This window comes from uncultured Aquimarina sp., assembly GCF_947496855.1.
Taxonomy (GTDB): domain Bacteria; phylum Bacteroidota; class Bacteroidia; order Flavobacteriales; family Flavobacteriaceae; genus Aquimarina.
On sequence record NZ_CANMED010000006.1, the window covers coordinates 1 to 57,671 of the forward strand.

General features: G+C 32.7%; 41 protein-coding genes and 1 tRNA gene (1 of these 42 running past the window's edge). 16 read left to right on the plus strand and 26 right to left on the minus strand.

Translation table 11 applies throughout. The features are described from left to right. From Q0921_RS17445 to Q0921_RS17480, 8 genes are all read right to left on the minus strand, one after another. Positions 1-1,995: PorP/SprF family type IX secretion system membrane protein (locus Q0921_RS17445; protein WP_299259152.1), on the minus strand; the 1,995-nt coding region annotated here is incomplete at its 3' end. A gap of 3 nt (positions 1,996-1,998) precedes the next feature. After that, a complete protein-coding gene (locus tag Q0921_RS17450) occupies positions 1,999-4,050 on the minus strand; it encodes a gliding motility-associated C-terminal domain-containing protein (protein ID WP_299259153.1) in 2,052 nt (683 codons plus the stop codon). A 712-nt stretch (positions 4,051-4,762) separates the two neighbouring features. Further along, positions 4,763-5,290, minus strand: a complete 528-nt coding sequence (locus Q0921_RS17455; RefSeq protein WP_299259155.1) for an OmpH family outer membrane protein — start codon at positions 5,288-5,290, stop codon at positions 4,763-4,765. Between the two features lie 230 nt (positions 5,291-5,520). Beyond that, a complete protein-coding gene (locus Q0921_RS17460) occupies positions 5,521-6,369 on the minus strand; it encodes a class I SAM-dependent methyltransferase (protein ID WP_299259157.1) in 849 nt (282 codons plus the stop codon). 294 nt (positions 6,370-6,663) lie between these two features. Beyond that, positions 6,664-7,143, minus strand: coding sequence for a hypothetical protein (locus Q0921_RS17465; RefSeq protein WP_299259159.1), 480 nt, complete (start codon positions 7,141-7,143; stop codon positions 6,664-6,666). Then, the gene (gene mnmG / locus Q0921_RS17470) at positions 7,143-9,014 is read right to left on the minus strand and encodes a tRNA uridine-5-carboxymethylaminomethyl(34) synthesis enzyme MnmG (RefSeq protein WP_299259162.1); all 1,872 of its coding nucleotides are present in this window, start codon (positions 9,012-9,014) and stop codon (positions 7,143-7,145) included. The genes Q0921_RS17465 and mnmG overlap by 1 nt, the downstream gene beginning before the upstream one ends. 84 nt (positions 9,015-9,098) lie before the next feature. Then, on the minus strand, positions 9,099-9,521 hold the full coding sequence (ybeY, locus tag Q0921_RS17475) for an rRNA maturation RNase YbeY (protein ID WP_299259164.1): 423 nt from the start codon (positions 9,519-9,521) through the stop codon (positions 9,099-9,101). Further along, positions 9,514-12,942, minus strand: a complete 3,429-nt coding sequence (locus Q0921_RS17480; RefSeq protein WP_299259166.1) for a DUF4175 family protein — start codon at positions 12,940-12,942, stop codon at positions 9,514-9,516. The genes ybeY and Q0921_RS17480 overlap by 8 nt, the downstream gene beginning before the upstream one ends. A gap of 101 nt (positions 12,943-13,043) precedes the next feature. On the opposite strand from Q0921_RS17480, the gene Q0921_RS17485 reads away from it, so the two are divergent. From Q0921_RS17485 to Q0921_RS17505, 5 genes are all read left to right on the plus strand, one after another. Continuing rightward, positions 13,044-14,081 (plus strand): alkane 1-monooxygenase, encoded by a 1,038-nt coding sequence (locus Q0921_RS17485; protein ID WP_299259168.1) that lies wholly within the window; start codon positions 13,044-13,046, stop codon positions 14,079-14,081. 116 nt (positions 14,082-14,197) lie between these two features. Further along, the gene (gene gltX / locus Q0921_RS17490; RefSeq protein ID WP_299259170.1) at positions 14,198-15,709 is read left to right on the plus strand and encodes a glutamate--tRNA ligase; all 1,512 of its coding nucleotides are present in this window, start codon (positions 14,198-14,200) and stop codon (positions 15,707-15,709) included. A gap of 130 nt (positions 15,710-15,839) precedes the next feature. Then, positions 15,840-16,007, plus strand: a complete 168-nt coding sequence (locus Q0921_RS17495; protein ID WP_299259172.1) for a DUF4177 domain-containing protein — start codon at positions 15,840-15,842, stop codon at positions 16,005-16,007. Positions 16,008-16,071: 64 nt separating this feature from the next. After that, a complete protein-coding gene (locus Q0921_RS17500) occupies positions 16,072-17,016 on the plus strand; it encodes an SPFH domain-containing protein (RefSeq protein WP_299259174.1) in 945 nt (314 codons plus the stop codon). Between the two features lie 283 nt (positions 17,017-17,299). Then, positions 17,300-17,809 carry a hypothetical protein gene (locus Q0921_RS17505; protein ID WP_299259176.1) on the plus strand — a complete coding sequence of 170 codons (510 nt, stop codon included), beginning with the start codon at positions 17,300-17,302 and terminating at the stop codon, positions 17,807-17,809. Between the two features lie 9 nt (positions 17,810-17,818). On the opposite strand, the gene Q0921_RS17510 is transcribed toward Q0921_RS17505, so the two are convergent. Further along, on the minus strand, positions 17,819-19,069 hold the full coding sequence (locus tag Q0921_RS17510; RefSeq protein WP_299259178.1) for a phosphoethanolamine transferase: 1,251 nt from the start codon (positions 19,067-19,069) through the stop codon (positions 17,819-17,821). Positions 19,070-19,332: 263 nt separating this feature from the next. Continuing rightward, a complete protein-coding gene (locus Q0921_RS17515; protein WP_299259180.1) occupies positions 19,333-21,378 on the minus strand; it encodes a glutamine--tRNA ligase/YqeY domain fusion protein in 2,046 nt (681 codons plus the stop codon). 152 nt (positions 21,379-21,530) lie between these two features. Here Q0921_RS17515 and folB point away from each other — a divergent pair, with 152 nt between their 5' ends. Together folB and Q0921_RS17525 are read left to right on the plus strand one after the other, a co-directional pair. Further along, the gene (gene folB / locus Q0921_RS17520) at positions 21,531-21,887 is read left to right on the plus strand and encodes a dihydroneopterin aldolase (protein ID WP_299259182.1); all 357 of its coding nucleotides are present in this window, start codon (positions 21,531-21,533) and stop codon (positions 21,885-21,887) included. A 53-nt stretch (positions 21,888-21,940) separates the two neighbouring features. After that, positions 21,941-22,011 (plus strand) — tRNA-Cys (locus Q0921_RS17525). A 35-nt stretch (positions 22,012-22,046) separates the two neighbouring features. On the opposite strand, the gene Q0921_RS17530 is transcribed toward Q0921_RS17525, so the two are convergent. From Q0921_RS17530 to rnr, 3 genes are all read right to left on the minus strand, one after another. Next, entirely contained in the window at positions 22,047-22,742 is a 696-nt protein-coding gene (locus tag Q0921_RS17530) for a LysE family transporter (RefSeq protein WP_299259184.1), read from the minus strand. A gap of 40 nt (positions 22,743-22,782) precedes the next feature. Further along, positions 22,783-23,457 carry a head GIN domain-containing protein gene (locus Q0921_RS17535; protein WP_299259186.1) on the minus strand — a complete coding sequence of 225 codons (675 nt, stop codon included), beginning with the start codon at positions 23,455-23,457 and terminating at the stop codon, positions 22,783-22,785. Between the two features lie 66 nt (positions 23,458-23,523). Beyond that, a complete protein-coding gene (gene rnr / locus Q0921_RS17540) occupies positions 23,524-25,716 on the minus strand; it encodes a ribonuclease R (RefSeq protein ID WP_299259189.1) in 2,193 nt (730 codons plus the stop codon). A 236-nt stretch (positions 25,717-25,952) separates the two neighbouring features. On the opposite strand from rnr, the gene Q0921_RS17545 reads away from it, so the two are divergent. From Q0921_RS17545 to Q0921_RS17560, 4 genes are all read left to right on the plus strand, one after another. Then, positions 25,953-26,135 carry a hypothetical protein gene (locus Q0921_RS17545; RefSeq protein WP_299259191.1) on the plus strand — a complete coding sequence of 61 codons (183 nt, stop codon included), beginning with the start codon at positions 25,953-25,955 and terminating at the stop codon, positions 26,133-26,135. Between the two features lie 54 nt (positions 26,136-26,189). Then, positions 26,190-26,429 carry a DUF2007 domain-containing protein gene (locus tag Q0921_RS17550; protein WP_299246953.1) on the plus strand — a complete coding sequence of 80 codons (240 nt, stop codon included), beginning with the start codon at positions 26,190-26,192 and terminating at the stop codon, positions 26,427-26,429. 574 nt (positions 26,430-27,003) lie between these two features. Then, the gene (rpiB, locus tag Q0921_RS17555) at positions 27,004-27,435 is read left to right on the plus strand and encodes a ribose 5-phosphate isomerase B (RefSeq protein ID WP_299259193.1); all 432 of its coding nucleotides are present in this window, start codon (positions 27,004-27,006) and stop codon (positions 27,433-27,435) included. A 21-nt stretch (positions 27,436-27,456) separates the two neighbouring features. Then, the gene (locus Q0921_RS17560) at positions 27,457-27,897 is read left to right on the plus strand and encodes a GNAT family N-acetyltransferase (protein WP_299259868.1); all 441 of its coding nucleotides are present in this window, start codon (positions 27,457-27,459) and stop codon (positions 27,895-27,897) included. Between the two features lie 51 nt (positions 27,898-27,948). Here Q0921_RS17560 and Q0921_RS17565 read toward each other — a convergent pair whose 3' ends face one another. From Q0921_RS17565 to Q0921_RS17600, 8 genes are all read right to left on the minus strand, one after another. After that, positions 27,949-29,580 carry a S41 family peptidase gene (locus Q0921_RS17565; protein ID WP_299259195.1) on the minus strand — a complete coding sequence of 544 codons (1,632 nt, stop codon included), beginning with the start codon at positions 29,578-29,580 and terminating at the stop codon, positions 27,949-27,951. 28 nt (positions 29,581-29,608) lie between these two features. Further along, positions 29,609-29,989 (minus strand): ribonuclease P protein component, encoded by a 381-nt coding sequence (rnpA, locus tag Q0921_RS17570; RefSeq protein WP_299259196.1) that lies wholly within the window; start codon positions 29,987-29,989, stop codon positions 29,609-29,611. Between the two features lie 103 nt (positions 29,990-30,092). Then, a complete protein-coding gene (locus Q0921_RS17575; protein WP_299259197.1) occupies positions 30,093-32,786 on the minus strand; it encodes a T9SS type A sorting domain-containing protein in 2,694 nt (897 codons plus the stop codon). Positions 32,787-33,010: 224 nt separating this feature from the next. Continuing rightward, positions 33,011-34,861 carry a M1 family metallopeptidase gene (locus Q0921_RS17580; protein ID WP_299259198.1) on the minus strand — a complete coding sequence of 617 codons (1,851 nt, stop codon included), beginning with the start codon at positions 34,859-34,861 and terminating at the stop codon, positions 33,011-33,013. 15 nt (positions 34,862-34,876) lie between these two features. Further along, the gene (locus Q0921_RS17585) at positions 34,877-36,580 is read right to left on the minus strand and encodes a S8 family serine peptidase (RefSeq protein ID WP_299259199.1); all 1,704 of its coding nucleotides are present in this window, start codon (positions 36,578-36,580) and stop codon (positions 34,877-34,879) included. Next, a complete protein-coding gene (locus Q0921_RS17590; RefSeq protein ID WP_299259200.1) occupies positions 36,564-37,424 on the minus strand; it encodes an MBL fold metallo-hydrolase in 861 nt (286 codons plus the stop codon). Before Q0921_RS17590 ends, Q0921_RS17585 begins: the two co-directional genes overlap by 17 nt. Before the next feature lie 132 nt (positions 37,425-37,556). Then, a complete protein-coding gene (locus Q0921_RS17595) occupies positions 37,557-39,815 on the minus strand; it encodes a SulP family inorganic anion transporter (protein ID WP_299259201.1) in 2,259 nt (752 codons plus the stop codon). Further along, positions 39,816-40,673, minus strand: coding sequence for a universal stress protein (locus Q0921_RS17600; protein ID WP_366520029.1), 858 nt, complete (start codon positions 40,671-40,673; stop codon positions 39,816-39,818). Between the two features lie 130 nt (positions 40,674-40,803). Here Q0921_RS17600 and Q0921_RS17605 point away from each other — a divergent pair, with 130 nt between their 5' ends. Further along, the gene (locus Q0921_RS17605) at positions 40,804-42,657 is read left to right on the plus strand and encodes a sodium:proton antiporter (RefSeq protein WP_299259203.1); all 1,854 of its coding nucleotides are present in this window, start codon (positions 40,804-40,806) and stop codon (positions 42,655-42,657) included. A 100-nt stretch (positions 42,658-42,757) separates the two neighbouring features. Further along, positions 42,758-43,045 (plus strand): hypothetical protein, encoded by a 288-nt coding sequence (locus Q0921_RS17610; RefSeq protein WP_299259205.1) that lies wholly within the window; start codon positions 42,758-42,760, stop codon positions 43,043-43,045. 49 nt (positions 43,046-43,094) lie between these two features. On the opposite strand, the gene Q0921_RS17615 is transcribed toward Q0921_RS17610, so the two are convergent. Next, positions 43,095-44,147 (minus strand): endonuclease/exonuclease/phosphatase family protein, encoded by a 1,053-nt coding sequence (locus tag Q0921_RS17615; RefSeq protein ID WP_299259207.1) that lies wholly within the window; start codon positions 44,145-44,147, stop codon positions 43,095-43,097. Between the two features lie 281 nt (positions 44,148-44,428). Between Q0921_RS17615 and Q0921_RS17620 the strand changes: the two genes are divergently transcribed. Next, positions 44,429-47,428 (plus strand): TonB-dependent receptor, encoded by a 3,000-nt coding sequence (locus tag Q0921_RS17620; protein ID WP_299259209.1) that lies wholly within the window; start codon positions 44,429-44,431, stop codon positions 47,426-47,428. A 29-nt stretch (positions 47,429-47,457) separates the two neighbouring features. Next, entirely contained in the window at positions 47,458-48,867 is a 1,410-nt protein-coding gene (locus tag Q0921_RS17625; RefSeq protein WP_299259211.1) for a DUF5689 domain-containing protein, read from the plus strand. Positions 48,868-48,931: 64 nt separating this feature from the next. Here the strand turns inward: Q0921_RS17625 and Q0921_RS17630 are convergent, their stop codons facing one another. The 3 genes from Q0921_RS17630 to Q0921_RS17640 form a co-directional block, all read right to left on the minus strand. Further along, positions 48,932-53,548 carry a DUF5689 domain-containing protein gene (locus tag Q0921_RS17630; RefSeq protein WP_299259213.1) on the minus strand — a complete coding sequence of 1,539 codons (4,617 nt, stop codon included), beginning with the start codon at positions 53,546-53,548 and terminating at the stop codon, positions 48,932-48,934. Between the two features lie 320 nt (positions 53,549-53,868). Continuing rightward, entirely contained in the window at positions 53,869-54,588 is a 720-nt protein-coding gene (locus Q0921_RS17635; RefSeq protein ID WP_299259215.1) for a hypothetical protein, read from the minus strand. A 440-nt stretch (positions 54,589-55,028) separates the two neighbouring features. Next, on the minus strand, positions 55,029-56,000 hold the full coding sequence (locus Q0921_RS17640; RefSeq protein ID WP_299259217.1) for an endonuclease: 972 nt from the start codon (positions 55,998-56,000) through the stop codon (positions 55,029-55,031). 300 nt (positions 56,001-56,300) lie between these two features. On the opposite strand from Q0921_RS17640, the gene hflX reads away from it, so the two are divergent. Then, positions 56,301-57,512 carry a GTPase HflX gene (gene hflX, locus Q0921_RS17645; RefSeq protein WP_299259219.1) on the plus strand — a complete coding sequence of 404 codons (1,212 nt, stop codon included), beginning with the start codon at positions 56,301-56,303 and terminating at the stop codon, positions 57,510-57,512. 10 nt (positions 57,513-57,522) lie between these two features. Here the strand turns inward: hflX and Q0921_RS17650 are convergent, their stop codons facing one another. Next, a protein-coding gene (locus Q0921_RS17650) for a DUF3078 domain-containing protein (RefSeq protein WP_299259221.1) crosses the window boundary here: on the minus strand, positions 57,523-57,671 show its 3' end. The gene runs 877 nt beyond the window's last position; the window shows 149 of its 1,026 coding nt (coding positions 878-1,026); the start codon falls outside the window, past its right edge; the stop codon is at positions 57,523-57,525.

Below are 57,671 nucleotides of genomic sequence, written 5' to 3' on the forward strand. Positions count from 1 at the left end.
CTGACGTAATCGCTCTTCTTCTGCTAACCTTGTAGCTTCTGCTTCCTGACGTAATCGCTCTTCTTCTGCTAATCTTGCAGCTTCTGCCTCCTGACGTAATCGCTCTTCTTCTGCTAATCTTGTAGCTTCTGCCTCCTGACGCAATCGCTCTTCTTCTGCTAATCTTGCAGCTTCTTCCTCAGCATCCTTCTGTATAGCTACTTCTCTTTCTAATGTTTTCTGAGATTCTTCTCTTATTTTTTGCTCTGCCATCTCACGCTCAAGCTTCTTACGAGCAGCTAATCTTTCTTCTTCAGCTTTTTGAGTAGCCATTTCTAATGCTAACTTCTTCTGAGCAGCTAGTCTTTCTTCTTCCTGTCTCACTGCTTCTGCCTCAGCTTCCTTCTTAGCCAATTCTACAGCAGCTATTTGTTGTCTCTCTGTTTCTGCAGCAGCTTCCGCTAACCTAACAGCTTCTTCTGATTGTCTCGCTGCTGCTTCCTCAGCTTCTTTCTTAGCCAACTCTGCCGCAACTATCTGTTGCCTCTCTGTTTCTGCAGCCGCTTCTGCCAATCTAATAGCTTCTTCTGCTTGTCTTTTTGCTTGTTCTTCAGCCTCCGCTACAGCTTCTTGTTGTTCAGCCTCAGCTTCTCTTGCTGCTTCATCAGCCGCAATTCTAGCCTCTTCTTCTTGTCTTCCTGCAGCTTCTTCAGCATTTTTCTGTTCAGCCATTTCTAACTCAAGCTTTTTACGAGCTGCTAATCGCTCTTCTTCCGCCTTTTGCTGAGTCATCTCGAGTTCTAACTTCTTCTGAGCCGCCAGTTCTTCTTTCTGCTTGTTAAGAAGCTTCACTTCTTCTTCTCTCTGTAATGCAAGTTCTCTTGCTTTTCTAGCTTCCTCTTCTTTAGCTTCCTGAATTGATCTTTCTAATCTATTCATAGACCTTTCAGCTTGACTTAAAGAATCTACTCTTGTGCTTTGCAATTCTCTAATCAATTTGTTCTGATCTAAAATTTCTTTCTTTAATCTTCTTATTTCAGAATCTCTTTGTAACGAACTTTTTGATGAAATATTTCTTCTTTTTCTTCTCTTTTCTTCTTTTGCAAAGTTAAAAGCTAAACCAAATTCGTGAGTAGCCCCAAATTCTGCAACATTAGAATCTCCACCAATTCCAGGTTCTACTGTATACCCAATAGAAATCATTTTTGTAATATTTGCTCCGATACCAATAGAACCACCATAAAAACTATTATAGCCTAGCTGTGCCCATCCGTATTTTGGAATTTCAAATAAAACATTACCTCCATATCGTAAATCTTGTTCTCCCGGTTTTGATGCGTACACCATTCCACGTAATTCATTATCTATCCGTCTCCAATCAAGCTCGGTAGTATACATTACATGACCCGAATATTCAAAATTATCGGTTAACAGTTCACTCGCTGTAAGGTTATATGTAACCAAATTACCTACAGAAACACCTACATCAAAACTTCCATAATTAAAATTTACTCCTGGACGAAGTAGAAAAATAGAATTATTTTCATAATTATTAATGATGTCATCATCTACCTGCGCTTCATCTAAATTACTTTTCAAAGAACTCTGAGAATAACTCAAATTCACCCCAAAGGTGAAATTCATATCCCTGTCTAGTTCTATATTATAAGCGTAGTTCGCTGTAGCTCCAAAAAACCTAAAAATCCCAACGTTTTGCTGAAATAATCCAACACCAATTCCTGTTTTTTCTTCAAATCTTGCAGAATAGCTAAGAAAATATGTCTGTGAATTATCACTAAAACTTGCTCTTGGATTCCTATTATATATATTTAGTGAGTTTTTGTTTTCTCTAACCAAAGAAAAAGTAGGGTTGAACAAAAATCGATTATATTTAAGAGAATTATGTAACGGAATATCTGATGGTAATATACCTGATGTATTAGATGATCCGTCCTGTCCACTCACGATATGTGAGCAAAAAATGAATACGGATATATAAAGTATTTTTTTAATCATAAATTATCTCATTACTGTAATTGTCCCTTTTTTTACAACTGTACTACTTCTAGATATTATATAATAATAAATAAGTTCGTTTGCTTGCGATGCTGAATTAGTAGGCCAATCTGCATTGTAACCTCCATTTTTCTGGAAATCTACTTTTCCATTAGAAGAGTATATAGTAACCTCCACATCAGTTTCCCTAAAGGAATTAGGTAAAACCCAGTCATTATTAGATACGTTTCCACCAGGAGTAATAACGTTAGGTATTAATTCTGATAACGCCTCTGGACCTCCTACCGAAGCAGTGATTGTGTCAACTGTACATAGAGAAGTACTAATTCTTGCAAAGTAATTTCCTTCTTCTGTTACTGTTAGCGTATTCCCGATTTCGTTCTCTATTAAAACTTCTTCTCCGTTTATAATCACATACCATTCATATGTGAAATTATCATTAAATGGTGCCGTTAATACTACTGATTCTCCTACTTGTAATATAGGAGGTGTAATATCCAAAACTATATCACTCGATAAGAAATCTATAGGTAAATTGTTAGAAACTGTATTCGGTAAACCTCCTGGCCTAAAAATCGCTCTTAATTCGAAACTTCCTCCGCTATCCGAACGACTTACATCTAACGACAAAGAAGTCTCACCTGTTGAGACTCCATCATTAAACCATTCAAAAGCAAAAAGAGCAAATTGCTCTGTGGTAAGCGGAACTCGCTCTCCATCGGAAGTTATCCCCACCATTTCAGTTAATGTTATGGTAATTGGATCCTGTTCACAATCGACAACATCTTCTGGGGCTATTATAATATCAAACCTTTCAGCTGACCTTATCTTGGTTTCAGAAAACAACATCGTCATACAGGGATCGTCTGGAAATAGTGCATCAATTTCCACTCTATAATCTCCTACTCCATTTGCAGGTACATCAAAAGTAATTGTTGAACCTGTAGTTATGTCTTGAATTAAAATATTTGTATCACGTATCCATCTAAATGTACTTCCAACCGGCGCATCTGTTTCTACGACTAACGTTAATATCTGAGTTGGTAATAATATCAAACCTTCTGGTAACGGAAGCGTTATACTAGAACCTTCATTAGTAACTATAACCGGTTGTGTTTCCAAATCTGAGCAATCTTCACTAAGACTTATCTGTAAAGTATACTCTCCTCCAAAATCGTTATCTGGTAATATTATAGTTGGACCAATCTCTCCTTCTAATGCTTCATCATCCTTGAACCATTGATAATCGTAAGAAAAATCTATTTCGCTAGCTCTTAACTCTTTAAGTTCATCTGGACAAAAAGAAAAATCCGAAGCATTGGTAACAATAGATATATCTCCGACATTCACCAAAGATGCATTTATTATATTAGATTTATTAAATCTAAAAACATTATTACACAACCCTACAGGAACTCTTGCTTGATATCTTCCTTCTTCAGTTACCAATAATGTAGGATTACTTTCTCCAGGAATAATTGCACCATCTTTTAACCACTCCCAATTAAAATCATTAACATCCAGCACAGTAGTGCCATCTGTAACTTCTACCGAAATTTCTTTCGCAAAAGATGCAACTTTACAAAATATCACATCATCCCCACTGTTAAGGCGTATCAAAAGATTATCATCGTCAAAAAAGTGAAACGGTATTGGATCCGATATTTCTCCCGTGATACTAACTTCTGAAGCTCTTACTCTTAACCTATAGTCATCGCTATTCGCGTTTTGAGGGACTGTTACATTTGTGAAATTAATATTCGATTCAGCTCCTGAAGCTTCGTTAGGACCTAGAACCCTATCCAGTTCTTCTATATCCGCCTGGTTAGCAAAACTTCCAGTAGGATCTGATAATTCTAAAATAAATTCATTATTTGTTGGTAATGCAGTACCGGGAGATAGTCTTGCTACAAAATCAAAACTGTTGGATAACGTACCGCAAGCTTGGGCCCCTGAAGTTAAGGATGGAGCACCAATATTACGTTGAGCTTGGGCCACGTGGATACCCAGTGCCAAAAATATCGCAACAATTGTAAGGTTAAGTCTTTTCTTCATAGTTATCACACCAGTTAAAATTATGTGAAAATATGCACTATTAATCAACCGATTTGGGGCGCTTGTTAATAATGTTGTTAATATAATTATTGTAAAGTCATAAAATTATGAATTAAAAATTTATATCAAACCAATTTTTCGTTTTTTTTTGTAATAATATTCTTACTTGATTTAAACACGATAATTACATTAACAAATCAAGTATATATACATCAATTCTTTTTTATACAAAAATCTAAAAACCAGAACGTTATAACAGTTTTTAGTTAAAAAAAACATTCTTTTATATCAAATTTTTTTTTCACAAAAGAACCGGAAAAAAGCAAATTTTAAGTTGAAAAAAATATAAAAAACTAGTAATTCCGTTTTTTTACAGGGTTAAAAACCACGTAAAAATGGCAATTTTCACCGATTAAGTGTATTAATTTTTCTTAAAATCTCATACGTTTTTTTAAATAAAAAAGAATTTTACTATTAATTATAACCACATTTTTGACGGTAACTAAACAGCTTAATTTCTATCAATATCAATAGAAATTAAGCTGTAGGAAAAACGTCATTAACATCACATAATATGTTCATTTTAGTTGTAATGCTCGTATTATAAATTTATGTAAAGTTTTTTGCGGAATTTTCCCCATAAAAACCAGCAAAAAACCCAAAAAACTTAGTCGCTTTTTGGGTCTATCTTTACAAGTAACAATTAAACTGTTTACTTTTCTTCCGTAGAAGGCTTTTCGCCATTCAACTCGGTAATAATTGTATCAGTCAAATCTAATTCTTCCTTAGCATAAAATATATTTTTAACCTCTGTTTCCCCATAAATATATGTATACCCGTTGTTTTTACCGTACTCCTTGATAAAACCTTCAACCTTGGCGATAATAGAGTCTATTTCTGTTTGACTACCTTGCTGAATTTCTTGCATTCTAGCCTGTTGTTCTCTTTGCAAAGCTTGTTGCTTTACCATTAACTCTTGTTCCTTCTTTTCTTTGTTCGCACTAGACATCGATTTCATTATATTCTGATATCCCTGAACTTCAATCTGAAACTGTTTTGCTTTTTCCTCTAATTCCGCTCTAACTTCATTATTCTTTTTTGTCCACTTTTCTTTAGCAGTTTTCATTTCACTAAAATCCGATACCACTTTAGTGTTATTCACATACCCAGTTTTTTCAATTTGCTGATTGCATGAAGTCATTCCTATTAATGCAATGGCAATCCATATAAAATTTCTCATTATTTTAAAAATTTAGTTCTGCGCAAAAATATCAAAGTTCATCTGATGTTATACTCATAACTTCATCAAATTAAGAAAGTATAAGAAAAAACAATGATCAACCATTAAGCTATTGTAAAAAACAATCACAATTGGTTAAAAATTAATGCTTCTAAGCGTTTTTCAAAAAAAGCTAGTGTTACCGTCACAATTCTCTCTAAAAAGCGCTTAAAAGTTCTTAAAAACGAAATTTATGAGCTTTTTAATATATATATGTGTGATGAATATTCTTTTGAGCGTTTTCCTTTAATATTAGATAGCAAGCCGATCCAAAATGCTTTTACAAAATTCATCTTACCATTTTTGTACTTCTCTGACAAAAGAGAAACATAAAACGAATCAAACAATAGTGGCTTGGTCTCCTTTAATATTATTCCATTTTTCAGAAAAAGTGCCTTTATTGAATTTCTAGAAAAATGCCAAAGATGCCTAGGCACATCATAGGCTGCCCAAAAAGATTTATAATAGTAAGCATCATACGATTTAAAATTGGGAACCGCTATAATCAAATGTCCTCCTGGTTTTAATAACCGTTTTAATTCTTTTATCTGAGCTGACAAATCAGGAATGTGTTCTAATACGTGCCACATAGTGATTATATCAAAACTATTAGATAATAAATTAACTGTATCCGATTGTAGAATAATTCCTTTTTCTTTTGCGAGTATTCTGGCCTGTTCGTTGGGTTCGATTCCAACAACCTGCCATTTTTTTTTATTAGCTTCGATCAAAAAATCTCCGGTTCCGGCTCCAATATCTAAAAGAGCACCTGTTCCTTTGTGTAACCTGAATATAAGCCTCACTTTTTTATTAAGTGAATATTTCTTTACAAAATGATATGCTTTTTCAAAAACAGTTCGTTTAGCATCTGTATGAGAAATATAGTCTTCGCTTTCATAATACTTCCCTAAACTATTTTCATCCGGTTTAGGAGTGGTTACTAGCATGTCATAATCTATATCCTTATAAAGTTCAAAACTTTCACCAGAAACGGTATGGTCAAGACACTCTATATATATATCGAACTTTTCTCTATTCATTATTAATTAAAAAAAGTATTAATCTATTCTTGTTCTCTTATGTTACTAGTATTCACCAAAGATAATTCTAAGTAGTAAATAAAAATTTCTATAAAGACGGAATTTTGCATTATGATCAAAACCTTCTACTTTATGAAAGCTTCCTAGTCATCTCTCTTCTTTATCGTCTTTATATAATGTTATAACTGTAAATATATTTATTATAAAAGCTAATGCTCAAGACGACTATCGGCAAAAAAATTTCATTTAATACTTATATTCATGTTATCGTTACATAAATTGTTCCACGTGGAACTATGATTTAGTTGCGTCATAAATCTCTACATCTATCAATTCACCAAGCTCTTTTGCTCTTAATAATGCAGTTTCGTAATTATTGGTTTTAAACAAGGTGAATTTATTGTTTTCACTAAATAACCTAATTACAAATGAACCATGCTTTTCTTTTGTCCCCAAAGCAGAAACAGAACCCCACTCATTATCTTGCGTAAACAAAGCAGAAAAAACCGAAATATATTCCGGAAAAACTAGATCCTTTTTTACTTTGTAAACTGTAGAATTAAAAAACCTTAAATGTCTATAAACTTCAAAACTTACTCTAACCTCATAAGAAATTGAATAACCCAATAACAAAACTCCAATTGTTAATAAAATTAAAACCTGAGATAAAGAACTATTACCTATGAGTAATAGATATCCTACTAAAACAAAAATCAATATTCCAAGTATTTTTATCTTAAGTGGCTTTTGTTGTTTAAAAAATAATTTTTTCATTATCTACCCATATAAACCAAAAGCACTGAAATATCACTAGGAGAAACACCACTAATTCTAGATGCTTGAGAAATTGTTGTTGGTTGTATTTTTGTCATTTTTTCACGAGCTTCATATGAAAGGGATTTCAGCTTCGTATAATCAAACCCTTTAGGTATTTTAATATTCTCTAATCGGTTTAATTTATCCGCATTGTTTTTTTCCTTTTCGATATAACCTGAATACTTAACTTGTATTTCGGTTTGTTCTAAAACTTCTCTGTCTAATTCATTTTCATTAATGTACTCAGAAACCTTTTCAAAATGTCTAATATCTTCTAATGTGATCTGCGGACGAGCAAATAGCTTAAACATCTTTCCGCTTTGATTTACTAATGAAGACTTTTTCTTCTCTAAAACCGGATTTGCTTCATCTGGCGTGACACTTGTATCTTTAAAAAACTTCACAAAAGCCTTAGATTTTTTTTCCTTCTCCTCCATTCTTTTTAACCTCTGATCAGAAGCTAATCCAATTTTATGAGCCATTGGAGTTAATCTAAAATCCGCATTATCCTGTCTTAAGAGCGTTCTATACTCTGCTCTTGAAGTAAACATTCGATATGGCTCCTCTGTTCCCTTAGTAATCAAATCATCAATTAAAACACCTATATAAGCTTCACTCCTTTTAATCATAAAAGGCTCTTCTTCCTTTACTTTTAAAGCAGCATTTATACCAGCCATTAATCCTTGAGATGCAGCCTCCTCATATCCCGTTGTGCCATTAATCTGTCCAGCAAAAAACAAACCAGAAATCAATTTCGTTTCCAAAGTATGTGTTAATTGAGTAGGCGGGAAATAATCATATTCTATTGCATATCCTGGTCTAAAAAACTTCACCCCTTCAAAACCGACTACAGACCTCAATGCTTTAAATTGAACATCCTCTGGTAATGATGTAGAAAATCCATTTACATATACCTCTACTGTATTCCATCCTTCTGGTTCGATAAACATTTGATGCCTTTCCTTATCTGCAAACCTATTTATCTTATCTTCTATAGACGGGCAATATCTTGGTCCAATACTTTTTATTCTTCCATTAAACATAGGAGAACGATCGAAACCTTCCTTTAACAAATTATGAACCTCTGGTGAAGTATATGTCATATAACATGACCGTTGATTCGTTAATGGTTTAGATAAATTTGTATAACTGAATTTTTCTGGTCTTTCATCCCCAGGTTGTTCGACCATTTTTGAATAATCTAACGACCTTCCATCAACTCTAGGCGGTGTCCCTGTTTTCATCCTACCAGAATCAAAACCAAGATCCAAAAGTTGTTCTGTGATACCCGTGGCTGCTCTTTCTCCTGCTCTACCACCACCAAATTGTTTATCACCTATATGAATTAAACCATTAAGAAAAGTTCCATTAGTCAAAACCACTGTCTTTGCTCTCACCTCTATACCTAGAGAAGTTCGAACACCTTTAATTTGTCCATTATCCACTATAAGACCGCTTACCATTTCTTGATAAAAATCCAGATTGGGTGTTTGTTCTAACAACAACCTCCACTCCTCTGCAAAACGCATTCGGTCGCTTTGTACCCTTGGGCTCCACATTGCAGGCCCTTTGGATTTATTCAACATCTTAAACTGTATAGCGGTTCTGTCGCTCACAATTCCACTATATCCTCCAAGCGCATCAATCTCTCTTACAATCTGTCCCTTCGCTATTCCACCCATTGCAGGGTTACAACTCATTTGAGCAATATTCTGGAGGTTCATTGTGATCAGTAAAGTGCTGCAACCTAAATTAGCGGCTGACGCCGCAGCTTCACTTCCGGCGTGACCTGCGCCCACTACTATAACATCATATTCCTTATCAAACATATTACATCATCGTTTGTTCCACGTGGAACAATAAATATTATACATAAAATTTGTTCCACGTGGAACAATTCGCTTATACAAAAACTAATTATGTTCCACGTGGAACATAATTAGTTTTTCATCTTCTTTTTGTCTCATTATATCACCCTCATCTGATGTCTTGTCTTTAAATCCACAAAAGTGTAATATACCATGAATTATCACCCTTCTTAATTCCTCCTCTTTAGACACTGAATAAATAGACGAATTATCAACTACTCTCTCATACGATATAAAAATATCTCCGTTTAATTCGTTTCCCAAAGAATTGTCAAAACTGATAATATCAGTATACGTATCATGATCCAAAAAATCCTGATTGATTTTTAACAAGTAATCATCATTGCAAAAGATAAAACTTATTTCACCTTCTTTCTTCTTTTCTGAAAATATCACTTTTCGTATCCAAGAAGAAATACTCTTTTCATCAACATCTAAATCAACCGATTCGTAAAAAAAATTAATCATTGTCTTTTTTAAAATACTCCTTAACCTTACGTTTATAATTTTGCCGCAAAGGTAATACTTGTCTGTTTAATATTTCAGTAGTATTAAAATATTGTTTTGCCTTGAGCATTTGCTGATTACTATCATTCTCAAATAGCTTATCATTACTTTTACTTTCCCTTCGATCCTCTTCTCCTTGCTCGAAAGTAGCATCATCAAGCTTTAACAATTCATGCTTTAGCTCCAACATTTTACTCAACGTTTGATCACTAAAACCTTTCTCCAACAACTCACTTTCTACCTGTTCCATTCTTTTTAGTAAATCACTTCCTTTACGATTACCAATTCCTTGTTGTTTTAATTTGTCTTGCAAAGCATTTCTAAGTTGTTGCTGTTGTTTATAAATCTCATATAATTCTCCATTCATATTCTCCTTTTGCATCTCAGATTCCCCTTCTTTATTTTTCCCGTCCTTTCCATTTTTATTGCCATTTTTTCCATCTCCGTCTTTTCCATCCCCGCTTTCACCTCCACCACTTTTACCTTTACCTTTCTTTCCTTCTTTACCGTTTTCTCCTTTCTCTCCTGAGCCTTCTCCCCCAGATTCTCCTTTCTTTTCCCCTTTCTTCTTACCTTTTCCTTTCTCCGTTCCCTCTTTCATTTTCTCATTTAACTCCTCCTGTTTCTTAATGATATCTGGTAATTGAAACCCTTTCGATTTACTACCGCTTTTTCCTTTACCAGATGCTGACATACTATTTTGCATTTGATCCAAAGCCATACTTAAAAAGTAAGCCAGATCATTAGAAGCTGTTACAGCATACTGCTGATTCGCCGTTCCCTGGATCGACTGATTTTCTGCCAAACGCTCTAATGATTTATCTATATTAAATTCTATATCCGTTAATTTGCCGGTAACCTCATCTGATATAGTCGGTGTACGCAACGCTAATGCATATAAACTATCGTCGATATGAATAAAGTTCTCTCTTAATATACTCTGTTTTTTTAGTTTTGTAGAATACGTCGGGTTATCGTTATTAATACCTTTAAATCCTTTCATGAGCTCTTCCTGTTCCATTGAAAAATCGACCAAATTATCCAAAATCTGTCTCAACATCTCCATGTCTTCTTGTTGTTGCTCTCCTCCACCAGACTGCATTTCCATCTGCATACCTTTACTCATTTGCTTCATTTTTTCAGCTGCATTCTTCTGATTTTTCTTTGCATCCGACTTTTCATTTTTTTCTAGATTTTCACTTGCTTTTTGTTGTTCCTCTTTAACATCTTCCTCATCATTCTTATCCTGATCCAAATTCATTGGTTTCTTTAAATCTTCATTATCTTCCCTAAGCTCTTCCATTTCCTTTTGGAATTTTTCAAACTCTTCATTTAACTTGTCCTGTTCTTCTTTTGTGTTTTCTTCTTCTTTCCTATCCGACAACTCCTTTTGCTTATCCGATAAATCATTCAATTTCTCAGCGAGTTTTTCGTGCTTTTCTATTACATAATATCTTTTAGTTAACTCCAATAATTGCTCTAAATTTTTCTTTAGATTTTTATTTTCTTTAGCAAGCTCCTCTAACTTTTCTGTAAGCTCTTCCTTCTGAATCTTCTCAGATAACTTATTTATTTCCTCTAGAAGTTTCTCATTCTTTTTTAACTTTTCTTCATTTCTTTCTAGCATTTCTTTCAATGCATCCTTGAAAGGTTCTTCCTGCTTTTTATTCTCTAACTTTTCCAAGTTATCCTTAAGTTTCTTAGAAAAGTTCTGCATCATCTTTTCTTGCTCTTTTTGCCGTTTTAGATAATCCTCTAACTTTTTCTTATCATTATAATCTAACTGCTTTTTCTCTTTTTGTAACTTACTCAAGCTTTTCAAATCCTGTTCCTGTTCCTTAAATTTTTTCAATGATTTATTTAACCCAGATATAGCTTCATTCTGTTCTTTAAGTTTCTTATCCTGTTCTTCTTCATTGGTTAACTTTCTAAAACTAAAAACCTGGCTTTTTGTACTTTTAAAACTATGAATAACATCGTTATCAAAAACCTCAAAATAAAGCTCATAATTAATACCGTCCATCAACACTAGATTCCCAGGAAACGCATAAACAAATTCATCAAACTCTTTAGAATTTACATTCAATTTATGAATCTTCTTATCTCCAATATCGTCTATATCGTAATATACTAAACGCAATTTACTTAGACCGTAATCATCACTAACTCTACCATAAAAATACATCGTACTGTTATCAACTGTATCCCTTTCCGAACTTAAGTTTATCTCAGGATATTGATCTTTTATAACCCTTATATTAAACGATAAATTGTCATAGTCCTGTATGTTACCATTAGAAGTTGTAATCTGATAATCCCAATCAGAAAACAAACTGTTTTCATAATAAAAGATAGAGGCTTTTCTGTCAAATAACTCAATAGAATCCTTTGACACCATATTTACCTTATCAGTATTTCTGGTATTTACTTTCCAAGTCACCTTTGTTCCTTCTGGCACTGTAGCATTACCAGAACTTTCTAAAGATTCGTCGTTCTTTTGTGTATAACTCGGGTAATCCAAATCCATTCTAAAATCTAATAAAACCGGAACCGGTACTACATCTAAAGTATACTCTTTTGAATTAACATCATTAGATGATAATACAAAATCAATTGCTTCTTTTGGCTGAATAAAAGTATGTTGAAATGATCCAACACCGGTGTTTTTCAGAAAATAAACCTCGTCATTATAATTAATTCTTACATTTTCCGGAATAACCTCTCCTGTTGTCTTTACTTCTAAAACAAAATCTTTACTTTCTAAAGCATCCAAACTATTGTTAACTACAAAAAACTGAAAAGGTGCTGGTGGTTCATATGCAGTTTCATAATTCACTACACGTTCATAACTTTCTGAAAACCAGTTATTTTCACTAAACAAACTAACTAGTAAAAAAACCGTTATTGGTACAAGGGCATATTTAAGATATTTAGTATTCTTCTTAAAATCTATTGCTAGCTTAAAAGGTATTGGCTTTAGTTGTAACGACCTCTGTTCTATACTAGCCAATAGTAAAGAAGATGTTCTATCATCTTCACTAAGCTGTAAAAGATTTAACAGGCTATCATTTACATCAGGAAAATGATTTCCTATTATTCTTGATGCGTTCACATAGTTAATCCCACTAGTAAGTCTAAACAATTTTGCAATCGGTACAACGATAAACTTTATAAATAGAGATAGTTCTACTACTACAAACAGCCAAAACAATACTGTTCTCCAAGTACTATTAAGCCATAAAAAATATTCTACTAATAGTGTAATCAAAAAATATAAAACACCCGTAGCAAAAAAAAGTATCACTCCTTTTATCAACTCGTTTACGTAATACTTTTTAATAAATTCTTCTAATTTATTCTTTATGAATTCAAAACTATCCATTTTTTATGCATTTCTTTTTCAGTAATCTATAAAACTACAACTTTATTTCTTATAGATTTGTTATATTTATTATAATTCAAATTACTAGTATCTAAGCCCTTATGAAAGATTTAAAATATATCTCAGCGTATTCAATTCCAATAGTTGCTTTACTAAGTATATGGTTACAAGGCGCATATACATACTTGACTCCTGTTTATGTATTCGGTTTTATTCCTATTATTGAACTCTTTACACCTTCTTCCGAGGAAAATCTTGATGAAGAACTACACCTATCTAAATCCAAAAAGAAATTGTTTGATTGGCTTCTCTATATAAACCTCCCTATCATATATTCCGTCTTATTCTACGCATTATATACAATATCTTCTTTTGGTTTAGAAACTTATGAAATAGTTGGAATAATACTATCTACCGGTATTGTTCTTGGAGCTAATGGAATTAATGTAGGCCACGAATTGGGTCATCGTTTTTCTAAAGAAAGATTTATTGCCAAAGCCCTACTCTTACCTTCATTATATATGCATTTTTACGTAGAACATAATTTTGGGCATCATCTAAAAGCTGCTACCAAACAAGACCCTGCTACGGCAAGATATAATCAACCACTTTATTTCTTTTGGTTTAGCTCAGTTATCGGACAATACATAAGTGCTTGGAAAATTCAGATCAATTTATTGAAACAAAATGATCAATCATTTCTATCGTTAAAAAATGACATGCTCTGGTATTTCATTATTACTTTATTATATCTACTAATCATCTTTTTAGTTTTTGGTTTTCTAGGAATGCTTATCGCTATATCTTGTGGAATAGTTGGGTTCTTATTATTAGAAACAATCAATTACATTGAGCATTATGGGCTTTTAAGAAAGAAAAACAAATCTGGTAGATATGAACGCGTTCGTGAAATCCACTCTTGGAATTCTAACCATTTATTAGGTCGTATTTTACTTTTTGAACTTACTAGACATAGCGATCATCATTATAGAGCATCAAAAAAATACCAGCTTCTTGATCATCATCAAGAAAGCCCACAACTTCCATTTGGTTATCCCACATCAATGGTTCTATCATTTTTTCCTCCTTTATGGTTTATGTTAATGAACAAAAGAGTTCCCAAAGAAATGAAACCTTGATATAAGCGTATAATTATTTATAGATTAATTGAAACAAATCTTTTTATATCCCTTATTTAAGATTGTATCTTTGTCGTCGCTTTTATACACCTTTAATAAGGTTTAAAAACAAGATCATGATGAAAAACATCCGGGTAAGATTTGCCCCAAGTCCAACAGGACCTTTGCACATAGGCGGTGTAAGAACTGCTCTATTTAATTATTTATTTACAAAAAAAAATAACGGAACTTTTGTTCTTAGGATTGAAGATACTGACCAAAATAGATACGTTCCCGGAGCAGAAGATTATATTATAGAAGCGCTAAATTGGTGCAACATTCCATTCGACGAAGGACCAGGAAAAGATGGCGGTTTTGGACCTTATCGCCAGAGTGAACGAAAACATTTATATAAAAAATATGCCGACCAACTAATAGAAAATGGCAACGCTTATTATGCTTTTGATACTTCTGAAGAGCTTCGTGAACACAGAGACCATCATGAAGCTCAAGGGAAAACATTTATCTATAACTGGCACAATAGAACAAAATTAAATAATTCATTATCACTTTCTGAAAACGAAATACAACAAAAAATTAATTCAGAGGATCCATATGTAATTCGTTTCAAATGTCCGAAAGATGAAACTTTGCATCTCACAGATGAAGTGCGTGGTGATATGAAAATAGATACTAATGTTTTAGATGATAAAATATTATTTAAAAGTGATGGTATGCCCACCTATCACCTAGCAAATATTGTAGACGATCATTTAATGGAAATTACTCATGTCATTCGTGGGGAAGAATGGTTGCCTTCGTTAGCTCTTCATGTTTTACTCTATAAATCATTGGGATGGACAGCACCTAGCTTCTCTCACCTTCCATTAATCTTAAAACCTATTGGAAAAGGGAAATTAAGCAAAAGAGATGGCGACAAACTGGGATTCCCAGTTTTTCCATTACAATGGAAGGATCCAAAAACTAATGAAACTGCGTCAGGATATCGTGAAGATGGATATCTATCCGAAGCAGTTGTAAATATGCTAGCTTTTCTTGGTTGGAATCCCGGAACAGAACAGGAACTATTCTCATTAAAAGAATTAATTAATGAATTCGATCTAGGAAAAGTTAATAAAGCTGGAGCTAAATTTGATCCTGAGAAAACAAAATGGTTTCAGCAGCAACATTTTCAACAGGCAGATATTAGATTACACGTGGAACAATTAAAACAAATGCTTTCTAACAACAATATTTCTACATCTTTTGATCTTACCGAAATTGTTAATTTAGTTAAAGAAAGAGCAGTTTTTTCTAAGGATCTTTTAGAACTGAGTATGTTCCTATTTATCGCTCCATCTGAATATGATGAAAAAGCAATTAAAAAAGCCTGGAAAGAAGACACTCCAACTCTTATGCAAGAGTTAATTAAAGTTATTAATGACATTATAGATTTTAGCTCTGACAATGTTTCAAACATTGTTAAAATTTGGATAAAATCAAAAGAAATAGGATTTGGAAAAATTATGATGCCTCTTCGTATCGCTTTAGTTGGATCACTTCAGGGTCCTGATATTTTTGAAATAATGCAAATTATTGGAAAAGAAGAAACTGTTCACCGAATTGAATCACTTGTAAAAAAGCTATAATATTATCGCTTTTAATATCCAATTAATAACCCATTATCTTTAATAAGGTAATGGGTTGCGCTTTTTCACACCTGTAACATTTTTACAAAAATGTATACCAATAAAGTAACCATTCTAAAAAATGTCAACTATGGGAAAACAATATAAAGTGATAAAGGTATCTGAAAACTGGTCTATAGAAAAGCTTAGAAAAAAAATTGAGGACACATTAAATAAATCTTCTTCCGAAGGATGGAATTTAATAGACATCTCTTATGTAGCTAATCGTTATATCGCTATGATAACTATATCAAAATAAAATACAATGATTTACATTTAATTAGTAAATTCATTATGTCTATTAACTTTTAATCTAAAAAACAATGGGACTATATTTAATACCAATTATAATACTCGGGTTTTTAATTCTTATATCCGGGATATTCACAGTTAAACAACAAACCTCTGCAATTGTAGAGCGTTTTGGTAAATTTTTAAGCATCAGAAACTCTGGGTTGCATTTTAAGATTCCTGTTTTTGATCGTATCGCCGGCCGTATAAACTTAAAAATACAACAGTTAGATGTTTTAGTTGAAACAAAAACGAAGGATGATGTATTTGTTCGTCTTAAAATTTCCGTACAATTTCAGGTACTTAAAGAAAAAGTATATGATGCTTTTTATAAATTAGAAAACCCGCATGATCAAATTACCTCTTACGTGTTTGATGTTGTACGCGCCGAAGTTCCTAAAATGAAATTGGATGACGTGTTCGAAAGAAAAGACGATGTTGCTATAGCGGTAAAACAAGAGCTTAATGAAGCAATGATTAATTATGGTTATGATATTATCAAAACACTAGTTACCGATATTGATCCAGACCTACAAGTTAAAGAAGCTATGAACCGGATTAATGCAGCTGAACGTGAAAAAGTTGCGGCAGAATATGAAGCCGAAGCTGAACGTATTAAAATTGTAGCTAAAGCCCGTGCAGAAGCGGAAAGTAAAAGATTACAAGGTCAAGGTATTGCAGATCAGAGAAGAGAAATCGCTAGAGGTTTAGAAGAAAGTGTTGACGTTTTAAACAATGTTGGTATTAATTCTCAAGAAGCCTCTGCCCTTATTGTAGTCACACAACATTATGATACTTTACAATCTATTGGAGAACACGTAAACAGTAATTTAATATTATTACCAAACTCTCCACAGGCGGGTAGTGATATGTTAAACAATATGATTGCTTCATTTACCGCTTCAAACCAAATAGGAGAAGAAATGAAAAAACAAAACGCTAAAAAAGGTCTTGGTGGAAAGAAATCCGAAGCATAGAATTAAATTATAAAAAAATAAAAACCGATCATATTTTTTGATTGGTTTTTATTTTTTATCAAAATTTAGAATATCTATCTCCACAAATTACTAATTTTGCCAAAAAATCAAAATAATACGATTTAAGAGCTTTTTTATAATTGAAGGATAATATTATATTATGCAACTTTTATTTTCTCTTAGAGTCTTTAATATAAACCTGTTTTTAATAGGTAAAAACAATATTAAATTTTAATTAATAAATATTCTTTATAATAAAAAGAGTTCTTACAAAACCCTAAAAATGAAAAATTACCTAATTATATTTCTACTTATCTCCGGAAGTATTTTTTCTCAAAATATTAATAAACTAAAAAAACAGGCAATTAGGGATGCAAAATCTATATCCGAAGCTTCTGTAAAAAAAGATGTTAATACACTTTTAGAATATACACATCCCAAAATTTCTAAAAAATATGGTGAAGAGCAACTAAAAAATGATATTGATCAGGTTTTTAAAACAATGACCGCTCAAAAAATAAAAATTATTAGTTCCAAAATTGACAAATTAGCAGATATAAAAAAAGAGAAAAATGAATACCGCTGTCTTGTAAAGAATACTATAAAAATGGATTTTAACGGTAGAGTTATTACCCTTAAAAGTTCATTATTCGGATTCTATGATAAGAAAAAAGAAAAATGGTATTTTATCGAATCTAATAAATTGCTGGATGATCCAGAAACTCAGAAAATCTTTAAGAATTTCAAAACAGAAATTGAAATTCCACAAGATGAGCAAATAGCTGATAATTAATAGGATAAATTATTCTTTACAATCAAAAATAGACTGTTGCAAATCGTATTCTTTACTATTGAAAATATCTAAAACTGAATGATAAATAACATCTGTAGTGATACTTTCTTCTTTTCTTTCTATTAATGTATTCACTTTTTTGCTATACTTCTCTTTGAAAGAATTCGAATACCATACTATCATTCCCGGATTAGTAAGACTCTCATAATGGGAATGTAACCATTTTCCATCCTCACCTAGTGCTTCTCCATGATCAGCAATATATATCATTACAGCGGGCCCATTTTGACGTTCTAAAATCTTAATAATTGCATCTAAAAAGTTATCTAAATATAAGATGGTGTTGTCATAAGAATTTATCATTTGATCTTTTGTCATCGATGGAATATATTTACTATCCACTACGGGTGCAAATTTTCTGAATTCATCAGTATATTTATCCTCGTACCACCAATGGCTTCCTATCATATGTAATGTGAAAAGACCCATATTATACTCAGAAATTTTCTCCTTAAATTTAGGAATTAGATTAAGATCCTGTTTCTTATTAAAACTCCAAAAAGATTTTAATTCATCTATAATAACTACTTCATTATTCGTCTCTACTATGGCTTTATATGAACTTTCTAAAAGTTGATTTCCAATCCATTCTGTTCGAATATTTTTAGAGCTTACAATATCAAAAAGTGATATTATTGAATCCTGAGAAATACTATAAATACCTTCATCAGTTAAAATTCGTGGTAAACTTAAAGCTGTATTCGTTTTATTAGTAAACACCTTATCAAAACTAACAATATTGTCCCTATTAGATAATTTTGGTGTCGTTCTCCTTGAATATCCATTTAGTTGTAAATGGTCTGCTCTTACTGATTCTCCTAAAACCAAAACCACTTTAACATCTTCATCACCTCTATTATTACTCTTTTTAATACTTTTTAATGGTAATTTTTCCTGACCAGAATAAGCTATTAAGCTATAAAATAATGAATATGGAAGTTTAGTACTAAAGCTTTTTAATCTCACATGATCCGCCCAGAAAAACAAACAAAATAACCCTACACTTATAGGAAGAAAAACCTTAAAACCTTGTTTCTTTTCTAGTTTATCATAATACTTAAAAATAAAAAATAAAACTCCTATTAAAACAAGTATGAAGAAAATTAGCTGAACACTAATTAGATCTTTAACAACATATGGTTTTGTCGTTAATACTGCATATACCAAGGCAGAAGAAACTGAAATATCTATACTATACACCCAAAATGACAGTAACCTAATACTAAAAATAGTAAAGAAAAAACTACTTTAAAAAGTATTTTAAATAACGAAATAATATATAATATTCCTGCAAATGTGGATTGAATAATACACAAATGAATGAGATATACTAAAATATCTTTTCCCCCTTTAAGAGGAATGTGATAATATGATGAACACGTAATAAAAAGAGCAAAAACAATATTTAATAACAAGTGAAAATAAATCACTTTCTTCTGCTCCTTAAATTTCATTTTTATACACTATATGGAAAACTTATAAGCTATATCTGATGCTTCCTTACTTAACAACTCGTTATTATCTTCTTTTCCTTTTAAAATAAAATCCTTGGCTAACCGATCCGGTTCTATTTCTTTTGTTTCTAAAACAACTCCTAATGCTAAAGTAACAACAATTCTAGTTCCTATTTTTTTAGCTGCTGTACCATACAATGGTACTAGTTCATCTATATCTACTTTTTTGGCTACTTCTAAAATCTTTGTTTTTAAAGCCTCTCGTTTATCCTCTGGTAAATTAGTATACTTCTTGCCTGCTCTTTTGATTTCATCGATTGCAGCTACTTCTCTTTGTGTATTCTCTTGTGGTTTATTATTATTAGATTGAGTGTTCTTAACAGCTTTAACTTTGGCCCATGTATCACGTAAACCAACTGTTTTATTAAACACCAATGCGTCAGATGTGCTATCAGGATCTATATTAAAATATCCTAATCTTTGAAACTGAAACTGTTGCAGTTGTTTTGCATCTTTGAGACTAGGTTCTACAAATCCTGTTATCACTTTTAGCGAGTCAGAATTCAGAAATTCCATAAAATCTTTCTCCTTATGACTATCTGGAGCTTCATCATTAAATAACCTATCATACAGTCTTATTTCCGAAGGTATTGCGTGTTTTATAGATACCCAATGCAGTGTTCCTTTTACATTACGTTTGGATTCCTCAGTACCGCTACCCGATTTACTTTCAGGATCATATGTACAATGGATTTCTATGATATTACCATCCTTGTCTTTTACAATACTTTCTCCTTTAATAATATATGCGTTCTTAAGACGAACCTCTTTACCAAGTGTTAATCTAAAATACTTACGCCCCGCATCTTCTTTAAAATCTTCCCTTTCAATGTATAATTCTTTAGAAAAAGGAACTTGTCTAGAGCCGGCATTATCATCTTCCGGATTATTTTCTGCTTCTAACCATTCCTCTTTTTCATCAGGATAATTTGTAATTACTAATTTTACCGGATCTAAAACTGCCATTACTCTAGGCGCAATTTTATTAAGATCTTCACGAACACAAAACTCTAATAACGAAACATCAATAACATTTTCTCTTTTGGCTACACCAACAGTTTCTACAAATTTTCTTATAGACCCAGGCGTATAACCTCTTCTTCTTAAACCTGAAATAGTTGGCATTCTAGGATCATCCCAACCTTTTACTACACCATCGTTAACCAATCTAAGTAATTTACGTTTACTCATAATCGTATAACTCAAGTTAAGACGTGCAAATTCTCTTTGTTTTGGTCTTATATTACCACTATAAATTTGATCCAAAAACCAATCATATAACTTTCTATGTGGTTTGAATTCTAACGAACATAAAGAGTGTGAAATATTTTCTATGTAATCACTTTCTCCATGAGTCCAATCATACATAGGATATATACACCAATTATCTCCTGTTCTATGATGTGATTTTTTTAATATTCTGTACATTAATGGATCACGCATCAACATATTAGGATCCGTCATATCAATCCTGGCTCTAACTACATGCTGACCCTCATTAAACTCACCTGCTTTCATTCTCTCAAATAAATCAAGGTTTTCTTCAACAGATCTATTTCTGTATGGACTATTAATCCCTGGTTCTGTAGTGGTTCCTTTTTGTTCCGCAATTTCTTCAGAAGATTGGCTATCTACATACGCTTTTCCTTTTTTAATCAACGCTACAGTCCAATTATGTAATTTTTGAAAATAATCAGAAGAATAACATTCTTTATCCCATTGATATCCTAACCACGAGATATCTTCCTTAATGGCATCCACATATTCCTGTTCTTCTTTTGCTGGATTTGTATCATCAAAACGTAGGTTTACAGGCGCGTTATATGTAAGTCCTAATCCAAAACTAATACCTATTGCTTTGGTATGACCAATATGTAAATATCCGTTAGGCTCTGGAGGAAAACGAAAACGTAAATCTTCTGGATTCATTCCGTTCGCTAAATCTTCCTCTACAATATGCTCTAAAAAATTGAGTGATTTTTTTTCTTCTGTCATTGATTAAAAATAAAATACAAAATTACCTAATATTTCTAATGATACACAACAATTGTATAATATCTGTTTAATAACTGTATCACTTATATAGAAAAGGGTTCTTTTCCTCTAAATTCTTACTAAAGATTCCATTACCTTTGTAAAAAAAATTTGTGGGATTAATTACGCTTAAAAACATCAAGATATATGCATATCATGGGTGTCTCGTAGAGGAGAAAAAAATTGGTTCTGATTATAGAATTGACTTAAAAATTAAAGCAAATCTTAATACGTCAGCCCATTCTGATCATCTTTCTGACACTGTTGATTATGTGCATCTTAATCATATTGTTAAGGAAGAAATGGCCATTCGTTCTAAATTACTAGAACATGCTGCAGAACGGATCTTAACTCGTATATTAGAGGAACTACCTTTAGTAGATAAAGCAACGGTTGATGTGTCTAAAATTAATCCACCAATTGGAGGAAATGTACAGATGGTTACAATTACTAGGAGTAAAAAAAGATAAATAAATCCGAAGTAATCATAAATTTTTTTACATTTGCCCTCGAAGACAAAAAGGGTGTCGTGGCCGAGTGGCTAGGCAGTGGTCTGCAACACCATCTACAGCGGTTCGAATCCGCTCGACACCTCAAAAAAAAGTCCTGTAATAATTACAGGACTTTTTTCATTTAAAACTAGAGTCCGGTCTAATTTTTTCAATTTTATCCTGAATTTTCTTTTCCATAGTATCAGGAAGAACACCTTTCAGAATTAGAAAAACTCCAAAAACTACCATAATCATACTAATTGATCTTTTGATAATATAAGTACGTTTAGGAGTCAATTTTCTTTTAAGACGCTTAGCTAAAAGCATTTTAAGTACATCAATAAATAAATATGTACAAAGAACCATTACAAAAAATATAACAATTCTATTGGTATCCATATCCATCTGCGGACCTGCCACTACTATAATTCCAATCCAAAAAGCTAAAACGCCAATATTTATAAAGTTTAATAAAAAACCTTTAAAAAAAAGCATAAAGTAATTATGCTTGTTTATAATTTCTACAGAAGTATCTCTTAATTTGTTATAGTTTTTTCTTTCTTTAATAAAAGAAATAGAACCATAAGTGGCTAATAACATCCCACCAAAAATAAATAAAGCAGGATCATCCTTTATTTTTTCTAAAATTTGATTAGTACTAAAATAGGCAATTAAAATAAACACTATGTCGGCAAATATAACTCCGAGATCAACAGCTAATGCTGCTCTAAATCCTTTGATAGCTGCAGTTTCTAGTAAAACAAAAAATACTGGCCCAATCAAAAAGGCTAATATAAATCCTAAAAATATTGCTGCTTGAGCGTCTTGAAACATAAAATGTAAGCGTGTTTCTTACAAATTTAGAAAATAGAACTTAGTTTACCTCTATAATCTTACCACCAAATACTTTTTTTCCATCAACTTCTTTTGGGTTTCCATAAATTCTTATAGTACCACCAGCAGCTGTATTAGCTTTTACATAGTCACTAGCGTGTACATTTGCTCTACCACCAGCACTAATTTTTACTTGAGTTCTTACAGTTTTTAAGTCTTCCGCAATAAATTGTCCTCCAGCTTTAACAGTTACTTCCTGTTCTCCAGCGCTTCCTTCTATATGTAATCCACCTCCACTAACAGCTCGTGCTAATAATTTATCAGTTTTTATCTCTGCATATATATCACCACCTTCTTGTGCTCTTAGATCCAATTCTGAAGCCGATATTACTCCTTTAACCATTATTTTGGCACCTTCGTTTACATCTAGTTTTGAAATATCTGTATAATACACCGTAACATCAGTATCATTATCATCCCATGTATTACTTAAAGACATTTTGATTTTCAGAACGTTATCTTTAATAACTACATCTACTTCTTTTCTACTAATACCAGATATTTCTACTTTATTCTCTGATCCTTTGATAAGCTTAACTTCTATTTTATCAAAGACTTTAAGTTCATTAAAATCTCCTACATTTTTTGTTATAACTTTTTGAGCATTTAGCATAGATACAACAAACACTAACGAAAGAAATACTACTTTTTTCATTTCCTAAATAAATTTAAAATTGATAAATGTGCGGTTTTTTTATATATAAACGGTGTATTCTACTGTTTATTCTTTTTCTTGTTTACTTCCTAAAATGGTAAAATCCAAATGCCTTTTAACAAGATCTGCATTCTTTACTTTTACATATACTTCGTCTCCTAACTGATATACTTTTTTAGAATGTTGACCAATCACTGCATATTCATCTTGATCAAAAATATAATGATCATCATTCATATCCTTAAGTCTAATCATTCCTTCGCATTTGTTACTAATAATTTCTACATAAATACCCCATTCGGTAACTCCAGAAATTACTCCTAAGAATTCTTCGTTTTCATGATCCTTCATGAATTTAATCTGCATATACTTTATAGAATCTCTTTCTGCACTTGCCGCTAGGTTTTCCATAGAGCTACTATGATTACATCGTTCTTCATATTCCTCTTCTGAAGCAGATTTTCCACTATCCAAATAATGTTGTAGCAAACGATGTGCCATAACATCTGGATAACGTCTTATTGGTGAAGTAAAATGAGAATAATGATCAAAAGCAAGTCCATAATGTCCAATATTATGTGTAGTATACTCCGCTTTGCTCATACTTCGTATTGCTAACGTATCTACAAGGTTTTGTTCTTTTTTTCCTTGAACGTCCTTTAATAATCCATTTAGTGAATTTGTTGTGGTTTTACGATCTCTAAGATCTAATTTGTAACCAAATCGTCCAATAACATTCTGTAAAGCTGCTAATTTTTCATCATTTGGTTCATCATGGACTCTGTATATAAATGTTTTCTTTGGATTTTGCTTTCCGATGAATTCTGCTACCTTTTTATTAGCAAGTAACATAAACTCCTCAATAAGCTTATTCGCATCCTTAGAAGTCTTAAAAAACACTCCTACTGGATTATTTTCTTCGTTTAGATTAAACTTTACTTCTACTTTATCAAAAGATATTGCTCCTTCTCGCATACGATTACCTCGCATTATTTTTGCCAAATCATCCAATTTTAAAACTGCATCTGCTATTTTTTGATCTGTTCTATATGCCTTTCCAGTCAAAGAAATCTCTGATGGAATACTATTATCTTTAGTTTCAATTATATGCTGTGCTTCTTCATAAGCAAAACGAGCATCAGAATAGGTAACCGTTCTGCCAAACCATTGATTCTTAATTTCTGCTTTATCATCTAATTCAAAAACAGCAGAAAATGTATACTTTTCCTCATGTGGCCTTAAGGAGCAAGCATTGTTTGATAACACTTCAGGAAGCATAGGCACTACTCTATCTACTAAATAGACAGAAGTTGCCCTTTCATAAGCCTCTTCGTCCAGAATTGTCCCTGGTTTTACATAATGTGATACATCAGCAATGTGTATTCCTATTTCGTAATTTCCATTTTCTAAAACATCGAAAGACAGTGCGTCATCAAAATCTTTGGCATCTTTTGGATCAATTGTAAAGGTTAGCGTTTTTCGCATATCTCTTCGTTTTTTGATCTCTGATTCCTGAATAGAAGTATCTAGTTCATCAGCATACGCTTCTACCTCTAAAGGAAATTCATATGGCAAGCCATACTGTGCTAATATCGAATGAATCTCTGTATTATGATCTCCTGGTTTACCAAGTACTTTTATAACTTTTCCGAATGGCGAATCTGCTTTTTCAGGCCAATCTTCTAATTTTACTAATACCTTATCACCATCTTCTGCACCTTTTATTTTATTCTTTGGAACAAAAATATCAGTATACATCTTACCATCCTGCATATTAACAAATGCATAATTCTTTTGTATTTCTATAACTCCTACAAACTCATCTTTCTTTCTAGAAATAATTCTCGTAATCTCTCCTTCACTCTTACCCCTGCGCTTACGTTTGTATACATAAACCTCAACTTCATCTCCATTTAGCGCTTTATTAAGATTATTATTTGGTATAAAAATATCATCTTCAAGATCTGGTACTGTCACATATCCAGTACCTTTTGATGTAATATCCAATCTTCCGGAATACGTATTAATATTCGGTACAATTTTAAACTTTCCTCTATCTATTTCCTCTATTTCCTTTTTTGCCGCAAGTTGTGATAACTTCTTTATTATCTGATTTCGACTACTGGGATCGTCCACTCCAAACTTAGCAGCAATCTGTTTATAATTAAATGTTTGGTTGGGGTCTGATTTAAGTATTTTGAGTATTCCTTGGGTAATATTTTCTATTTTAGGAGACTTCTTTCCTCTTCTTCTTTTCATTAATTTTTTTTAAATAATCTAATATAAAATTACAGCTTATCTTTTAACATAAGTTGTTTTCTATGTAAACTTTTACTAAATATTAAATTTTATTATTGTTTATAGTTAAAAAAATATGTTATCTGTAAATCAGTTTATTACAAATAACTATTGTCAACAAATCTTCTTTTTTTTCTTAAAATTTACCTAATTTTAAAATACGAAGATTGTTATTTATTCGTTTGATACATAAGTATATGATACCTAAAGTCAAAAAAATTCATAAAATTATATTTCTATTTACTCTAATATTTTTATTAGGTATATATTATTCTACGCTTTATATTGGAAATACAATGGATCAGAAAACAGATACCAATGAAAAATCAGAAATAAATGGTGCTATAAACTCTGATAAGGAAGCTACACAAATCAATTAACTCTTTTTTTATATAATTTGTATATTTAGATAATCTATTATCTGGATTATTTCTATGAAAGATTTTATTACAATTGCAACCTTTACGTATCCAAACGATTATGCAATATTACGACTTCTTTTGGAAAGAGAAGGTATTTCTTATTTTTTTGAGAACGAAACGATGATTGGAGTCTTTCCGTTTTACTCAAATGCTTTAGGTGGAATAAATCTAAAAATTCATCAAAAGGATCAAATAAAAGTACAACAGATCATAGATGACCTAAACACAAATTCACATCTTAGAATTATATAATCTATGTTTCATAGTTTTTATAGTTTTCAACATATATTATATATATACTTTTCTTTTCTTTAAAATTAAAAAACAAAAATGATGATTATCATGTAGTGTTCATAGCGGTATAACTTGATCAAATTTTATTTGTTTATTAAGTTAGTTTGAATTTTCAGATAGATATCAACAGGATATCAATATGCTAAATGATTGAAAATGTTACAAAAATGAATTTTAATTAACAGCTGTTCATATTTTATAAACACATGTGTTTATTAATATTTTTACGGAAAAACCATAGTTGATAACGATGGTTTATTGTTTAAAAACTTAACTAGAAAAAAGTGGTAATAAATTTTGATATGTGACTAGTAAGCGTGTATTCTAATAATATATATAACTACCAAAAAAAGTTACTCAATTTTAGGAACTATTTATCCACATGTAATATTAACAGGAGCTAAGGGGTTATTAACATTAAAGTAATATTGGGTTAATTTATTGATTTTTTGAACTTTACTTTTTTTGTTTAAAGTATCTTTGCTTTCAATAAAAAATATTAATCTTCTAAATAATTTAAAACTTAAAAGTTGTGAAAATAGCTATTGGAAACGATCACGCAGGAACCGAATATAAATTTGGAATAATTACATATTTAAAAACTCAAGGGATAGAGGTTGTAAATTATGGTACTGATGAGAATAGCAGTGTAGATTATCCGGATTTTGTTCATCCTGTAGCAAAAGATGTCGATACTAATGATGTAGATTTTGGAATTCTTATTTGCGGTAGTGGAAACGGTGTTTCAATGACAGCAAATAAATATAAAAATGTTCGCGCGGGTTTATGTTGGACTAAAGAAATTACTGAATTAACAAGACAACATAATAATGCTAATATTATAAGTATTCCTGCAAGATTTACATCTTTACCACAAGCGATTGAAATGGTTAAAACTTTTTTGGACACAGAATTTGAAGGAGGAAGACATCAGAATAGAGTAAATAAGATCTCTATGTGTTAATTATGTTCATAGATGAGAGACATACATTTTAAAGTAAAAAAATTTGAAGAGCTATCAACGTTAGAATTATATAAAATTTTGCGCTTACGCGCTGAAGTTTTTGTAGTAGAACAAGATTGTGTTTATCAAGACATTGATAATAAAGATCAAAAAGCTCTTCATGTAATAGGATATAATAATGATGAAATTGTAGCTTATACAAGAATATTTGATGCTGGAGATTATTTTGAAAAAGCTAGTATAGGTAGAGTAGTAGTATCCGAAAAAGCTAGAAAATATGGATATGGACATGATTTAATAAAAAAAAGTATCGAAGGGATACAAGAAAATTTTTACACTAATCAGATCAAAATATCAGCTCAGTGTTATCTCAATAAATTTTATGAAAAACACGAATTTAAACAAATAGGAGAAGAATATTTGGAAGACGGTATTCCGCATATAGCGATGATTAAATCCTAATAACAAAAAACCAGCGATATCGCTGGTTTTTTGTTATTAGGATTTAAATTATTATTTTAAGATGTTATCATATTTAGTTTTATTTCCTAAAATCTCTTTACTTTTTTCAATTTCCGGATTATGGCTTATGTAGTAGTCATATAAACCTTCTCTATACGAATAGCGTTTTACAATCTCATCCGTAAGTATATTTTCAATTTCTGTTTTATATGTGTCTAACCCTTTTTCTTTAGAAACCTTAATAGATGCTAATAAAGCATTATAACTTTCAGAAATATCTTTATCAAGCTTATCTCTTTTAGCTACTTCTAACGATTTTTTGAGAGATTTTTCTGTTGCGGTTTCATAGTTAAAACCACTTTGTTTTACGAAAACTTTAAAATCCTCATAGTCCTTATCAGTAAACTTGAAATTAGTGATATCATCGTTTTGATGAGAATAATAATATTTTGTTCCGTAATCAAAAATAGCATCTGATTGAAGTAGAGAAGTAGTTATATTGCTAAATTTTGAAGTTTCCATTTCGATATCCGGTTGAATTCCACCACCATCATATACAGTTCTTCCTTTTTTAGTTTTGAAAGCTTTGAAGTCTTTTTCACTTATACGAACTGCTTTATTATTTTCATCACGATTCCAATAATCTAATGCCTGAATACATCTTCCGCTTGGTGTATAATAGCGAGATATTGTTATTTTTAGCTGTGTCCCATAGGTGAGTTTTTTAGGGCGCTGTACAAGCCCTTTACCAAAACTTCTAGCACCAATTACGACACCTCTATCTAAATCCTGAATACTTCCGGCAACAATCTCACTGGCAGAAGCGCTTCTGCCATTTACCAAAACAACTAACGGGATTTCTGTGTCAACAGCAGTCTTTTTTGTGAAGTATTCTTTATTATATTTCTTCACAACTGATTTGGTAGTGGTGATAAGTTCTCCTTTAGGGACGAAAATGTTGGTAACATTTATGGCCTCGCTAAGCAAACCTCCAGGATTTCCTCTAAGATCCAGAATAATTTTATCCGCACCTTTAGCTTTTAGCTCTTTTAGAGCAGCAACGGTTTCTGAAGATGCTTTGTTATTAAATTTAGATAGTACAATATATCCTGTATTATCATTTAATAATGAAGAAAACGGAACGGCTTTTACTTCTATTTCTTCTCTGGTTAAGATTGTAGTTTTTGTTTGCTCTTGTCTTTTGTAAGTAATTTCTACTTTTGTTCCACTAGCTCCTTTAAGAAGTTCTCCTGCATCTTCTTCAAAATCTGACACAGTTACATCACCAATCTTAATGATTTCATCTCCAGCCTTAAGACCTGCCTTATCTGCAGGATAATCTTTATAAGGTTCTACAATGATTATTTTATCCTTAACGGTTTTAACTGATGCTCCAATACCTGTATATTCTCCAGCATTTCTAATTTTGGATGCTTCTACATCTTGTTCATTCCAATATTTAGTGTACGGATCTAAATCATTTAGCATAGCCTTAATAGCAGTGTCCATAAGTTCCGCAGGATTTGTCTCATCCACATAGTTCATGTTTAATTCCTTAAACATGGTAGTAAAAATTTCAATCTGTTTGGCGATTTCAAAAAAATCAGATTTAAAACTTACTGTGGATAACAGAAAAATAACTGCAAATGCAGGATAAAGGACTCTCTTTTTCATACGTTTCATTTTTTATCAGGCAAGAAGATGTTTAAAACTATAATGTTTTAATTTCTTTCGCAATGAACTTTTGTATTATTTCTTTTATTTTAGATTCAATTATTATATAATCAGGCATTTCTTTACCAGTATATAAGAACATAAAAGCAAATTGATGAGTAGTGTTGTTGCCTACAAGATACTTATTTTTTCTATAACTTTCGCGCAATAAACGTTTTATACGATTGCGATCTACAGCCTTTTTAAAATTACGTTTACTAACTGAAACTCCTGCTTGAATTTGAACAGTATTTTCTAAGGTAGTTTTTTTGTAAATAAGACGTATAGGATATTTAGCAATAGATTTCCCTTCAGAAAAAAGAAGCTCTATTTCCTTTTTACTTTTCAATCTTTCATTTGTGCCAAAAGTTGCTTCCATGTTTGGGTAAAAATACAGATAAGATCTGGGATGAATGCATTAGAAAGATAAAATCCAGTGTTAGAACTCTAACACTGGATTTTATTTTAAAGATTAAGATAATCTATTGCTTACTAAAAATGACAGCTTTTTTCTTAGAAGCAGAGTTTAATTGCAAAATATAATTTCCCTGGGCTAAATCATTAACATTAACCTGTTTATTATTATTTAATATGCCGTTTTTTACTTCTTTTCCGTTAATACTGAAAACTTTATAATCTAAGTCTCCTTCTACGAAAGAATCTTCTAATACAATATTAATAATATCATTTGCTGGAATTGGCCAAGCAACAAAACTTGATGATTCTGCCGTATCGAATTCTTCAACAGATAATGTAGATTGGATAGTTGCTTCATACATACCATTACCGTGAGTCCCAATTAAGAGCTTATTATTAGAAGGTTTATAAGCTAAAGCACTAACCAATGCGAACCCTATCTGGTTAGGAGCTTGTATTTCCCAATCTTCATTCACAGGGTCAGTGGAGCTATAAAGACCTCTTGCCGTACCCACAAAATATGTAATTTCATTGTTAAATTCTGTAATGGCTGCGGATCTAATAGAGAAAGCGTCTATGTTTCTTTCTACTACAGTCCAAGTAGGATTAGCATCAGTTGCATTTGTAGTAAGAAAGATATTAGTTATACCGTAATTAGAATAAGTTAACAATACAATATCATTATTACTTGGATGAACTGCAATGCCACTAACGCCGCCAGTTGCTCCAGGAGGTGTAATGTCGATAAGATCTGTTGAACTTGTATTTTGAGGATCATTTAGTCTTAATAAAGAACCAGCACTACCTCCTATAAGTAAGTAACTATCATTGCCGTTGTAATCACCCCAATTTGTAACCATTTGTCTTATGGTTTCTCCATCATTGAAAACACTCAAAAATGACCACCCGGATGAGGTAACGGTACTGGATTCATTAGTTCTAAATAAATTACCTTCTCCAGCATAATATAATGCATTGTTATTACTAGGATCTAAGTGAAAATAAGTTACGAATTGACTAGTAGAAAAAACAGGAGTTATTTCAACCTGGTTAGGACAACTTCTAACGATTTGACCATTCTGTGTACCGTAGAAAAAAGGAACACATGCGTTATCTCTAGATATGGCAACAGCTACACCATCACCACCAAATATAGAAGCCATAGTCGTTAGATCAGGGCTGGTAGAAAAACCTCCTCCTGTTGTTCCGTTGTCCTGAGCCCCACCTATTACAACATTAGAAGTTGCTTCCGGGTCTGTAGCAACATTATAATATTGATAGGTTTGATAGTTGTTATTTAAATTAGTCCAACCAACTGTGGTGTTGGTAGCATCTGCTCTATGAATACCACCATCTGTTCCACTAAATAAGATATCTGAATTATTTGGATCAAATTCCAATGCATGAATATCAGGATGATGCGAATCTCCACCCCCCAAATTATATAATCCATAACTAAAGTTACTAATATATCCTCCTATCCTTACAAAAGTTGGATCAGTATCAATATTTTCAATCCTATAAGCATTTGTTCCTCCTATAACGACAAAGTTTTCATTGTCTGGTTTTACATTAACTACAAGGTCATAACCTCCTTGCACTGCAATAGGATCGTTTCCTGCTAAATCTCCACCTGCTTCATCTGGCATTTTACTTGAAAAATCAGTCCAAGAATCATCGCTATCATCCCATCTCCATAATCCTGCTTCTATAGTCGATCCAGATACTGTATGAAGTGCATATATCAAGTTCTCATTAGATGGAGCAGCTGCCAATACCATTCTTCCACTGGATCCAAATCCAGGGGTAGCATTAGATCCAATTCTTGTGTAAGATCCAATTCCTGTAGGAGATCTCCAGACTCCATCATTTGTTGAGGAACCAGAAAATGCTGCATATACTATTCCTGTACTGGTTATTATTAGATCAGAGAAGGAAGTACCGCCAGCATCTAATTCAAGAGACCAAACAGAACCATCAAAACGTCTTATACTTCCAGCAGTGGCTGCATATAAATCTCCAGTAATTGGGTGTACTGCTATTTTAACTATAATATCGAAAGGAGAATCAAATTGTTCCTGAGAAGAAGCAGTACTGGGTATTTGAGTCCAACTTAATCCACTATCGGTAGACTGCCAGATACCTTGACCAAAAAAAAAGGCACCTGTAGCACTAGCACTATTACCTGAAAATTCACCTGTACCATAATACCATATGTTTTCAGAACCAGCTCTTGGATCTTGTGCAATTGTAGTTACATTATGAATTTCATCATTAGAAGAAACTTTTGTCCAGTTAGCTCCTCCATTCGTAGTTCTAAAAACACCACTACTAACACCTCCTGAAATTATGGTATTACTGGTATTGTCAGATCTATCAATTACCAAAGACCTAGTTCTTCCACCAAGGTTCGAAGGTCCTCTAGAGATAAAGGTTGTATTTTGTGCTTGTTTTGCCCTATTGGAAAGAGACTTAATCATCATTTCCTTAGATATAGTCAACTCTTTTTGTTTTTCTTCTAAAGGAACCGTGCCAGTATTTGGGTTTACTTGCCTTTCTAATTCGTCTTTAAAACGTTCTTCTACTGATCTTCTTTTTTCTTCAATAGTCTTTTTTTTCTTTTTTCCTTTCTTTTTTAAAGGATTTAATTCTTTTTTAGCTTGATTTTTGTTGATTTCATCCCTACTAAAATAAGTAAGAGAAATAACTAAAGAAATCAAAACAAAAGAAATTGGTACAAGTAATTTTACCTTTTTCATACGTAATGGTTTAATTATATTTACAATTTAGTCTTCTAAAATAATAAATAGTTACAATTTTTTTTAGTTAATAAGAAACATTTTATACTACTTAGATAGAACAATTTACTTGCCTAAAACCCTAAAAAAACTATGTTAATATTTTATAAGACATAAAACTCAGAATTGATAGGTTTCAATTCTGAGTTTTTAAACTGTTATATTACTAATAAAAAGAATACTTTTTAATTCTGAGTACCATCGTTTAGTAAGGGATAATTATTATTATCAGATTCAATATCTGCCATCTGCTTGGTAATATCAATAGAAATTGATTTTATAGTAGATTTTGGCTTAGAAATATCTAGTGAATAGGTTGGGTTGGTCCACGTCCAATCAGATAAAAGCGTACGTTTCATCTTCGGAAATGGATTATCTTTTTCTTTTCTCATCATTCTTAAAGGAATGTAAAAAGATTCTTTAGTTCCATCTATATATTCTACATATACATCTATAGGCATTGGCATGAGTCCGATACGCTCTAATGTGATGGAAGTTATATTTTCTTTTTCTAAAACGTCTTTAATCCCATAATCAACGGTATTTGTAGTTTGAGTCCAGTCTGTTAGATACCAGTCTAATTGCATGCCAGAAACTTTTTCCGCTATACGTTTAAAATCATTAGGTGTAGGGTGTTTAAATTTCCATTCATCATAGTATCGTTTGATTGTTTCCGATAGATTTTCTTGTCCAATAACATACCCAAGTTGTGCCATAAAAACAGCTCCTTTTGCATATGCAGAAGCTCCATAAGCTCCATTTCTTGTGTAACGGTCCGCATGTGTAGATTGTGGCTGTTCTATTCCAGAAGTAGCTAGTTGAAAATATCCTTGATACATTCCTGAGATAGGATTGGTTTTGTTTTGTTGCATTACTTCGTTCATTGCTAATGTCGAAATATAACTAGTGAAACCTTCATCCATCCATTCATGTTTAGCTTCATTAGTTGCTAAAATATGCTGAAACCAGGCATGTGCCATTTCGTGAGCAGTTACCCCAACTAAACTTCCTAGATTTCTTCCTCCAGTAATTAAAGTACACATAGCATATTCCATTCCCCCATCTCCTCCTTGGATAATAGAATATTGGTCATATGGATATTTTCCGATTTTGGAACTGAAATATTTCATTAATTCTACAGATTTAGGCTGTAGTTTTTTCCAGTTTTCTAGATATTCTTTTTTGTTTTTATATAAAAAATGGAGCACTGGACCATCAGGAACCTGAACGACATCGTGTATATATTCTGGATCTGCGGCCCAAGTAAAATCGTGAACATTTGGTGCTATAAAATGCCAAGACAGCTTGTTTCCTTTTCGTTTTACTTTTGTTCCTGGTTTTTCATACCCATACCCTATTTCTTGTGGATTTTGTAAATAACCCGATCCACCTATAATATAATTTTTGTCAATATTTATAGTTACATCAAAATTCCCCCAAACACCGTGAAATTCTCGAGCTATATATGGATCCGCGTGCCAACCTTCGAAGTCATATTCAGCCATTTTAGGATACCATTGCGTCATCGACAAGGCAATGTTTTCTTCACTATTACGACCAGAACGGCGTATTTGGTTAGGAACCTGTCCATCAAAACCCATAGAAAAAGTTACTTTTTCTCCTGGTGCAATAGGCTTATTTAATTGCACTTCTAACACCGTACCGGCGACCTCATACTTTACTTTTGTTCCATTTTGTTTTAAGCTAGAAACTTTTAAGTATCCTATTTCTTCAGGAGTAAGTTTACTGATTTTATCCATTACTCTTGGATCGGGATCTGCGATGTTTCTAGAACGCACATCCATTTCGCTTCCTGGTTGAAATGCATTAAAATATAAGTGATAAAAAACTTGATACAAGGAATCAGGAGAATTATTTGTGTATACTAATTCTTGTTTTCCGGTGTACTGAAAATTTCCCACATTCATATCCACGTTCATTGTGTAATCAACGTGTTGCTGCCAGTAGTCTGTATTGTTCTGTGCCGAAACACTTAAAACAGATAGTAAAAATCCAATTGAGATTATTTTAAACATAACTTGTTTCGTTTTTTATTTAGATATTTTCTCGGCTAAAATAAGAGCGTTATATAGGTTTACCATCTTACCAGATTTAGATAATTCTGTAAATTTATTAGAATTGGTAGCATCTCCACCAATGACTACAGTAGCAGTAGTGCTTAAACCACTATTCATTAATACTTGTTTTACCTGAGATGCTTTTAATTTTGGATAATAGGATCGAATAATTGCAGCAACACCCGAAACTGCAGGAGCAGCCATAGAAGTCCCTTGAAGGTATTCATATGTATTAGACGGGGTAGTAGCCCATATTTTTACACCAGGAGCAAAAACATCTACATTACTTTTTCCATAATTAGAAAAGTCAGCCACAAGGTTGGAGCCATATTCATAATTTAATGCTCCTATGGTAATAAAATTATCCGAAATCTCAGAAGAGTTATCTGTTTGATCATTTGGATAAACAGGTTTTTGATCTAAGTTTATTCCTTCATTTCCGGCTGCATTAACAATCAAGACGTCTTTTTCTGCAGCATATTTTATAGCTTCTCTTACCCATTCAGGATGAGTTGAGTAGTATTTTCCAAAACTGGTGTTAATAACTTTAGCGCCATTATCAGTAGCATATCTAATAGCTAATGCAATATCTTTATCATATTCATCGCCGTTAGGAACAGCTCTGATTGCCATTATTTTTACATTTTTTGCAATTCCGTTAACGCCTTTTCCATTATTTCGTTCAGCTGCGATAATTCCTGCAACGTGAGTTCCATGCTTTATACCTTCTTTTTCAGGATTAGGGCCCATTACGTTATTGTTTCCGTAATCAGTATTGTTCAAATCATCTACATTGTCTCCTACTTTTGTTCTTCCATCAAAGTCAAGATTAAGATTATAATTTAGTTGATCTGTAAAATGTTCAATACCTTCCTTTAAATTATTTACTAAATCTGGAATCGTTTCACCTTCTTCTAAAAACCCAAACATTTGAGATAGTATTGCAACATATTGCTGCATTTCAGGGGTTTCAGCTTTTGCAGAAAGCAATTCTTGTTGAGAATAGTTTTCTTTTCCTAATACTTCAGTAAGCTTTTGGTGTGATATTTTAACTTGCTGCAGTATTTGTTCGTATCGATTTTTATTACCAAGAGCTTCTTGATATTCCTTTTCATATTCTGCTTTAGCCTCAATATAAGTTTGGTACTCATCTTTATCCGAGGGATCGATTGAAGCTAAATTTTTCCCATCAAATTTTGGTTTAAGTTTTTTTACGATTCTTGTGTATTCTAGATTTTCATTTTCAGAGTCTCCGAGAAAATTCCATCCATGGACATCATCAATGTATCCATTTTTATCGTCATCTTTTCCGTTATTTTTGATTTCTTTAGTATTGGTCCAAATAACCTCGTCAAGGTCTTCGTGTTCTATATCAACACCGCTATCAATGACAGCAACAATAACAGTCTGTCCTGTTTTGTTTTTGATTAACTCCGTATATGCTCGATTAACACTCATTCCGGGAATAGTATCAATAGTTAAATCAGCAGAGTTCCAATTTTTTAGCTGAGCTTCGTTTAATACAACGTTTTTTAAAGGAATTGTGTCAATATTCTCTATCGGTGTAGAAATTATCGAAGGTGTTCCACAACTACTCAATAACATTGCTGAGGCTACAGAAGCTATTATTATTTTATTAGACTTTGGAATCATAGCATTATTAATTAAATATTTCATTACAAGTAAAAGTTTCTTTGTATCGTACACCTTTTTCGGTTTGCTGTACAGTTATAATTTCATTATGTGCATCGTGCTCCATAAACAGATACCAATTATTTGTGGCCGCATTTTCCAAAAATAATTTTTTTTCAGGTAATGTTAGTAATGGTCTGGTATCATAACCCATAACATATGGTAATGGGATGTGACCAGCTGTGGGCAAAAGGTCTGCCATAAACACAATTGTTTTTTCTTTATATTTTATATGAGGGATCATTTGTTTTTCTGTATGACCATCTACAAATAGCACGCCAAATCCCAATTCAGTATTTTTCTGGAATGTTTCTTCTGTTCTGGAAATGAAGTTAAGATGTCCACTTTCGTGAATAGGAAGAATATTTTCTTTTAAGAAAGATGCTTTTTCTCTAGCATTTGGTTCTGTGGCCCATTTCCAATGATTTTTGTTACTCCAGATTTTAGCATTTTTAAACGCAAGCTCATATCCTGTTTTGTTGTTATTCCATTGTACAACACCTCCACAATGATCAAAATGCAAATGGGTAATAAAAACATCTGTAACATCATCCCTATGAAATCCTTTCTCTTTTAGAGATCTATCTAAATTATCATCACCCCAAAGAGAATAATAACCAAAAAATTTGTCTGATTGTTTATTTCCCATTCCTGTGTCAATCAAAATCAAACGATCTCCATCTTCTATTAATAGACATCTGGCGGCAATATCGATCAGGTTATTGGCATCGGATGGATTTGTTTTATTCCATAAAACTTTAGGAACTACACCAAACATGGCACCCCCATCAAGTTTGAAGTTTCCTGCCTTTACTGCATGTAATTTCATGTGTTAATAATATTGTTTTAGATGTCACCTGAAACTCTTCAATTAATTATTTTCGATGTAAATCGAAAATTTTCTATTGGTTCGTTTCGAAATTGTTTAAAAATCTTTGCAAAATAGAAAAAATGTGAAGGATCAGGATTTAATTTGTAGACTTTTTAACAATATTTCATCAAAATCTATTTGTGATATAACTTTCTCTAATCGAATTCCATAATCTAATAGGGCTTTAATCTCTTTAACACTAGCAACACGTTCTTTTCGCATTAGTAAAAGCGTATTACCATTAGATTCGATATGATAGTAGGGATTGCTTTCAAAAAAAAGTACTAATTCGTTAGTAAAGAACAGTTTAATTTTTTCGGTATGCTCTCCTAAAAGAAAAAAGCGTTTGGAAAAATCTGGGTGATCTTCTATTGAGATATCCTTAAATCCAGCAATTTTATACACAAATTCTATAAAACCTTCTCGATCCAAAGTAAATATCGGAATTTCTTTTTTGAGATGAATGGTCAAAATAGTTGTTCTACTATTTTTTCTGGCGATAAATTCACCTTCTGAAAATTCAACATCCGAAATTTCTACTGAAGAATCATTATTAAATATGTTGTTGTAAATGTATTTTACTTTTTTGATTTTGAAAAACAGAAAATTATTTAGAGCGGTAGTGTCTTCTTGTTTTTTTGGACTGTAATTCCAGGAGAAATCATTGGCAACTTTTTGTAAGTCTTCTTGTCTTTTGGTAAGATTTGTACCAATTTTAAACTTTCTGGAAATAGATACTAAACTCCTTACTGCAAGTGGGTGCTCTGAAGCAGTACCATGTTTATCAAGACCAGTAACTTCAAAAGAACCTCCTTTTCTCTGAAAGGTTTCTTGATAACCAAAAAGACTTTCCTGTACGGTATAATCTACAAAATCACAATATGAAAAATCTACCACAACATCACTATCTTCTGGAATTGAATCTAAGTTTCTTTTTAATCTATAATAATTAAGAAAACTTGAAAAGTTCTTTACACCTACAAAATAAGTTCCATTAACCTCTTCTTTAAACATAAGAACGTTAGGTTTAAATAGATTTCTAGCAAAAAGCATAATGCTTTTATTGAGGATAAAATGGATTAGTAAAGTAGTAAAAATTCCAATAAAAATACCACTGATTAAGTTGGTAGTAATTGTACCAATGATGGTAGCAGAAAAAATAACAAATTGTTCTTTACCAATTTTTGCTGCATCTTTTAGGTTTCTTGGTGCGGCTAGTTTATATCCAGTATAGACTAAAATTGCGGCTAATGCAGTAAGTGGAATTCTACTTAATTGATCTTGAAACAATACGACAAATAATATTAAGAATACTGAGTGGAAAAAATTAGCAGATCGATTACTACCTCCATTATTTACATTTACAGAACTCCTAGCAATAACGGTTACTACATTTAACCCCCCAATAAAACCACTGACAATAGAGGCTATTCCTAATGCTGTAAGGTCTTTATTCGCATTGGATCTTCTTTTATCTGGGTCGAGCTTGTCAACAGCCTTAATGCTTAGTAAAGATTCTATACTAGAAATTAATGTAATTGCAACTACAACTCCAATAAATTTAAGTTGAAATATGGATGAAAAATCTGGAGAAGGAAAACTGGAAAACACCTTATTAGGAATTTGTACAAGAAGTGAATCGTCTATAGGATAGGTTTCAGACGAAAAAAACTCGTAGTAATAACTTAAACCAATTACCAATAAAACTATCCACATAGGTGCTGGAACCAACTGAAAGTATTTATTTCGAATTTTCCCATAAAAAACCATAATCAATAAACTAATAATTCCAACAGCCGCAGCAACTATAAGAGGATAAAATTCTGGAGAAAATAATGAGACAATACTATTTGGAATATCTATAAGAAGAGAAATAGTATCCCCCTTTGCCCCAGTATTGGCCAACATTACATGAAATTGTTTTGCGAAAATACTTATACCTATAGCTGCTAACATACCCTGAATAGCTGAAGAAGGAAAGAAATCACCTAATATTCCTAATCGTAATAATCCGATAAGAATCATTAAAACACCTGAACATATAATTGCGGCAAGTGTAAAAAGATATCCTTGGTATAAATCTCCATTGGCCAAAGTAGTTATTGCACCTAATAGAACAACTACCAATCCATTTCCCGGACCGGCTATTGTTACATTAGAACCACCAAAAACTGATACTATAACTCCTCCAACAATAGCGGCAATTATTCCTGATATTGGAGGCGCTTCTGATGCTAAAGCCAACCCCAGTCCAAGAGGCAGGGCAATCAAAGAAACCACAAAACCTGAAAAAATATTTTTTGGCAGGCTGGATAAAAACCCAGATGTATTGGTTTTAATGCTTTTCATTTATCTAATAATTAACACATCAGTTGGTAATTCGGTTAAAATATGCTCAAGGTCATGAGGAAAAATACGATCCCAGAATGTTGTTTTTCCTGGAGCATTCATTATCAGTAAATCTGCACCTTTAACACGAGCATAGTGACCTATAGAATATCCTCTTTTTCCAAATATAGGTTGAGTTTTGATGTGTATACCCGACTTAAATTCTTCAGGAACTTCATTCAGAATATCCTGAACTCTAAGATGCTCTTTTTTTGTTATTTGCTCTTTTCTTTTTATAGATTTTAATAGTGACTTATCGTCTTCAACCACTACTTGTACTTCTTGCTGAGATATTTCTTCTACAACGGTTATTTGTTGTGCTCCAAGGTTCTGGGAAACCTCAAAAGCAGCAAGAATTGTTTGCTTCGTTTTATCATCCTTTAATCCATTAACAACTACATGATGACAAGGTCTAAGATCCTCAGAGGGTTTTATAAGTAATAACACGGAACAATTTGCATTTCTGGTTATTTTTCTGGCAATAGATCCAATATAGAATTTTAGAAAATCTTCTCTTGGTGTTGCTCCAAGCATTATGAGATCTGCTTTGTTCTCATTAGCAGTTTTTATAATGACATCTACAGGATCTCCTTCACGCCAAATGATTTTTACTTTTTCTGTATCATCAGAAAAACCTGAAGTTAACTCTTTAATAGCAATCTCTTTTTCCTTTGTCTTTGAACCTACATGGACAAGTATTAGTTTAGAATCGAAAAAATCTACCATTCTCATAGCTTCATATACATTGTTCTTAAGGTTTGGAGAGAATGCCAATCCTATAAGTATAGTTTTAAATTTGTGATCTGATAATCCGCTCAAAATTGTATGATCTAAAAACATTAAGGTCAGAATATAGTGTTATTTTTTGGAAGTATAAAATCAATAAAGAGATACGTATTTCTAAAAAAATTCCGATATTTTGCTGCTCTTAGACAATTAAGCAAAGAATATGGTAGAATTAGCAGGTATTATAATTTTAGGAATTTTGGCCCAATGGGTCGCCTGGAAGTTTAAGATTCCAGCAATTTTACCTCTTATATTGATCGGACTCTTGGTAGGACCGATAGCAACATTATATACAGGGGATGGAACCAAATTAATACAACCTATTTATAACGGAAAAGAAGGTCTGTTTCCTGGTGAGAGTTTATTCTATTTTGTTTCCTTAGCGATTGGTATTATTCTGTTTGAAGGAGGATTAACACTAAGAAGGAACGAGATTCTTAATGTTGGACCAGTAATTCTTAAGCTAATTACGGTTGCTGTTTTGGTAACATTTTTTGGAGCTGGATTCGCTGCACATTTTATTTTCGAGCTTAGCTGGCCAATTTCATTTTTATTTTCCTCGCTTATTATTGTAACGGGCCCTACAGTGATTACGCCTATTTTGAGAAACATACCTTTAAAAAAGGACATTTCTGCAGTATTAAAATGGGAAGGAATTCTTATAGATCCAATAGGTGCTTTGGTTGCTGTTTTAGTTTTTGAGTTTATAAGTGTTGGAGAAGAACAGGCTTTTACTAAAACAGCGCTTATTGAATTCGGAAAAATAGTTTTATTTGGTTTTACATTTGGTTTCGCTTTTGCCCATGCGTTAGCGTTAGGAATTAAGAAACAAGTAATACCACATTATTTACTCAATGTTTTCACCTTAGCTACTGTTCTGGGTGTTTTCGTTTTGTCGGATGTTTTTGCCCATGAATCTGGTTTACTTTCTGTAGTCGTAATGGGTATGGTATTAGGTAATATTAAGTTACCAAATATTGAAGAGCTATTGTATTTTAAAGAATCTTTGAGCGTTTTATTAATTTCTATTTTATTCATTCTTTTAGCGGCAAACATCAATATTGAAGATTTAAAATTAATTTATAATTGGAATGCTCTTTTACTTTTTGCATCTGTTGTTTTCTTTATTAGACCTTTAGGTGTTTTTCTAAGTTCTATTAATTCAGGACTTAAATTATCAGAAAAACTTTTTATAAGCTGGGTTGGTCCTAGAGGTATTGTAGCAGCAGGTATTGCTTCTTTATTCGGATTAAAACTTGCCAAGAATGGAGAACCTGGAGCAGAATATATTACTCCATTAGTTTTTATGATAGTTTTAGGTACGGTACTACTAAATGCGACAACCGCAAGAATGTTCGCTAAAATAGTAGGAGTATTCCTAACAAAATCTGAAGGAATTCTTATAATTGGAGCCTCAAAGGTTTCTAGATTAATAGCTTCATATTTAAAAAGCAATCAGCGGCATGTAGTATTGGTTGATAGTAATCGTGATAATATTAAGAAAGCAAAAGCCTTAGGTTTAGAAGCTTTTGAAGGAAGTATATATAGTGATCAACTAACAAACAACATAGAATTAAACGATATTGGTTTTTTAATGGCATTGACTGGTAATACCGATATAAATAAGTTTTCAATTAATAAATTTAAAAATCAGTTTGGAGAGAATGGCTCTTTTAGGTTGGTGAGTTCCGAAGAGATGAATGATCCCGATAATAATCCAAATGAGGGGTTGTTTTCTCATACGGATGATTATAGTAATTTAATGAATTTGGCGGAAAAATATCCAGGCATACAGGAGATTAAAATTAAAGATGCAAATCACTATAACTCTTTAATTAAGATTACAAAACAAGATAAAGATATTATTCCTTTATTTATTAAAGATCCAGATAGAAATATTAGAATCATTTCTGCGTATAGCGAAAAAATGAAACAAATTAATAAGGATAGTTTTTTAGTATATATTGGTAAGCCAATAGATGTTGAAGAGGTAGACAAGACAAACGATAAAAAGTAAGATTTTTTCGATGAAAAACACAAAATTAACAAAATTTTTTGTTAATTGTAAATAATCTTATATATTCGCTTCTTTAAAATTAAATTTTAAAACCCAAATTATGAAAAAACTTATGTTTGTTGCTGTTTTCGGAATGGCTTTAGGATTAACTTCTTGTGGTGAGGATGATGTGGTAGATTTTGTATGTGATGCTGTAGTAGAAGAGCTTAGAGGAGATGTGGATGCTGCCTTTGCTGATTGGCAAGCTGAAGAAAACCCTGATACTTGTGCAGAATTAAGAGGTGCAATTGATGCTTTTAGAGCAAGTGACTGTGGATCAGCGGATGCGTATGCAGCACAAAGAGATGCTTTACCAGAAGATTGTTCAACTGCAGGGCAAGGAAACTAAAAAAAGGTATTGAAATAAATTAAAAAAGGTGATCAAAACGATCACCTTTTTAATTTGCTTCTTTAATAAGATAAATGTAGACTGGGAAATGATCACTGTACCCTCCAGTATAGGCGCCGTTAGCAAAGCTTCTATAAGGATATCCCTTGTATCTTCCGCGTGGATTAGCGAGGTAATTTTTATTATAAACCCCAGCTTTATAATATTTATATGTGCTATAATCTTTATCAAGTAAACCTTTAGAAACAATAATCTGATCAAAAAGGTTCCAGCTATCTCTCCAGGCAAGAGAACCGATTCCTTTTTTAGACATATTATACATTGGATTGTATAATCCTTTTAATGTTACATCTTCCTTTTCTGATTTTGCTGCAAGTACTTTTTTCACACTATCATTATCAGGATCATCATTTAGGTCTCCCATTGTAATTACTTTTGCATAAGGATCTATATCAAAAAGGGAATCAATAATTTTTTTATTCAAAGCTGCCGCCTTTTCTCTCTTATAACGACTACGAGCTTCACCACCACTTCTTGATGGCCAATGATTTACAATTACATGTATTAAATCTCCATCAAGATATCCACTGATTAATAATTGATCTCTGGTATAGACACGTTTTTTTTCATCACCGTTGTTATAAATTAATAGCTCATGAACACTAGTGTTTACAGGTCTAAACAAGGATTTTTGATATAATAGTGCCACATCAATACCTCTTCTGTCAGGAGAATCGAATTGCACAATCCCATAATCTTTTGGTAAAAGGACAGGTTCATTAGCTAGGTCTTCTAATACTTTTCTGTTTTCTATTTCTGCAACTCCAATAAGTGCCGGGGTGTTTTTTGTTACGTCAGAGCCGATTTCAGAAATAACCTTAGCCATGTTTTTAAGTTTGTCTTTGTATATCTCTTCTGTCCAGTGATCCTTGCCGTTTGGTGTTCGATCGTCATCATAAGTAATAGGGTCATCTTCAGTATCAAAAAGGTTCTCAACATTATAAAAAGCAATGGTATTGATTTTATAAGTTTTCTTTTCTTGTGAGAAAATAATAGCTACAGGAAAACTGATCAAAACGAATAATACGGATTTATATCTCATCATTAAGGTGTTCATAAACTTCGAGCAAATTACACTTTTAAGAGATAAGCGATTTAAAAAATTCAAAAAAAAGCTAATATGGAGGTAACATTTCTCTAATTCACAACACTTCTTAATATACTTAAATTTAAAACTAAACATTTCGAACTATAGATGCAAAGTATACTAAGCTTCTTAAAAATGTAAAAAATTAGTTATAAAAAGCTGTACAGGTATGTCAATTCAGATTTTTCAGCAATTAGAAATATAGGAGTATAAAAAACTAACTAAAATAGCAATTAATGAAAGTGTCACAACTCAAAAAGAGTCTATTATTTTTAATGATCTTTTTTAGTTCTGTTGCTGTTTCTTACGCTCAGCAAACAGGATTAAAGGGTAAAATTGTTGATGCATCTACAAATGAAAATCTTCCACAAGTATTAATTATTATAGAAGGAACCCTGGTTTCTGAGACGACAAATGTTAAGGGAGAATTTGATTTTACAGGCGTACAATTACCTTTAGGAGAACAAATAGCGTTAATGTCCAAAGAAGGGTATATCACGAAACGTTTTCCAATCATTATTAATGAAGGAAGTGTTTTAGATCTAAAAACGATAGATCTGAACTATGATGTAAATCAAGAACAAATTCAGATAGGCACGATAAGCCTTACGGATAATGAATTAGATGATGATAACGATAACACTTCTTCTAATGTATCGGGGTTATTGCAAGCATCCAGAGATGTATTTCTTAGTGCAGCTGCTTTTGATTTTAGTACTACATTTTTTCGTCCAAGAGGTCTTGGTAATGAAAATGCAAAAGTATTGATCAATGGTATCGAAATGAACAAGCTCAATGATGGAAGACCTCAATGGAGTAATTGGGGAGGATTAAACGATGTGCAGCGTAATCAGGAGTTTTCCATGGGAATTTCTGCAAGTGATTACACGTTTGGAGACTTATCAGGAGCTACTAACATCATTATGAGAGCTTCTCAATTTCGTCAAGGAGGTAGAGTATCCTATGCTGCGTCTAACAGAAGCTATAAGGGTAGAGTGATGGCTAGTTATAGTTCTGGTTTGATGAGGAGTGGTTGGGCGTATACCATCTCATTAGCACGTAGATTTGGAGAAGAAGGTTATATCGATGGTACGTTATACGATGCTAATTCCGTTTTTATAGCGTTGGAAAAAAAGATCAATGATAAGCACAGTCTAAATCTTACTAGTTTTTATACACCAAATAGAAGAGGAAGGTCTACTGCAATAACTGAAGAAGCTTTTAACTTAAAGGGAAGACAATATAATCCAAATTGGGGTTATTTTGACGGAGAAAAGAAAAACTCTAGAGTCCGTGAGGTTGAAGAACCTGTTTTTATGTTAAACCATTATTGGAATATTACTGATAATACTACTTTAAATACAAATGTAGGGTATCAAACAGGTAAAATAGGAAATAGCCGTATAGATAATGGTGGAACTGAGTTGGTAAATTTTAACGGTCAGGAATCGTATCAAGGTGGTGGAGCTAGTAGAGACACTAATCCAATTCACCAAAGTTACTTACCAAGCTCATTTTTAAATGAATCTAACCCTACACCTCTTGATTTTCAGAATGCTTTTTTAGCGCAACAAGAGTTTATAAGAGACGGACAATTAAACTGGAATCAATTAATACAAACGAATCAATTAAATGCTCAAAATAGTATTAATTCTACCTATATTTTATATGAGGATAGAATTGATGATACACAATTGACTTTTAACTCAATCTTAAACAGTCAAGTGTCTGATAATATTATAGTAAATGGGGCAATAAACTACAGAGCTTTAAAAAGCGAAAACTTTGCGGAAGTTACCGATTTATTAGGAGGAACAGGATTTTTAGATGTAGATCTATTTGGATCACAACAGGATAATGATGTAGAAGTAGCGGATAGATTGACTGCAGAAGAGCTGGCGGATAGAGCACAAAGTGATTTGAGAAACCGTAACAGAGTTGTAGCAGTTGGTGATCGTTATGATTATAATTACGAGATTGATGCGGATGTAGTAAGCGGATTTGCTCAAGCTCAGTTTAAATACAATAGAGTAGATTTCTTTATAGGAGTCAATGTTTCTCAAACTGCGTATCAAAGAACAGGTGTATTCGAAAATGGATATTTTCCTGGAGAAGGAAATTTAGGATCATTTGGTAAAAGCGATAAATTAGAATTTACTAATTATGGTGGTAAAGTAGGGTTTACGTATAAAATTAATGGGCGTAACTTAATAGATGTTCACGGAACCTATTTTACGAAAGCTCCTATCATTCGTAACTCTTTTGCGAATGCAAGACAAAACAACAGAACAATTGATCAATTAATTCAAGCAGAAAGAGCTTTTGAAGAAGCCGAAGTACTAGCCGGTAGATTAGATAATATTAATATAGGCTCTTCAGAACAAGAAAGTGAAAAAGTTCAGTCTGTTGATGCGAGTTATATTTTAAGAACTCCAAAAATAAAAGCCAGATTAACTGGGTATTATACAAAAATAGAAGACGCTACAGAATTATCTTTCTTCTTTACACAGGCAATTTCAGGATCTGATGTTGGATTTGTTCAGGAAATTCTTACCGGAGTTGATAAACAACATATCGGAGCAGAACTAGGGATTGAATATCAAATTACTCCTACTATAAAACTAAAAGGCGCAGCGGCTATCGGACAATTTACATACGCTAATAATCCGGATTTATTTTTAGCCAGTACGAGTAGTGACTTTTTGGGTCAGTCTGCCGGAGATTTAGATCGTGTTTCTTATTTAGGAAAGTCAGCATTAAAAGAGTATCGCATTGCTGGAGGACCACAAAACGCAGCGCAATTCGGGTTTGAGTATCGTGATCCTAATTTCTGGTGGTTTGGCACTACTGCTAATTATTTTTCTAACGCATATATAGACGTCAGTCCTTTTGCCAGAACATCAAACTTTAATCAGGATGTTGATGGTTTACCATTTAATGATTATGATGACAATATTGCTAGGGGGTTATTAAGACAAGAACAATTTGATGATTATATACTAGTCAATGCAGTAGGAGGTAAGTCCTGGAGAATAAAAGGTTATTACTTAGGATTCTTTGCTACAATCAATAACATTTTTGACAAACAATATAGAACGGGAGGTTTTGAACAAGCCAGAAATGCCAACTATAGACTAGCTTTAGAAGAGTCGCAGCGGGAGACTCCTGTTTTTGGTCCTAGATATTTTTACGGATTTGGTACTTCGTACTACCTTAATATATATGTAAGATTTTAGAGATGAACACAACAAAAAAATATTATAAAATGAATTTAAATATTATAAAAAAGATAATAAGCGTTTTAGTTTTGGTAGTAATGTTTACTGCCTGTGTACAAGATGACAATTTTCAAACTCCAGTGCTAGAAATAAGAGAACCAAATATTGCGAGTGAACGTATACTAGGAGTAGATGCTGTTGTAGAAGCAATAGCACAAGCTGGTGATGATCCGATTAATTATGAAGATTCTGATAAGTTTATGTCTGGATATGTAGTCTCTAGTGATAGAGCAGGTAATTTTTTTGAAGAATTGGTGATACAGGATAAAGCAGAAAACCCTACTGCTGGAATTAGAATTTTAATAGATGTAAACCCATTATTTACATCATATGAATTTGGAAGAAGGGTATTTATAAAACTTGAAGGATTATCTGGAGGAATTGAAAATGGAGTCGCTAGTCTGGGCATACTATCTGGGAATGAAGTAGGTCAAATACCTTCTTTTTCGCAAGAAGAGATCATTATAAGATCTGCTGAGGTAGCTACAATTACTCCTCTAGAAATCGCAATTGCTGATTTTTCTGATGTACTAATAAACCTATATGTTAGGATTAACAATGTGCAATTTAATAGAACCGAGGTATTAGGCGAAGATGGACCACTTACTTTTGCAGGAGAACGAGGTGATAGTTTTGATGGAGAAAGAATACTAGAAAGTTGTGATGATGGGGCTATTGCTATTCTAAGTACAAGTACATTTTCGGATTTTAAATCCCTATCATTACCAATTCAGCAAGGAAGTTTTGAAGGAATTTTGACTAAAAACTTTTTTGGAGATACATTTAATTTGGTATTAAATAATTCTACTGGTTTAGTATTTGATAATGAAATTCGCTGTGATCCTACTATATTATCTTGTGAGAATACATCTATAAGTGGTGAAACAATTGTGTATGAAGAAAATTTTGATTTGATTTCAAATACTAATGATTTAGAGGAAGCAGGTTATACAACGGTTAATATTTCTGGAGGGAATACAACGTTTGGAAGCTCTAGTTTTGGAAATAATAGTAGAGGAGTAAGTATTTCTGCTTTTAGAACAAGAGAAAACCCATTGATTGCCTGGTTGATTACACCAGAAATCAACTTAAATAATTCTACCGACGAAACGTTAACTTTTGAGATTGCTGCAGGATTTGATCGTGGATTGATTTTAGAAGTTTTCATCACAGAAAACTATACAGATGACCCAATCACAACATCGTGGTTTTTACTCGAAAATGCTAATATCCCTATAGGTCCGACAAATGGGTTTGGTAATTTTGAGTCGGCAGGATCTTTAGATATTTCATGCCTTAGTGATACCGTACGAATTGGTTTTAAATACTCAGGCGGGGATAGTTCCGGAAGAACGACTAGTTATAATATTGATAACATAAAAGTTTTAGGAAATTAAAAGAGGCTTCATACTATAATGAAGCCTCTTTTGAAGAATTACTTATATCGTGTAAACATTAAATTCAATTTTTGATGATTTTTTGAGTTGTCGAAAATTCAGAATAAAGACCTTCAGCCTTGATCATATAAAACCCTTTAGGATATTTTTGTAGATCTATTTGCATTGCAGGTGTTTCTGGACTTACAATCTTTGTTTGTTTGTATATTATTTTTCCGGTAATATCTGTAACTGAAATGGTAATCTCATCCGTTTCAAACAAATCAAAATTAATTGATAACAGATTAATTACTGGATTAGGACTGATAGCCATTGATACATCTTCTAACTCACTAACTTCATTAAATAATTCACTTTCATATCCCGTTGGATTTTCTAGTGTAGAAGCAGTTTTTTGATAAACGGATGTATTTTTAGAATCAGAACCTAAACATACAATAGCATCTAGATCATATCCATCGGCAAAAAACCAGTAAAAGTCATTTTTATCACTTATATCAACCACCCGAATATGGGTAGCAGATGATAATTCTCCATCGGCTAAGTCAAACTCTCCATCTTGACAAGTAGTTCCTAGAGAAATAAAATTAACACCATCTGCTGATGCGAATACCTCTGCGGTTTCTGGATAATATTGACAAGGGATATTATCTCTGAATCCAGTTGACTCAAAAACTGCGAATTCATTGGCATTAGGGTTATCGAAAATTTCATTGTTTAATTCAATCGTAATAGAACCACCAAAACCTAAACTCACAAAATTAAGGTATCTGCGTTCTTTAGGATTTCCTAATGCTCTTTTAGGATTGCTTCTAAAACGTGAAACTCTTCTACCATCTCTTCTTTTTCCTTGTTGGAATGAAATAACATTAGCTCCCGTACACTCATTATCTATAATTTCAGGTTCTAATAAGAATCTGGCAGAAACGGGTAAGTGATCAGAAGTATTAAAAACGTAATCAGTATCATACACGTCGTAATGAACCGTTACAGAAGGTTCTATATAAGCTTCATTAAGTTCATTAGAGATTAATATATGATCAATCATGTTTTCTCTAGAAATAAAAGATCGCAAACCGGCTTCACTTAGAGAAGAGGAAAGGATATTGTAGTTTGTAGTATCTGTTACATACGCTTGGAAACTAGAAACTGTAGATGTGATATCAGCGACAGTCTCATCTACGTCATCATTATAATCTCCTAATAAAATAACTTTATTCGTTGCAAAATTAGCATCCAGAGAATCTTTTAACACCTCTACATCGTATCTCCTCATATCATATCGATTTTGAGCATCTGTACCTCTATTAGCTCTTGCATGTAAAGCGATCATATCGATTCGCTCTGTTGCTCCATTGATGGTTACATCTGCGGTCATTAAAAAAGGAAGTCGCCCACTAGCATAAAAACGATCTGTAGTGCTCGGATAATCTGTTATAGCAGAATCATCACCTCCATTATATAATGGATGAATGGATTGTAACATAGGTCTTGTATTCACAACAGAAACGGTTTCTGTATTGTAGATAAACCCTACTTTTTGTCTAGAACTTGTGGATGAAGGATTAGAGAATGCATCAGATAATATATAATCGTATCCAGGTAATTGACTTACTAATTCACCAAATAATGCATCGTCTGCAATTTCTTGTACAGCATAAACATCTGCATTTAGTTTTTGTAAAACAACAGCTGTACTGTCTCTCTGTATCTGATCTGATAAAGGGTTGTTCCCAACAGGAGAATTGTTTTCATCTCCAAACCACTCAATATTCCAGGTTACTACATCAAAGGTGTCTTCTCTAGGAATACCTATAGTATCACCGGGAGCGATAAATTCTGTAGCGCAAGGGATATCGGCATCTTCTCTAGGAAGTAATTGGAAAAAATCTCTAAAACGACCTACAACTCCAGTTATTTCTGGGCACGTAGCGGGTTGTACTTTACCAGCAACAGTATCTACGTCATTATCAATGCGTAATTCGCCGCTTCCACTACTATCTATCAAGGTATAATTCGCATTTCCGAATAATAGATCTCCAGGATTGGGAAATGTAACATCGGTAATACGAACCAATTCTCCGGGATGACTAGATAATTCTGACAAGGAAACCTCTAAAGGTGTAATAGGAAATTGAGCAGGTCCATTATCTATTACTTCTACTACAGAATCAATCTGAACTTGGTCATTAAATTGAACTCTTACTCCTGTTAACGTGATTGAATCTCCTATTTTTAGGTTTTCACCAGATTGTAATACTGGATCAAAAACAGCAATACCACCTGTCGAATCCTGAATAAAAGCAGGCCCATTAAAACTATCTGTAACTGTTAGCACTCCAGTGATGGTTACAGGAGTTCCTTCTGTAGTAGCTCTTGCCTCTACAATGGGTATAATTTCTCCTGGAGTTATGATGATTCCTTCATTAGACATTCCTGGAGTAGGTGCTTGCGCAATATAAGTACTAGTGTTTCGAGCACCCCCTTGCCCATTAGGGCTTCGTTGTAGTGACTCACCATCTTTATTACCATTCGCATCTTCATTTACCTGTGGTTCGCCAATATTTAATAATGTTAGTAGCTCAATATCATCATCATCGTTCGTATCATATACAATAGCGTCGATAAGATTTTCTGTGGTTAGAGTACTACCATTTGGAAAATTAGTAGCGTCTCCAAAATAGAGTGCTACGGCATCTGCCCCGTTCTGAAAAGTGTTATTAGAAACGACCAAATCGACATTAGTAACACCTGCATTTCCTACTACAAAATATCCTTCGGCATTTGTTATAAAACCATTAAGATCAATAACATTATAACTCGTATCATTATTTCCATTATAATTTACCAATACAAATCCGTTAAGAGCCGTATTTCCAACACCTCCATCATATAACTCTACAAACTCTAAGGTGTCAGACCCTTGTGTATCAGCATCTAATTCATTGATGATGAGTTCAATAATTTCAGTAGCATTTGTATTCGCTCTTCCAGGTGTAGGAACCGCTTGCGTATAGGTAGTTGTATTTTGAAGACCTCCTGTCCCGTTAGGAAAACGTTGTAAAGAATGCTGATCTTTGTTTCCTTTTTCATCTTCATTAACCTGCGGTTCATTTGTATTTAGTAGCACCAATAATTCTGCATCATCTGCATCATTTGTGTCATATACAATCGCATCAATACTATTTTCTGTGGTAACGGTAGTTCCATTAGGAAAGATAGATGCTTCTGCTTTATAAAGTGCCACAGCATCAGCTCCATTTTGTAATCCATTTCCCGAGAATATAATACTAGCATTTGGTACATCTTCATTCCCTAAAACGAAATAACCATTGGCATTTGTAGTAAAACCATTTAGGTCATAGGTAGCATAACTTTGATTATTAGAACCATTATAAAAAACGAGAACATATCCATCTAGTCCAGTGTTTCCAGCACCTCCATCATATAATTCTACAAATTCTAGAGTATCAGCTCCTTCTGTATCAGCGTCAATCTCATTAATCAACACAACAACTTCTGATACAGTATCCACAATACTATTTTCTGACCCAGGTGTATTGATTGCTTCTCCAGGTTCTGCAACTGCTGCGGGAAAATTAGGCAAGCCTTGTCCATCAAAATCATTTCTAACCCAATCCATACTAGTATCGGTATCAACTCCATTAGGAAAACGAGAAGCCCCTCCTACGGTAAACGTACTTCCATCAAAAGAAGACAGTAAGGTAACTTGTGCATAATCTTTATCATTATTATCTCCATCATTTACTCCAATACTGTCTGTAATATCATCCCATGGTGAAATATCCAAAACACCATCATCATCCGTATCTAGGTCATCTCCTAAGGCTCCAGTAAAGTTTTTCACTAATAAAATAGCAATAGAACCATTTTCGAATGTATTACTGCCGAAAGGAGTTGTAAAATATCCATTACTGTCTGTTGTTCCCAATGAGATTATTTCATCAATAACTCCAGAAGCGTTTTCGTCTCCTTCAATTTCTAATAATGTATACTGACTCAGATCTGTGTCTGGAGTTCCAAATATCTCTACAAATTCATCTGTGTCAGATCCGGTATGATTTGATACAAACTCATTTATAACTGGATCTAAGAGTATTGTGCCAAAAATCTGATTTGTATTTACAGCCGCATAGGTACTAGTGGCTGTAGTTGCCCAGCTAAAGTCAGCAAATGTTGTTCCTGTTCCTGATAATTGTAGAGAGGTTCCTATGGGAGTTGTATTAGACTCTGATACTCCAATATCTAAGCTAGTCAATCCGGACGCAGGACCATCAATAGCGGTCAAAGTCCCTTCATAGCTTAAAAATTGTACTACCATATTACTGCTATCTACCAAAGCAATACCATCTGAACCACCATTTTGTAACCCATTAGAAGGAAGTATTTCTACAATAGTACCAAAACCATTTTGTTGGTCAGGAATAGTACCAGAAACTGAGATGGTATTATAAACGCTTCCGTTGGAGCCATTGTATACAACGATACTCCAACCGGAAAGATCCGTACCCGAAGGTCCTGCAATTTCTATGGCTTCATCTATATCAGTGCTTTCATTGTCATAATGTATTTCATTTATAAATACAGATTGAGCTTCTCCATCTTTGACACACAGTAAAAATGCGATAATAAATGAAGGAATAAGTAATTTGAGATTCATGTGTAATTATTTTTATTAAAATTTTTAAGTGGAGTAAGATATATTTTTAATAAAAACGGAACAAATTTTGTTTATTATTAAAAAATTAAATTATAAAATTTCTATATCGCTGAAATTAAGGAAAATAGAACAAGTTTTATTTTATTATTTGAAGTAAAAGTTAATTGTAGTTGTAGTGATAATGAAGTTGAATTATGAAATCTATTAATTGAATAAAATTAGTATTTATGCGAATTAAATCTTAATTATTGTAAATAATATTAATACCAAACTCCCGGAAGAAGATTCTTCCGGGAGTTTTTTACAAGTAATTCTGAGTACTAGTTACTAAAGTTCACTGTATAAGCAGAACTTCTTTTTGATTTTACTCTAAAACGGAATTGGTAGTTCGTATTTGCTGTAAGAGAATAACTATTACCATTTCCTAGAAACCTCCATTCAGACACATGAATTGACCATCCACTTGTACTGTATGCTTTGCGCTTTAATCCAAAATAAACTCTTCTTAAAGCAGAATGTCTATCTATAGTAGCGATGGTTTGTCCAATTCCACTGTAATGTGTCCAAAACGACCAGCTTTTTGCAATATTTTCTGGGTGATAAAAACTTACACTATAGTTTACATTGGGATCAGTATTAGTTACTGATACCATTTTAAAAGCGATACCTGTTCCAGCATTCTCTTTGGTATCAAAGTCAGTCATTTCTTTTTCTTCTTCTAAAGAAACATCATTACCATCTTTGATATTTTGACGAATTAAGCCTTCACTTAAGGATTCATTTTTTAAAGTTTCCACTAGTTTAAAGTGCTCACTAGTATAGCTGTTGACGGCAGTTTCAGAGTTCGAATAAACACGCATAATGGCTTGACTTCCTCCATCCGAGGTGATCATAACGTCCTTATGAAAATCATATAAATCTTTTTCTAAATCTATTGATTCTACAACAGCTTCTTCTGCTATCTCATTAGATTCATCCTTGTCACAGGAAGCGAAAAATAATAAGCCGATAATTGGTAATACATAAAATGACTTTTTCATTTGTTTGGTTTTTAAGAATAATTAAATTGATATGTTTAGTTTTCGGACACTAATGTATCCTGTTTTCACGGTGTAGTATAGTTAGATTATACATGAAGAAACTACTTTTGGCGCCAATTTTGTTTCTAATCCAATAGATGGTTGATCTTTATAATCAATCTTATCTTACGAGTGAAATTAGAATTATAAGAGTGTTCTTATAAATCCTGAATCAAAAGTAGGATAGGTCTTATAATGCGCAAAAGAGGAAATTTTTTTTGCGGAAATTTCCGCAAAATAAAATATTGATAAACAGAGTGTTAACGTTTTTTTAAGGGTTTATAATGAAAGTAAAAAGGGTTATAAAACCCTTGTTTCTATAGTGAAACCCCTTTATAAGAAAAAGGTATTTGTGGGGACTTTTCTATGGTAAGTACGTATTTGTTTAAAAAGAGAAGGGGCTAATTATGTTTTAGATGAACATATACAGGAAAGTGGTCGCTATATCCTCCTTTATATTTTCTTCCTGCGTAGGTTCTAAAAGGATTTCCTTTGTATCTACCCTTGTAGATTTTCAAAAAACTATCATCAAAAATATTAGCCTCAGAAAAACTATGAGAACCTTTTTGATATTTATGAAAGTTATTGCTAAAAATAATCTGATCAAATAAGTTCCATTGACTTTTATAGTTAAGTGTTCCTCGATAGCGTGTATGTAATCTTTCCATAGGATTATAAAAATCGTCTGATACCAAATGTTTTCTTACACTTTCGTTATTAGGATCATCATTAAAATCACCCATTACAATGATTTTTGCTTCGGGATCTTTTTCCATAATCTGGTCAATGACTTCTCGGTTTTTATCAGCTGCAGCAATACGTTTATACGAAGTTGACTCTGCTCCGTCTCTACGAGAAGGCCAATGATTGACTAAAATGTGAATCTCTTCGTTATGTAATTTTCCAGTTACCCACAAAATGTCACGAGTAAAATCTCTTTCTCCATATTCATTATTAACCAAGACCTGAACACTCTCTGAATTTGTAACAGTGAAATTTTCTTTTTGATATAAAAACCCGACATCGATCCCTCGTTCATCTGGAGACTCATGGTGGACGACTCCGTAGTTTTTATTAATAAGGTGTTTGGTTTTTACTAAATCCTCTAAAACGGCTTTATTTTCCACCTCAGCAACACCTATAATAATTGGAGCTTTACCAGTTTTAGCAAATCCAATATTAGAAATTACAGTTCCAAGTTTAAATATTTTCTTTTCATACCTTTTTTTGTTCCATTGTTTTTCTGAATCAGGTAAAAAATCATTATCCAAGGTGTTGGGGTCATCTTTGGTATCAAAAAGGTTTTCTAAGTTGTAAAAAGCAACTGTATGTAGATTTGTATGTTTCTTTTTAAAATAAAGCTTTGAAGACATTCAATAAAAATTTGTTGTAAACGTCTAATGTACAAATTCAAATGCATACAATATTGTACCTTTGTGGATTAATTAAGTATATGATTTGGTTTTGAAAATTTTAAAACCAAACTTTAGGCCGTCAAAAAATTATTGATACCTATCAAACTGAGCCTGTCGAAGTTTTTTAAAAGATAGTTTCAATTTGTCTTCGACAGGCTCAGACTAACAAATTACTATTACTTATTTTATAAATAGCTTCATTGTAATATATAAATGAGGTATTTTAATTATTTTGAAACCAAAGAAGTAGCACAATAGATGATAGAAAAGGAAGAAACAATATACGAAAAAGCAGTTTTAATAGGGATTATTACCAAAAATCAGGATCAAGATAAATTAACTGAATTTTTGGACGAATTGGAATTCCTTACATATACAGCTGGTGGAGAAGTGGTAAAACGATTTACCCAAAAAATGGATGTACCTAATCCTAAAACCTTTATCGGATCTGGTAAGATGGAGGAAGTCCTGGCGTATGTAGAGCAACACGATATTGGAACGGTGGTTTTTGATGATGAATTAACACCTGGACAGCAGCGTAATATTGAACGTATCCTAAAAGCTAAGATCATTGATAGAACCAATCTGATTTTAGATATTTTTGCACAGCGGGCTCAGACAAGTTATGCCAGAACTCAGGTTGAGTTGGCGCAATGTCAATATTATTTACCAAGACTAACCGGGCTATGGACTCACTTAGAGCGTCAACGAGGAGGTATTGGTATGCGTGGTCCTGGAGAAACAGAGATCGAAACTGACCGTCGTATTGTAAGAGATCGTATTTCTTTATTAAAGAAAAAACTGTTAACGATCGATAAGCAGATGGCGACCCAACGAGGTAATCGAGGAAAACTGGTTAGAGTGGCGCTGGTAGGGTATACTAATGTTGGTAAGTCTACTTTAATGAATGTAATTGCAAAAAGTGATGTTTTTGCGGAGAATAAACTTTTTGCGACACTAGATACTACGGTAAGAAAGGTGGTCATTGGTAACCTTCCCTTTTTACTAAGTGATACGGTAGGATTTATAAGAAAGTTGCCTACACAATTAGTAGAAAGTTTTAAAAGTACTCTTGATGAGGTAAGAGAAGCAGATTTATTGCTACACGTAGTAGATATATCGCATCCCCAGTTTGAAGATCATATTGATTCTGTAAGTAAGATTTTGGAAGAAATTGATAGTCTCGATAAACCAGTGATTATGGTTTTTAATAAAATCGATGCATATGAACACGAAACCATTGATGAAGATGATCTTACAACAGAAAGATCAAAGGTACATTACACACTTGAAGAATGGAAACAAACTTGGATGAGTAAGATAGGAGATAATGCCTTGTTTATATCTGCAATAAATAAAGAAAATATAGATACGTTCAGAAAAAGAGTATATCAAGAAGTAAGAGATATACACGTTACACGTTTTCCTTATAATAATTTTTTATATCCCGAGTTTGTAGAGGAGGAGTAGAGGTTAGTTTTTAAAACTCATAGTTAAGTCCCAGCCCAAGAACTTCTCGAATTTGGAAGCCACTAGCAGCGTTATCGTCATAGATTGCCTGAAAGACAAAACTTCCGGAAATGTACTTGTTCACGACAAGGTTTAAGTTTAGGGTATAATCAATATCTA

Coding starts and splice junctions, on each gene's coding strand:
- Q0921_RS17455 (WP_299259155.1), bottom strand. CDS start 5,290: ATGAGAAATTTTATATGGATTGCCATTGCATTAATAGGAATGACTTCA.
- Q0921_RS17545 (WP_299259191.1), top strand. CDS start 25,953: ATGATACCTAAAGTCAAAAAAATTCATAAAATTATATTTCTATTTACT.
- mnmG (WP_299259162.1), bottom strand. CDS start 9,014: ATGTTTGATAAGGAATATGATGTTATAGTAGTGGGCGCAGGTCACGCC.
- Q0921_RS17550 (WP_299246953.1), top strand. CDS start 26,190: ATGAAAGATTTTATTACAATTGCAACCTTTACGTATCCAAACGATTAT.
- Q0921_RS17575 (WP_299259197.1), bottom strand. CDS start 32,786: ATGAAAAAGGTAAAATTACTTGTACCAATTTCTTTTGTTTTGATTTCT.
- Q0921_RS17595 (WP_299259201.1), bottom strand. CDS start 39,815: ATGAAAAGCATTAAAACCAATACATCTGGGTTTTTATCCAGCCTGCCA.
- Q0921_RS17625 (WP_299259211.1), top strand. CDS start 47,458: ATGAATTTAAATATTATAAAAAAGATAATAAGCGTTTTAGTTTTGGTA.
- hflX (WP_299259219.1), top strand. CDS start 56,301: ATGATAGAAAAGGAAGAAACAATATACGAAAAAGCAGTTTTAATAGGG.
- Q0921_RS17480 (WP_299259166.1), bottom strand. CDS start 12,942: ATGGATAGTTTTGAATTCATAAAGAATAAATTAGAAGAATTTATTAAA.
- Q0921_RS17630 (WP_299259213.1), bottom strand. CDS start 53,548: ATGAATCTCAAATTACTTATTCCTTCATTTATTATCGCATTTTTACTG.
- Q0921_RS17495 (WP_299259172.1), top strand. CDS start 15,840: ATGGGAAAACAATATAAAGTGATAAAGGTATCTGAAAACTGGTCTATA.
- Q0921_RS17515 (WP_299259180.1), bottom strand. CDS start 21,378: ATGACAGAAGAAAAAAAATCACTCAATTTTTTAGAGCATATTGTAGAG.
- gltX (WP_299259170.1), top strand. CDS start 14,198: ATGATGAAAAACATCCGGGTAAGATTTGCCCCAAGTCCAACAGGACCT.
- Q0921_RS17585 (WP_299259199.1), bottom strand. CDS start 36,580: ATGAAATATTTAATTAATAATGCTATGATTCCAAAGTCTAATAAAATA.
- Q0921_RS17580 (WP_299259198.1), bottom strand. CDS start 34,861: ATGTTTAAAATAATCTCAATTGGATTTTTACTATCTGTTTTAAGTGTT.
- Q0921_RS17500 (WP_299259174.1), top strand. CDS start 16,072: ATGGGACTATATTTAATACCAATTATAATACTCGGGTTTTTAATTCTT.
- Q0921_RS17605 (WP_299259203.1), top strand. CDS start 40,804: ATGGTAGAATTAGCAGGTATTATAATTTTAGGAATTTTGGCCCAATGG.
- Q0921_RS17615 (WP_299259207.1), bottom strand. CDS start 44,147: ATGAGATATAAATCCGTATTATTCGTTTTGATCAGTTTTCCTGTAGCT.
- Q0921_RS17565 (WP_299259195.1), bottom strand. CDS start 29,580: ATGAAACGTATGAAAAAGAGAGTCCTTTATCCTGCATTTGCAGTTATT.
- Q0921_RS17505 (WP_299259176.1), top strand. CDS start 17,300: ATGAAAAATTACCTAATTATATTTCTACTTATCTCCGGAAGTATTTTT.
- Q0921_RS17535 (WP_299259186.1), bottom strand. CDS start 23,457: ATGAAAAAAGTAGTATTTCTTTCGTTAGTGTTTGTTGTATCTATGCTA.
- Q0921_RS17460 (WP_299259157.1), bottom strand. CDS start 6,369: ATGAATAGAGAAAAGTTCGATATATATATAGAGTGTCTTGACCATACC.
- Q0921_RS17635 (WP_299259215.1), bottom strand. CDS start 54,588: ATGAAAAAGTCATTTTATGTATTACCAATTATCGGCTTATTATTTTTC.
- Q0921_RS17640 (WP_299259217.1), bottom strand. CDS start 56,000: ATGTCTTCAAAGCTTTATTTTAAAAAGAAACATACAAATCTACATACA.
- Q0921_RS17590 (WP_299259200.1), bottom strand. CDS start 37,424: ATGAAATTACATGCAGTAAAGGCAGGAAACTTCAAACTTGATGGGGGT.
- rnr (WP_299259189.1), bottom strand. CDS start 25,716: ATGAAAAGAAGAAGAGGAAAGAAGTCTCCTAAAATAGAAAATATTACC.
- Q0921_RS17450 (WP_299259153.1), bottom strand. CDS start 4,050: ATGAAGAAAAGACTTAACCTTACAATTGTTGCGATATTTTTGGCACTG.
- Q0921_RS17530 (WP_299259184.1), bottom strand. CDS start 22,742: ATGTTTCAAGACGCTCAAGCAGCAATATTTTTAGGATTTATATTAGCC.
- ybeY (WP_299259164.1), bottom strand. CDS start 9,521: ATGATTAATTTTTTTTACGAATCGGTTGATTTAGATGTTGATGAAAAG.
- Q0921_RS17620 (WP_299259209.1), top strand. CDS start 44,429: ATGAAAGTGTCACAACTCAAAAAGAGTCTATTATTTTTAATGATCTTT.
- rnpA (WP_299259196.1), bottom strand. CDS start 29,989: ATGGAAGCAACTTTTGGCACAAATGAAAGATTGAAAAGTAAAAAGGAA.
- Q0921_RS17465 (WP_299259159.1), bottom strand. CDS start 7,143: ATGAAAAAATTATTTTTTAAACAACAAAAGCCACTTAAGATAAAAATA.
- Q0921_RS17610 (WP_299259205.1), top strand. CDS start 42,758: ATGAAAAAACTTATGTTTGTTGCTGTTTTCGGAATGGCTTTAGGATTA.
- Q0921_RS17485 (WP_299259168.1), top strand. CDS start 13,044: ATGAAAGATTTAAAATATATCTCAGCGTATTCAATTCCAATAGTTGCT.